The following is a 57,671-nucleotide window of genomic DNA, read 5'->3' as shown; positions in this document are numbered from 1 at the left end:
CTTCCTGGTGCTCAACGCCTCGGCCAGTCTCGGCCTGGCCCGTGCGGTCACCACCGCGACCGCCCAGCACCTGACCACCACCTCGCTCGGCCACCTCGGGCAGAGCCTGGCCCAGCAGCTGCCGGCCCGGACCAGGCTCGCCCGGATGCAGATCGAGAGCGATCGCACCCAAGGGCTCATCGACGGCGCGCTGACGGCCGTGGAGGAGGGTCGACCGGAGGCGCAGCTGCTGGTGTTGGAGACCAAGGCCGCCGCCGACGAGACGGCGGCGTTCGTGGCCGACACCGCGATGGCCGCCTGCGGCGGCGCGGCGTTCCGCAAGGAGCTGGCCGTCGAGCGCCGCTTCCGGGACTCCCGGGCGGCGCGGGTGATGGCGCCGACCACCGACGCGCTGCTCGACTTCATCGGCCGGGCGATGACCGGCCAGCCGCTGCTGGACGCACCCACCGGGCCGGCCGCCGCGACCCGGGGTGCCGCGTGAGCGCCCAGGTCCTGCTCGGCGCCGTCGCCTACGACCCCAAGGTCGTCACCATCTGGGATGGCTTCCGGGCCTGGTTCCGCGAGCGCGGCGTCGATCTCGACTACGTGCTCTACTCCAACTACGAGCGCCAGGCCGATGACCTGCTCGCCGGCCGGATCGACCTGGCCTGGCACTCCCCGTTGGCCTGGGTGCGCACCCTGCGGCTGGCCCGCGCGGCGGGGGTGCGGGTCGCGGGCGTCGCCATGCGGGACACCGACCGCGACCTGACCAGCGCGGTGGTGGTCCGGGCCGACTCCGAGCTCAAGAGTCTCGCCGACCTGCGCGGCGCCCGGGTCGCCGTCGGCGCGATCGACTCGCCGCAGGCGACCCTGCTGCCGCTCTCGCTGCTGCGCGCCGCCGGGCTGGTGCCGGGGGAGTCGGTGGAGATCCAGCGGCACGACGTCGGCGTCGGCCTGCACGGCGACCACATCGGCGGCGAGCGGGATGCGGCCAGGGCGCTGCGTGCCGGCGAGGTCGATGCCGCCTGCATGACCGACTCGAACCTGTTGCTCTTCGGCCAGGAGGGCACCCTGACCTCCGGGTCGGTGCGGGTGGTCGGCCAGACCGCGCCGTTCGACCACTGCATGCTGGCCACCGGGCCCAGCGTGACCGGCCCGGTCGCGGAGGCGACCGACGAGGCGGTGCGCCTGCTGCTGGAGATGTCGTACGCCGACCCGGTGGCCCGCCCGCTGCTCGATCTCGAGGGTCTGACCCAGTGGCTGCCCGGACGGTCCGGCGGGTACGACGCCCTGGAGCGGGCGGTCGACGAGACCGGGTTCTACGACCAGGAGGGCAACCTCGGTGTCGGCGACTATCGACCTTGAGAGCCTCGGCCTGGACACCGGTGGGCATCTGCTGCTCGAGCGTGGTCTCGCCGGTGTCGAGGTCGGCGAGCGGCTGACGGTCTTCGGCACCGAGCCGCAGCTGGCGCTGCAGGTGGCGGCCTGGAGTCGGGCCAAGGGGCATCGGGTCGAGTTCCCCGAGGCCCCGGCGGGCTCCGTGCTCGGCCCCCGGATCACGATTCGCAAGGGCTCGGCCGCCGAGGACCGCTGGGTCGGCGCCGTACGGGCCGGTCTGCCCGGCAGCCCCAGCGGGACCGCCGACCCGAGCTGGGGGCTGGCCGCCCGCGGTGCCCTGGTCGAGGCGGGCGGCCCCCGGCTGGACGTCGCCTGGGTCGACCGGGATCAGGTCTGGGCCGACGTCGCGCCCCGGCTCTTCGCCCGCGCCAACGCGAGCCAGTGGGATCCCGAGACGATCGTCGACTGGGCCGGGCCGCATGACCGGCTGCCGGAGGAGATCGAGAACGCGGTCGTCCAGATCATGACCTATCTGGTGGAGAACGAGCACGCCGCGCTGATGATCCCCGCCCGGATGCTCGCCAACCTGCATCCGCACTACCGCGAGGTGATGCAGCTGCTCGCCTCCCAGGTCGCCGACGAGGCGCGCCATGTGGAGATCTTCACCAAGCGCGCGCTGCTGTACGGCGGCGAGATGGGCCTCTCGACGGTGGAGGGCCGGGCCTCGCTGCAGACCCTGCTCGACGAGCCCGACTTCACCCTCGCCTCGTTCCTGCTCTCGGTGCTCGGCGAGGGCACCTTCGTCGACCTGCTCTCCTTCCTCAACGAGCATGCCCCGGACCCGATCACCGCCACCGTGACCCAGCTCGCCGGCCGGGACGAGGCCCGGCACGTGGCCTTCGGTGTCTCCCACACCACCCACATCGTGACCAGCGACCCCGCGTTCCTCGGGCGGCTGCGGGGCGCCGTGGAGCGCCGGCACGACGCGCTGCGCGACACCGCCGGCCTCAACCAGCGGGTCTACGACGGCCTGGTGCTGCTCGCCGCCGGCGGCTGGGACGCCGCCTCGATCCGGCGGGGCTGGGACGCCGTCCAGCGACTGCAGGAGCGGATGGATGCCGGCCGTCGGCGCCGGCTGGCCACGATCGGCTTCCCGGACGACGAGGCCGCCGAGCTGTCGGCGCTGCACACTCGTAACTTCATGTGACGTCCCGAGTGTCCCCGTGTCCCGAGTGACCAGTTCGCCGCAGCGGTGGCGGCCGACCGCCCCGCCGTCCCATTCCCGAGAAGGAGCCTCATGAGCCAGACAGCGAGCCAGACCGTCGAGACCCCGAGCCGCTGCGGAGTGGTCGGTGGCGGCCGGATGGGCGCGGGGATCGTGCACGCGCTCCTGCTCGCCGGCGCCGAGGTGACGCTCGTCGAGCGGGACGCCGAGGCCTGTGGCGCGGCCCGGGCGCGGGTGGCGAACTCGGTCGAGGCGAGCGTGCGGCGGGGCGTCCTGGCCGAGGCGGCGCCCGTCCTCGCCCGGCTCCGGGTCACCACCGACGCCGCAGACCTGGCGGACGCCGAGCTGGTCGTCGAGGCGGTCCCGGAGGACCTCGCGCTCAAGCGCGACACGCTGCACCGGATCGCGGCGGCGGTCGGGTCGGAGGCGGTGATCGCGAGCAACACCAGCAGCATCTCCCTCGACGAGCTGGCCGAGGCGATCGACCACCCGGAGCGGTTCTGCGGCCTGCACTTCTTCAACCCCGTCCCGGCCAGCAAGCTGGTGGAGGTGGTGCTCGGCGCGCACACCACGCCGACGCTGCGCGGCCGGGCCGAAGGCTGGGTGCGTCACTGGGGCAAGACGCCGGTGGTGGTGCGCAACTCGCCCGGGTTCGCCTCCAGCCGGCTCGGTGTGGCGATCGGGCTGGAGGCCATCCGGATGCTCGAGGAGGGCGTCGCCTCGGCCGCGGACATCGATGCCGCGATGACGCTCGGCTATGGCTTCCCGATGGGGCCGCTCCGACTGACCGACCTGGTCGGCCTCGACGTTCGGCTGGGCATCGCCCGCTACCTGGAGTCCGAGCTCGGGCCGCGGTTCGCACCGCCGACGCTGATGGAGGAGATGGTGGCGCGCGGCGAGCTCGGGCAGAAGTCGGGCCGCGGCTTCTACGACTGGGGCTGAGCCTGGGCCCGTCGCCGAACGAGATTTAGCCGCACAAAATTGGTGAACAACTTGTTGACACGGTTCCTCGCGGACGGCTAGCGTGACGAGCGCCACGTAAGATTGTGCAGCAATATAGATGAACGATGATACGCGTGGCGCACCTTCGGAGAGAGGCGAGCCCCGTGACCTTCGACCACACTCACAGCTACTCCCGCCGGGCCGCACTGCGGCTCGGGCTGGGCGGCCTGGCGGCGGTCGGCGCCGCCCCGCTGCTCGCCGGCTGCGGTGGCGGCTCCAGCACCACCGTCGACACGGCTGCCTTCGGCGCCGACGAGAAGACGCTGTACCAGGCGGCGAAGAAGGAGGGCGGCAAGCTCACCCTCTACACCTCCAGCGACGAGGCGCTGATCAAGAACCTCTCCGACGGCATGAAGAAGCGCTACGGCTTCGGCTTCTCCTACCAGCGGCTGAACTCCAGCGACCTCAGCCAGCGCTACGTCGCCGAGGCGCAGGCCAAGAACGTCCAGGCGGACGCGGTGCTCACCGGTGACCCGACCCTGGCCGACGACTGGGCGAAGAAGGGCTGGGTGGCGACGTTCCCGACCAGCGAGCTGCCGGCGTACGGTGACTGGCCCTCGGACTACGCCACCGACTACTACGCGATCGTCACCATCAACCCGTACTCGATGGCGATCAACACCTCGATCGTCACCGACACCCCCAATGAGTGGTCGTTCCTCACCGACTCCTCCATCTCCGGCAAGTTCGTCACCGTGGACCTCAGCAACGTCGGCCTGGTCGCCTTCCCGGCCTGGGTCGTGCTGCGAGAGAAGTACGGCGACGACTTCCTGGAGAAGGTCTCGACGCAGAAGCTGATCCTCTCCGACAGCGGGCCCTCCGCCGTACAGCAGCTCGCCTCGGGCGCGGCAGGCGTCTACTTCCCGTGCTCGCTGACCAACGCCAAGGAGCTCTCCGACGACGGTGCGCCGGTCAAGGCGATCATCCCGGACTCCGGCCCGGTCACCGGTGCCGAGTCGCCCGCCTTCATGTCCGCCGACGCGCCGCACCCGGCCGCCGCCAAGCTGTTCTTGAACTACCTGCTCACCGACGAGGGCCAGAAGATCCTCAACGTCGTCGCCTCCTCGCCGAAGGGCGTCTCCGGGACCCCGGCGCTTCCGACGAACTACGTGCGACCCGACTTCGCCAAGGCCCAGAAGCAGCACGATGAGCTGATCAAGCTGCTCGGCATGTGACCGCGGAGGTGAGACGGGACTGACCAGGGGAGAGGCAAGGGGAGACACGGTGACCACCATGAGCGTCCGCGCGAGCCGGATCCGCTCCGGTCTGCTGCGGCCGGGCCGCTGGTCGGGGATGGGCGTGCTGGCGGCGGTGCTGCTGCTCGGCATCGTCTTCCTGGTCGCCTATCCGCTGCTGCGCACCGTCATCGGGGTCGTCGGCGACGAGAGCGGCACCGGCGACCTCAGCGGCCTGAACTCCTCGATCTGGCGCGTGCTGTGGAACACCGTCCGGGTGGTCGGGCTCGGGAGCCTGCTCGGCCTGATCGGCGGCGCGACGCTGGCCTGGATCAACGAGCGCACGGACGGCGGCCTCAAGGGACTGGGTGACTTCATGCCGGTCGCGCCGCTGATGCTGCCCTCCATCACCGGGGTGCTCGGCTGGGTGGTGCTGTGCGACCCGCGGGTCGGGATGGCCAACGTGGTGCTCCGCTCGATCCTCGGCCGGTTCGGTGTCCACCCGACCACCGGGCCGATCGACATCTACACGATGTACGGCCTGATCGCGGTCACCGCACTGCACCTGGTGCCGATCGTCTACCTGATCGTCTCGGCCGCGCTGCGCAACCTGGACCCCGCCATCGAGGAGGCCTCCCGGATCAGCGGTGCCGGGCCGTTCGCCACCGCCGTCAAGGTCACGCTGCCCGCGGTGGCGCCCTCGCTCGCCTCGGCCTGGATCCTCGGCGTGATCAACGGGATCAGCCTCTTCTCGGTCCCGGTCATCATCGGCACCGGGGCCCGGATCGACGTGCTGTCGGTGGAGATCTGGCGATACCTCACCGACTATCCGCCGAAGCAGGGCGCCGCGCTGATCCTCGCGGCCGGCATGCTGGTGGTGGTGATCGGGCTCCGCCTGCTGGAGCGCACGGTGATCAAGCAGGGCCGGCAGGCCACCATCGGTGGACGCGGCGTCCGGGCATCCACGATGTCCCTGGGCAAGGCGCGCTACCTGACCAAGGGGCTGGTGTGGTGCTACGTCCTGGTCGCGGTGGTGCTGCCGGTCCTCGGGTTGCTGATGGTCTCGCTCGAGCCGTTCTGGTCGCCCACGATCGAGTGGTCCAAGCTGAGCCTGCACAACTACACCGAGGTCCTCACCGACAACCCGCTCACCTTCCGTGCGCTGAAGAACAGCCTGCTCCTCGGCGCGGTGGGCGCCACGGTGACGATGCTCATCGCCGCGTTCCTGATGCTCTACGCCCACCAGCGGCGTGAGCCGACGCGCCGGCTGGGGCCGAGGAAGAGGAGCACCCGCTCGCCTCGTCCTGGCCGGATGCGGCGCACCGTCGACCTGGTCACCTCGCTGCCGGCCACCATCCCGCACAGCCTGATCGGGGTGAGCTTCATCCTCGCCTTCAGCCAGCCGCCGCTGCGGCTCTACGGCACCCTGGCGATCCTGGTGCTGGCGCACGTGATGATGCAGATCCCGTACGCCGCCAGCGCGGCCGGATCCGCGGTGAGCACCATAGGCCGCGAGCTCGGCGAGGCGTCTCGGATCTTCGGTGCCACCGAGCGCCGCACCATGCGCACCATCCTGTTGCCGCTGGTGCTGCCGGGTCTGACGGCCGGGTGGATCCTGGTCTTCATCCACGTCCTGGGCGAGGTGACCGCCTCCGCGCTGTTGTCGGGGACCTCCAACCCGGTCGTCGGGGCCGTCCTGCTCGACCTGTGGAACCAGGGGAACTTCCCGGCGATGACCGCGCTGGCCATCATGGTCTGGCTGATCTCCTCGATCCTGGTGCTGGTCATGATCAAGGTGGGCAACCGCAGGGTTTCGGCGGCTCGAGGCTGAGACGGCAGTCTCGAGCCGCCGGAAGTTCGAGCCGGGCGCCCTCGCCGCCGGCGCAGGGGCGTGACCTCACCGCCGGGGCAGCGAGCCGGTCGAGCTCGGGCCGTCGACCAGCGACCAGCGCACCTGAACGGTGCCGGTGGCCGCGGGCATCGTCAGCTCCATGGCGTAGTCGATGCTGGCGCCCGGGTCGAGGGTGCGGTGGTCCGCGCAGTTGAGCGTGTAGGTCTCCTCGGTTCGGCCCTGGCCGGCGACGGACGCGACCTGTCGGTACGTCGGGCAGACGCGGAAGCCCCAGGGCTTGGTGCCGGTGTTGGTCAGGGTGACGCTGTAGTCGAGGGTGGTGCCGGTGGTGGAATCCGGCAGATCGACGTGCACGCTCAAGCCCGGGAAGTCGTTCTCGTCGGTGTGGTCCGGCGGTGGCGTGAGCGCAACGCTGTCACAGGTCGCGAGTGCGGGGGCGATCGAGGCGCCGTCCGCACGGAGTCGGGTGCCGGAGACGTCGAGGACGAGCGGGTCGGTGTCCTGCTGGTCGCGCGCGGCGTCGGTGCACGAGTCGTCGAAGGTGACGTAGTAGTCGCCGGTGCCCGAGGCCGGGATCCTCGGCGAGCTGTTCGTGGTGGCCGGGGTCACCGTGGCCAGCGTGAGCTGCTGACCGCTGTCGTCGGTCAGCAGACCGACCTCGTCGTCGGGGATGCGGCACGCGGCGCCGGTGTTGTGAACGGTCAGTCTGGTGCGGAAGGAGCCCATCACCACCTCGGGCGCGACGGCGGTGACGGTGAGGACCGCCGGGTCACAGGTGCCGGTGTCCGTGTCCAGTCCCCCGCTTGTGGCGGTTGCCGCCGCCAGCGGCTTCCACGGCACGGTGCTGCGGTCCGCGGTGGGACGGTGGCCGTGGCCGAGAGCGGTCGCGAGCGTGACCCCGACGGCGATCACGACCACGGCGGCGGACGCTGCCGCGACGGGCCGCCACCGGCGGGCCACTGGTGGGGACGCCGGTGCGGCGACCGGGTGACGAGCGTCCTGGTCCGCCGTACGGTCGTTGTCGGGCACGGCAGCGCGCCGGACCTCCGCGTCCGAGAGGTCGAGGTGGTCCCGCATGGCATCACCGCTCGTTGAAGGCGGGCCGGCGACGGCCGCAACGATCCGAGTCCCTCACTCTCCGCCGGCCTCCGCTCCGAGGCAATAGTCCGATCGGGCTAGTGCGACCGGTCCGGGGGTGGCTCGGCGCGCACCCGGCGCAGGTTGGCGTCGAGTCGATCGGTCAGGCCGATGGCGTCCAGATGCTCCAGCAGCGGCATCGAGATCCGCCTGGTGGTGCCGAGCGCCTGCCGGGCCGCCGACATGGTGAACGGCTGCTCCAGCGTGGCCAGCAGGTCCCGGGCGCGCTCGGGCGCGCTCGGGTGGACGAGGATGTCGCCCTTGAGCCGGAGCACCAGCCCCTTGCGGGCCGCGGCGCCGAGCACCTTGCCGTCCAGTCCGCGCCCGGCCAGCTCCTGCGCCTCGGGGGCGTCGAACGGATCCGCCTCCAGCCGGGCGAGGACGGCGTCCAGCTGCTGCTGCACCGCGGCGGAGAAGACCGGCCCGGCGCCCGGCCGGGAGATCCGGCCGTGCGCCGAGGTCAGCCGGCCACCCTGGTCGCGCACCAGTGCCTCCAGCAGCCGCGCGTCGGGCAGATGCAGGGCCTGCCGGGCGGCCTCGGCGCTGATCCCGTTCGCCAACGGAGCGCTGCGCTGATGGGCGTCGACGGCGACACGGAGCTGTTCGCCCCAGCGCTGCCAGGAGTCCGGGTCGACGGCGTACTCGGCCAGCTCCAGCACCGAGGGCGGCAGGGCGGCCTCCAGCGGCAGTACGCCGAGCGCTGCCAGCCGGGCCCGGGTGACCGCACCACGGCGGGCGACCTCGGCGGCGACGTCGGGGCGTCCGGTCGCCTCGCTGAGGTCGTCGGCCCGCTGCCGGGCCGCGCCCCGGCGGTCGAAGGCGGGCGGATCGACGTCGAGCACCAGCAGGCCGGTGACCAACCGACGCGACGGGTCGCGCAGCACCGCACGGTCTCCGGGTTGCAGCGGGAGCGGGTAGGCCGCACGCACCCGGCCGGTGTCCTCGCCGAGCGGCCGGATCCGTACCGGGATCGCCGCCGCTCCCAGATGGAGCACCAGGTCGCCGGGGAGATCGGCCGGGTCGAGCGCGTCGAGCCGTACGTCGAACAGGCCGGTCTGCGCCCAGGCATCCGGCGTGAGCAGCACGCTGCCGCGGCCGACCTCGTCGACGGCGACCCCGCGCAGGTTCAGCGCCACTCGGGCCACCGCCTCGACCTCCTCGACCGGCCGGTCGAGGGTCTGCACCCCACGCACCCGGGTGCGCGCCCCGCCCGGGTGGATCTCGAGCTGGTCGCCGGCCGCGAACCGGCCGCTCCCGAGCGTGCCGGTGACCACCGTCCCGGAGCCCTTGACGGTGAAGGCCCGGTCGACGAAGAACCGCACCCGGCCTCGGCGGCTCGGCTCCGGCAGGCGGTGCGCCATCCGGTCGAGGGCACCGCGCAGCCGGTCGAGGCCGACGCCGGTGACGGCGCTGACCGCCACCGCCTCGACCGGGCCGTGCCGGCCCATGCTGGTCCGGGCGAGTCGCTGCCCGGCGTACTCCAGGGCGGGTCCGGGGTCGGCCAGGTCGGCCCGGGTGACGGCGAGCACCGCATGCTCGACGCCGAACGCGTCGAGGATCTCCACGTGCTCGGAGGTCTGCGCCTGCCACCCACCGTCGGCGGCGACCACCACCAGCGCGGCCGGCACCGAGCCGACGCCGGCCAGCATGGTGGAGACGAACCGCTCGTGTCCGGGCACGTCGACGAAGGCGAGCTCGGCGCCGTCCGCGAGGCTGGTCCACACGAAGCCGAGGTCGAGCGTCATGCCGCGCCGCCGCTCCTCGGCCCAGCGGTCCGGCTCCATCCCGGTGAGCGCGCGCAGCAGCGTCGACTTCCCGTGATCGACGTGGCCGGCGGTGGCGACGACGTACACGGCTCACCTCTCCGGTATGTGGGCCCGGCCGGCGGCCGCGCACGAGGTATGGCGGAGGCGGACAGGAATCGAACCTGCCTGACCCGGATACCGGGTCACAACGGTTTTGAAGACCGCGGTGTCCACCAGGAGCACTGACGCCTCCATCGCCTCATCCTAGATGAGACAGGTCCGGTCGATCGCGAGCCGCACGTCCGGCAGCTCGGGCAGTCGCGCCCAGGCCGAGGCGGCCGCCGCCACCGACTCGGCGGGCAGGCTGCGGGCGGCGTTCGCGCGGAACTTCGCCAACAGCTCGGTCTCCTCGCCGAGCCCGGAGACCCGCGGCGTCGCCCTGGTCAGCCGCCGCCCGTCTCGCAGCCGGACGACGACCGGCAGCGCGTCGCCGGGCTTGAACCGGGCATGGTCGTTGCCGCCGGTGCCCACCGAGGTGTCCCACTTCGAGGTCACCCGGAGCCGCACCTTGGCGCTCGTCTCGGCGTACTCCGGCCGGTGCAACCGCTCGTCGGTGAAGCTGTCGACCTCGATCCGGCCGTCGATCAGCGCGGTGGCGATCGTGTACCGGAGGCTGAACTTGCCCTGGAAGCCGCACTCGGGGTCGTCGTACATCAGCACCATCGAGTCATACGGCACGCCGACCTCGACCTCGGTCACGTCGCGGTGGCTGAAGCCGTGCTCCGCGATCAGCCCGAGCAGCGACTCCAGCGGCCCGTGGCTGGCGCCGCAGCAGGGCACCGCCTTGATCATCGGTGGCCGGGCGACCGTCCGCCAGGTGGCGCCGGGCCGCCGAAGGGCGTCGAGGCCGTCGGCGATCGCGGGCAGGTCGAGATGGCCGACGTACGAGCTCCAGCCGTTCGGTCCGCCGAGGATCTCGGGGCTGCCGGTCCATCCGTCGGCGGCCAGCAGGGCGGCGGTGATGGCGTTGCGGGCGCCGAGACCGGCGTGCAGCGGCTTGGTCGCGGTGCCGAAGTTGCGGCACAGCCCCGCCCCGGTCGAGGCGGCGATGGCCAGCGCCATCCGGGTCCGTACGGCGTCCAGGCCGAGGATCCGGGCCGCGGCGGCGGTCGCGCCCAGGGTGCCGAACAACGAGGTCCGGTGGAAGCCGGCGGTCTTCTCCTCGTAGTGGCAGGCGTCGGAGAGATGGGTGGTCGCCTCCAGTCCGAGGGCGTAGCCGGCCAACAGCTCGGGGCCGCCGGCGCCGCCGATCTCGGCGGCGGCGAGCGCGGCGGGCAGCAGCACGCTGGCCGCGTGTCCGCAGGCGGTGCGCCCGTCGTCGTAGTCCAGCCAGTGCGCCAGCGTGCCGTTGGCGAGCGCGGCCGAGGCCGGGTCGGTGCGCAGGCCGACGCCGAGCACGGTGCCGGCCGGCCGGTCCGGGTCGGCGCTCAGCGGCGGGGCGAGCCGGAGCACCGGGGCGATGTCGGGATCGGGCAGCGCCGCCAGGATGCAGCCGACCACGTCCAGCACCGAGCGGCGGGCCCCGTCGAGGGCCGCGGCCGGGATCCGGTCCACCGGCGTCTCGGCGACGAACTCGGCCAGGCGCTCCTCGGTCGTTCCCATCGTGCTCCCTTCGATCGGAAAGATTGTAGGGCAAGATTGATGATCAATCGAAGATCATTGACACTAGTCAATGATCTGGGCATGTGGAAGAATCGTTCACCGATATCGGTGAGCATTCGGAAGGTGGCGGTGATGGCGCGACGGGCGTCCTACGCCTATGTCGGCAACTGGCGGATCGACGCGACCGGGTACGGCGTGACCATCTGCGACTTCGACGAGGCCTCCGGCGCGCTCACCCCGCGGCGCACGGTGCATCCCGAGATCAGCGTGGGCTGCCTCCATCTCGACGCCGCGCGGAACCGGCTCTACGTCGCCGACGAGCGCTCCGACAATCCCGACATCGGGCCCGGCGGGGGCGGCCGGATCTACGCCTTCGCCATCGACCCCGGCACCGGCGACCTGCGCGAGCTGAACCACGTCTCCAGCCACGGCGCGCTCGCCTCCTACGTCACCACCGACCCGACCGGCCGCTACCTGATCGCCACCAACCACGCCCGGCCGGCCACCGTCACGGTGGTACGGCGCGACGGCGACCGGTTCACCGTCGACGGGCTGCGCGACCGGGCGACGACGGTGCTGTTCGAGCTGACCGCCGACGGCTCGGTCGGGCGGGCCCGCGACGTCTTCACCCATCCGGTCGGCGAGACCGGCTTCGCCCACGCCCACTGCGCGGTGCGCTCGCCGGACGGCGAGCTCTACGCCGTCTGCGACAAGGGCACCGACCGCATCTATCTGTTCCGGATCGACGCCGACCGCGGTGCGCTGGTGCCGGTCGACCCCGCCGGCACGCCGCACCCCACCGGTGCCGCGCCGCGTTACTGCGCGTTCCATCCGAGGCTTCGGACCCTCTACGTCAACAGCGAGTCCGCTCCGGTGCTGGTCGCCTACTCCTACGACGAGTCCGGTCGGCTCGCCACCCGGGCGGAGGTGGACGTGCTGCCCGGTCTGGACGGGCGTGCCATGCCGGAGCAGGCCTCTGACCTGCTGATCGACGCCGCCGGCCGATATCTCTACAACCTGGTCCGGGGAGTCGACCGCGTGGTCGTCCTCGAGCTCGACGAGCAGGGGACGCCGCACCTGGTCCAGTCCCTGGAGCTGGGCCTCGACAACCCCCGCGGCGGCACCCTCAGCCCGGACGGTGACTTCCTGCTGGTCGGCTGCGTCGGCGACACCGAGGTGGTCACCCTCGCCGTCGGCGACGACGGCAGACTGACTCCGACCGGCGTACGCATGCCCGCCAAGCGGCCCGGCTGCCTGGTGATCCACCGGCCGACGGCCGCCACGACTGAACGAGACTGAGCAAGGCTGAACATGACTGAAACGGAGCACCCGATGAACCCCGACCGCACGATCCCGGTCCCGTCCCTGCCGCTCCGCGACGGCGGCCGCATCCCGCAGCTCGGCTTCGGGGTCTTCCAGATCCCGCCGGAGGACACCGAGCGGGTGGTGCGCGAGGCGCTCTCGGCGGGGTACCGGCACATCGACACCGCTCAGGGCTACCGCAACGAGCGTGAGGTGATCGCGGCGATCGAGGCCTCCGGGATCGATCCGGACGAGGTCTTCGTGACCAGCAAGCTCTCCAACGCGCACCTGACCTACGAGGAGGCACGGGCGGCGATCGACGGCACCATCCGCGACTTCGGCGACAAGGTGCCCGACCTGTTCCTGATCCACTGGCCGCTGCCGACGGTGCGCGACTTCACCATCGTGTGGCGTGCCATCGAGGAGGCCTATCAGGCCGGCACGCTGCGTGCGATCGGCGTCTCCAACTTCCACATCCCGCATCTGGAGCGGCTGATGGAGGTCGCCGAGGTGCAGCCGGAGGTCAACCAGATCGAGCTGCACCCCTACCTGACCCAGGAGCCGCTGCGGGCCTTCCACGCCGAGCACGGCATCCTCACCGAGGCGTGGTCGCCGATCGGCCAGGGCCTGGTGCTCGCCGATCCGGTCATCGGCGCGATCGCCCGGCGGGTCGGCCGGACCCCGGCCCAGGTGATCCTGCGCTGGCACCTGCAGCGCGACACCATCGTGTTCCCACGCTCGACCAACCCGGGCCGGATCCGGGAGAACTTCGACCTCTTCGACTTCGCGCTGGAGGCCGCGGACATGGCCGCGATCACCGCGCTCAACCGGGACCAGCGCACCGGCGGCGACCCGGACACGTTCCGCTACAAGTACTGAGGAGTGACGATGGCGAGTTCGGTGGCCGGCCGCGGCCCGGCCGACCCGGTGCCGGAGGTGATGCGCGCCTGCGTGCTGTACGGCGTCCGCGACGTGCGCCTGGAGGAGCGGCCGGTGCCGCGACCCGATGCCGGCGAGGTGCTGGTCCGGGTGACGGCGGTCGGCGTGTGCGGCTCGGACACGCACTACTTCCGCGAGGGCCGGATCGGCCCGTACGTGGTGGACGAGCCGTTGGTGCTCGGGCACGAGGCGGCCGGGACGGTGGCCGCGGTCGGGGAGGGCGTGGACCCGGGCCTGGTCGGCGAGCGGGTCTCGATCGAGCCGCAACGTCCGTGCCGTCGGTGTGCCCCGTGCAAGCAGGGTCGATACAACCTGTGCGAGCGGATCGAGTTCTTCGCCACCCCGCCGGTCGACGGTGCGTTCTGCGACTACGTGGTGGTGCCGGCCGACTTCGCCCACCCGGTGCCCGAGGCCGTCTCCGAGCATGCCGCGGCGCTGTTGGAGCCGCTCTCGGTCGGGATCGCCGCGGTCCGCAAGGCGGACATGACGCCCGGCAGCCGGGTGCTGGTGACCGGGGCCGGCCCGGTCGGACTGATCTGTGCCGGGGTGGCGCGGGTCTTCGGCGCCGTCGAGGTCGTCGTCAGTGACCCGGTCGCCGAACGCCGTACCGCGGCGCTGGAGTACGGCGCGACGACGGTGCTCGGCCCCGGGGAGGACGCCGGCGGCGGGTTCGACGCCTTCATCGACTGCTCGGGTGCCCCGGCGGCGGTGCGCGCCGGGATCGGCGCGACGGCGCCGGCCGGCCGGGTGGTGCTGGTCGGGATGGGGGCCGACGAGATGGCGCTGCCGGTGCCGATCGTGCAGAACCGGGAGCTGGTGGTGACCGGGGTCTTCCGTTACGCCAACACCTGGCCGCTGGCGATCGAGCTCGCCGCCACCGGACGGATCGATCTGGACTCGCTGGTCACCCATGTCTTCGGCCTGGACCGGGTCGCCGAGGCGCTGGAGGCCGATCGCCTGCCGGGCGCGCTCAAGGCGGTGGTCGCCCTTTGACGGGTGACGTGGCGGCCGGAGAGCGCCGCGGTCGGGAGTCGGCGGGTGAGCCGCTGCCCCGGCGCTGGACCGTCCTCGGGGTGGTGGCGATCGCGCTGCTGATGGCCTCGGTCGACCAGACCATCGTCTCCACGGCGCTCTCCAGCCTGCAGCACGATCTGGACGCTCCGGTGAACTGGAGCACCTGGACGATCACGGTCTACTCGCTCGGACAGATCCTGGCGATGCCGTTGGCGGGCAGGCTGAGCGACCAGTACGGCCGCAAGCGCATCTTCCTCTCCGCGGTGGTCATCTTCACGGCCGCGTCGCTGTGCTGCGGGCTGGCGAACAACATCTACGAGCTTGTCGTGCTGCGGGCGGTCCAGTCTCTCGGGGGCGGCGCCTTCCTGCCCTCGGCCACCGGGATCGTCTCCGATCACTTCGGCCGGGACCGCGATCGCGCGATCGGCCTGTTCACCAGCATCTTCCCCATCGGCGGGATGATCGGGCCGGTCCTCGGTGGCGTCTTCGTGACCTACTGGTCGTGGCGGGGCATCTTCTTGATCAACATCCCGCTCGGGATCGCGCTGGTCGTGCTCGGCGCGGCACTGCTGCCCCAGGGCGAGACCCGGGCCCGCGGCCGGGTCGACTTCACCGGCGTGGTGTTCGTCATCGTCGGCCTGCTCGGCCTCATGCTCGGCATCAGCAGCCTGGGCAGCAGGGGGGTGCAGCCGCTGACGGTGGTCGTCCCGATCCTGGTCGGACTCGGTGCGCTGGTGCTGTTCTGGTGGCACTCCTCGGGCATCGACAACCCGTTCCTGCCACCGCGGTTGATCGCGCGGCGGGACTTCGCGGTGGTCAACCTGATCAACGTGCTCTCCGGCGCGGTCACCGTCGGCTTCGGCGCGCTCATCCCGTTGTACGCCGTCAACCGGTACGGGCTGTCGGTGCTCACCTCGGGCACGCTGCTGACCGCGCGAGCGGTCGGCACGATCGTGGTGGCCGGCGTGGCCGCCTTCGCGCTGCGCCGTACCGGCTATCGGTGGCCGATGCGGGTCGGCTTCGCGATCACCGCCACCGGCATCCTGATGCTGTCCGTCCAGGCCCGTGGGATGAGCCCGGAGCTGTGGCTCACCGGCTGGGCGGCCCTGACCGGGATCGGCATGGGCATCTCCATCCCGGCCAACAACAACGCCGGCCTGGAGCTCGAGCCGCAGAGTGCCGCCGCCATCTCCGGGATCCGGGGGATGGCGCGTCAGGTGGGCGGGATCACCGGGGTCTCGGTCATCTCCGCGGTCTCGGCGGCCTCGGCGGATCCGGGCATGGCGCAGGCTCGCGCCTTCGGCGTCCTCGGCGTGATCCTGATCTGTGTCATCCCGCTGGTCGGCCTGATCCCGGAGAAGCGCGGGATCTGGTAGCGCGGCGGTCACTCCGCCAGGAGCGTCACCACCAGCTTCTCCAGTGCGGGCAGCGCGTCGGCGACCTGCTGCTCCTCCGCCTCGCTGAGCACGCGCGTCGCCTCGGCGAGCACGGCGGACCTGTTGTTCCGGATCCGGGCGGCGGTCTCCTTGCCCTTGGCGGTCGCCTCGACGATGTGACTACGCATGTCGTCGGGGTCCTGGGTCCGGGTGATCAGCTCGTTGCGCTCGAGGTAGCGGACGATCCGCGAGAGCAGCGAGGCGTGCAGGCCCTCGGTCCGGGCGAGCCGGGACAGGCTGATCGGGCCGCGGTGCGCGATGGCCCCGAGCGTCACCGCCTGGGTCGGTGTCATGCCTTCGTCGGGGGAGTCGCGGCCCAGCTGGCGGGCGAGCCCGCTGATCGCGTAGCGCAGCCGGGTCAGGGTCTCCTCGTCCATGCCTCACCTCGATTGCGCGCGCACAACGGTCGACCGGTCGGTCGCGATGCGCACGGCGTTGCTGGGACGGGACGCTATCAAGCCATCCCGCCGTCCGGCGTACAGGTGGACGGACGGGGCGCAGGCGGGCGACATCGGGTGCATCGTAGAGCAAGATTGCTGACCAATCCAGAGGGTGTTTGCCATGTGGCAACAGGTTGACCGTCTCGTCGCCTCGGGCCTACCTTCGGTCAGGTATTTGCTATATAGCAAATACATCGCAGGCGGTCATCGACCGCCGTACGCAGGAGGTCACGATGGACAACGAGCTGGACTTCTCCGACAGGACGGTCCTGGTCACCGGATCGGGCCGCAACATCGGCCGCGCGATCATCCTCGAGTTCGCCGCGCGCGGCGCGAACGTGGTGATCAACGCGCGCAGCAACGCCGCCGAGGCCGAGGAGGTGGCGACCCGCGCCCGCGAGCTCGGCGCCGAGGCGTTGGTGGTGCTGGGCGACGCGAGCGAGCTGGCGGTGGTCGAGGAGATGCATCGGCGCAGTGTGGAGCGCTTCGGCCGGGTCGACATCTACGTGAGCAACGCCGCGCGCCGGCTGCACAAGGACTTCTTCGCGACCACGCACGAGGACTGGCACTATCACCTCAACCAGCAGCTGACCTCGGCGTGGTACCTGGCCAAGACCTTCGTCCCGGACATGCGCGCGGCCGGGTGGGGGCGGATCCTGCACATCAACGGCAACGACGGCATCCGAGGCGACTTCGAGCGGATCCCGCACTCGGTGGCCAAGGGCGGCCTGCGCACCCTGACCCGGTCGCTGGCCGCCGGACTCGGCCAGTACGGGATCACGGTCAACGAGATCTACCCCGGCTTCCAGGCCACCCGGCGCGATCCGAAGACGCACCCCGAGGTCACCGACGACTACACCGCCCGGCGGCTGAGCCGCTTCCCGCTGCGTCGCCAGCCCACCCCGGCCGAGCTCGCCTGGGCGGCCGCGTTCCTGTGTGCGCCGCGGTCCGGCGCGATCACCGCCGGCTCGGTGTCCCTGGACGGCGGCGAGCTGTGGATCCAGGCCCGGTGACGAGGTGACCCGAGCTGAGCACGACGCCACCCGGAGACTGCTGCGCGGCTTCCTGGCGGGCCTCGACCTCCCGGCCGGGTACGCCGACGAGGTGACCCTGGTCGGCGACGGATCGCTGCACGGCTACGTCGGCTACACCGACGTGCTGGCCGCCTCGCTCGCGGCGGCCGCGCTGGCCGTCGCCGAGCTGATGGCGGCGTCCGGCGGTGAGCGTCCGGCGGTGAGCGTCGACCGGAGGCTGGTGACCGGATGGGCCGGCGGCCTGCTGCAGCCGGTCGGTGCCCGGCCGCGGAGTGCCTCGCCCTTCCGGATCGGCGGGGAGTATCCGACCGCGGACGGTCGCCATCTGCGCATCACCGATGCGAACCAGCGCCTCCAGGACCGGATGCTCGCGGTGCTGGGGACCGGCCGGGACCTCGCGGCCATCCGTGCCGAGATCGCCCGGTCCGACGCCGACGGGCTGGAGGACGCCCTGCTGGCCGGCGGCGGCGCCGCCGCGGCGAGCCGGTCGGTGTCGCAGTGGGCTGCTCATCCGGCCGGTCGCGCCGTCGCGGCCGAGCCCCTGGTGGCGGTCGAGACCCGTGCGCGGGGTGGCGCCGAGGCCGGCTGGCAGCCCTCGGCGGGGCGACCGCTGGCGGGGATCCGGGTGCTCGACTGCACCCGGGCGGTCGCCGGCCCGATGGCGACCCGGTTGCTGGCCGGTTTCGGTGCGGAGGTGCTGCGCATCGACCCACCCGGCTACGAGGAGTGGGCGGACCGCGATCCGACCCAGCTGACACTCGGCAAGCGGTGCGCCCGGCTGGACCTGACCAGTGCCGAGGGCCGGGAGCGGTTCCTGGAGCTGCTCAGCGAGGCCGACGTCTTCGTCCACGGGTTCCGGCCGGGGGTGTTCGAGGAGCTGGGCCTGGGCGAGCGTGAGCGTGCCGCCGTACGTCCCGACCTGGTGGAGGTGACGCACAACGCCTACGGCTGGACCGGCCCGTGGGCGGGCCGCCGCGGCTTCGACTCGACCGTCTTCACCAGCTCCGGGCTGCTCGTCGAGAGCATGCGGCGAGCCGGCACCCGGGACGTGACGGCCCCCGGCATCGTGCAGCACGTCATCGTCGATCACTGCGTGGGGCACGTCGACGCCGCGGCCGCCGTGCGCGGCCTGACCCGGCGGATGCTGACCGGCCAGGGGTCGCGCTCGCGGCTCTCGCTGGCCGGGAACGCCCGCTTCCTCGCCGACTCCGCGGCACCGCAGGGGCCCTGGATCGAGCTGCCGCTGTCGGGACCCTACGAGGATCGGGTGGTCTCCGGCGTGTGGGGTCCCGTACGCCGACTCGACTCCCCCGTGCTGGTCGAGGGCGCGCCGTTCTTCTGGGAGCGCCCGGGGGAGCGCTATGGCAGCGCCACGGCGAGCTGGTCGGGCCGGCGGTGAGTCGTGCGGCCCGGTTCGAGCCGGGCCGCGGCGCCGTCGGCGATCATGTCAGGATGCCCGTCATGGACCTCGACTCCGCCGAGCGGATGCGCCGGGTGGTGGTGAAGCTGACCCGGCGCTTCAACGCCGCGTCGACCGCCGCCGGACTCAGCCCGACCGAGGCGTCGGTGCTGGGGGTCGCGGCCCGCCGAGGGCCGATCGGCATCCCGGCCATCGTGGCGGCCGAGGGGCTCAACCCGACGATGCTGTCGCGCATCCTCAACCGGCTGGAGAAGCTCGGACTCGCCGAGCGGGGAGCGGTTCCCGGTGACCTACGCGTCGTGCAGGTCACCGCGACCGCGGCCGGGCAGGAGGTGCATCGCCGCATCCGCGAGGAGCGGGCCGCGTCGGTGGCCGGCCTGCTGGCCGACCTGGACGAGGCCGATCGGCGCCGGCTCGACGACAGTTTCGAGCTCCTCGAGCACCTGATCGACTCGGAGTAGCCGGGCGCCCCGGGGCAGAGCGTCCCGGGTCAGAGCTTCGCGAGGGTCTCCTGGATCTTGCCGACGTGCCAGCGGCCCACCCGCTCGGCCGCGTCGGCGTCGCCGCTGACCACCGCCTCGAGCAGCTTGCGATGCTCCCCGGACACCTCGGTCTTGCGCCCCGGCACCATGGTGGTCTGGAACTGGAACTTCACCATCGGGAAGTGCAACGAGTCGAGCATCGAGCTCGCCTGCGGACTGTCGGCGATCTCGACGAGCTTGACGTGGAACTGCCGGTTCGTGGTGGTGAAGGTGCGCAGGTCGTCCTGCTCGAGGGCGCGGTCGGCGCCGTCGACGATCTTGGTCAGCTCGCGCGCCTGCTTCGCCGTGATCCGCTCGGCGGCCAGCCGCGCGACGAGTCCCTCCAACACCTCGCGGGTGCGCAGTGCGTCCTGCGCCTCCTCCAGCGAGAAGGCCCGCACCCGGGCTCCCCGGTTGGGCTCCAGGACGATGAAGCCCTCCTGCTCCAGCCGGGTCAGGACGGCGCGCAGCGTGTTCCGGCTGACCCCGAGCGTGCGGGAGAGCGGCAGCTCGACGAGGTGCTCGTTCGAGGCGTACTCCCCGGCCTCGATGGCGCGACGCAGCTGCAGGTAGGCCTGCTCCATCTTCGCCTGGCGGGGCTCGGCGTTCTGCTGCGGCATCTCGTCCCTTTCGACGCCCGAGTACGTGTTATTGGTCAACAATAGTGGAGACCGCTCATCGCGTCGCGATTTCATGGTGTGCCCGGTCCGCGGGTCGGCCGGGCGCGACGGGAAGGAACTGGAGGCAGACCGGCACCGGCGTCGTACGGCTTCCGATCATGGTGGCGGCGCCGGTCTCGGCGTCGATCTCGAAGGTGAGGATCGTCGAGCTGCCCTGGTGCCCGACGTAGAGCCGCCCGTCCGGGCCGAAGGTCATGGTGCGCGGGATCGCGCCACCGGACGGTACCCGTCCCGCCGGCCGCAACAGCCCCGAGTCGGCGTCCACGGCGAACCAGGCCAGCGAGTCCTCGCCCGGCTCGGGTGGTGGGCCGCTGGAGCCATGGCTGCGGTTGGTGACGTAGGCGAATCGTCCGGTGGGATCGAGCAGCAGTTCCGCCGCCGAGCGCAGTCCGGTGAAGCCGTCGGCCACCGTCGACACGCGGTCCAGCCGGGTCAGTGCGCCATCGGCGTCCCAGGCGAAGACGTCGATGGTCGCCGACATCTCGCCGACCAGGTAGGCCCGGGTGCCGTCGGCACCGAAGACGAGGCGCCGTGGCCCGGAGCCCGGCTCCACCTCGACGCTCAGCTCCGGGCGGTGGAGCAGCCGGCCGGCCGACCACTGGTGGACCACCACCCGGTCGGCGCCCAGGTCGGGGACCAGGACGAACCGGCCGGTCGGGTCGAAGACCACCGCATGCGGATGCGGTGTCCGCTGGCGCCGTGGATGGATGCTGGACCCGTGATGCCGGACGACCTGCACGGCGTCGCCGAGCGCACCGTCCGGACCGATCTCGAAGACCTCGACGGTGCCGCCGTGGAAGGTGCTGACCACGAGATGGGAGCCGCCCGGGCTGAGCGCCGCGTGACACGGGTTGCCACCGGTCCGGCGCCGGCCGAGGGGGCGCAGGGCGCCGGTCTCGCGGTCGACCGCGTACGCGCCGATCCCACCGCCCGGGGCGCCGTCGAGCTCGGTGACCTCGTGGGCGACGTACAGCGTCTTGCCGTCGGGGTGCGGCGTCAGCCATCCCGAGCGGACCGCGGGCGTGACCGGCCCGGGCACCAGCGTGCCGCCGTGCAGGCCGAAGGCGTAGACGCCGACGGCCGCCTCGACGAGATCGCGGTGGTAGGCGCGCTCGAAGGTGCCCACGTACAGCCACCGGGTCATCGCTCTCCCCTCCGATCGCGCACCGGTTGACGGCCGGTGTGGGCGTCGTTACAGTTGATGTTGTTCAACAATATTGCCATACATGTCAGGTCGTCTTCGATCGGCGTGACGAGCTAAGGAGACCTAGATGGACTACGACGCCATCGTGGTCGGCGGGGGTCTCGCCGGCCTGACCGCCGGCCTGTACGCCGCTCGCTCGGGCCTGCGCACCCTCGTCATCGAGCAGATGATGGCCGGCGGCCAGGTGTCCAACATCGAACATATCGAGACCTTCCCCGGCCAGATGGAGCCGGTCGGCGGCATGATGCTCGGCCCCGCGACCCAGATGCAGGCCGAGCAGGCCGGCGCCGGCGTGGTGATGGAGACGGTCACCGGCCTGGAACGCGAGGGCGACGTGCTCACCGTGCACACCGCCGAGGGACGACACTCCGCCGCGGCGGTGATCGTCGCGTCCGGCTCGACGCTGCGCACGCTCGGCGTACCGGGGGAGGAGGAGTACCGCGGCCGAGGGGTCTCCCAGTGCGCCGACTGTGACGGCTACTTCTTCAGCGGCAAGCGCGTGGTGGTCGTCGGCGGCGGGGACTCCGCCCTCGACGAGGCGATGGTGCTCGCCGGCATGGGCGTGGAGAAGGTGCTCCTCGTCCACCGCGGCGACGACTTCGCCGGGGCGCAGCAGCTGCTGGCCGACCGGGTCAAGGAGGTGGACCTGATCGAGCCCGTCTTCGGCACCGAACTGGTCGAGATCAAGGGCGAGGACGGCGCGGTCGGCGCGGTGACCCTCCGTCAGGGCGAGCGGACCTGGGAGGAACAGGTGGCCGGCGTCTTCGTCTTCGCCGGGCTGGTGCCCAACACCGCGTGGCTGGGCGGCCTGGTCGATCTCGACCGGGACGGCCGGGTGGTGGTCGACGCGATGATGGCGACCTCCGTGCCTGGCGTCTTCGCCGCCGGCGACGTACGACAGCATTCGGTGGCGCAGCTGGCTGCCTCGGCCGGCGACGGCGCGACCGCTGGCATCGCCGCCGCGCGCTACCTGCGCACCCGCTGAGCGAGCTGCCGCGCCGAGGGCTGATGGTGGCGGAGGTGGCGCTCCGGGCCTCGACGGTCGCCGAGGTGGCCCCGGGCGTGCTGCGCGACCTGCGCCCGTTCCTCGCGGTGGCGCGGTCGGGCAGCATCGCCGAGGCGGCCCGCGAGCTGGAGCGGTCCTCGGCGACGGTCTCGCGCGCGATCTCCGAGATGGAGCGGATCCTGGGGGTGCCGCTCTTCGAGCGGACCTCTCGCGGGCTGGTGCCGACCGCGGCCGGCACGGCCACGCTGGCACGGGGCAAGCGGATCGAGACCGAGCTGCGGCACGCCGCCCAGCAGGTGGCGGTGGCGCGATCCCAGGCCGACGGCGTGCACGTCGAACCGGCCCCCGACTGGTGGTACGACGCCCGGCGCCTGCGCCTCGCCATCGCACTCACCGAGCTGCGCCGGGTCTCGCTCGCCGCGGATGCGCTCGGCCTGACCCAGGCCGGGGCCAGCATGGCGCTGCGGAGGCTCGAGGAGGGAGTCGGTCTGGAGCTCTTCGAGCGCACCGCCGGCGGGCTGCTGCCCACCTATGCGGCGGTTCAGGTGGCGGCGCACGGCAGCCGGGTGGAGGCCGAACTGCGCCACCTCGTCTCGGACCTCGCCTCGCTCGGGGACTGCAGCGGTGGCTCGGTGGTCGTCGGCGCGCTTCCGCTGGGGCGGACGACCGTCCTGCCGTCCGCCATCGCCGAGGTCGTCGCCGCCCACGCCGGGATTCGGGTGACCACCGTGGAGAGTCACTTCGAGCACCTCCTCGACGGGCTGCGGAGCGGCTCGATCGACGTGCTGCTCAGCGCTGCCCGGGACGCCGACGGGCTCGACGGATGCGTTGCCGAACCCCTCTTCGAGGACCGATTGGCGCTCATCGCCGGCGCCGGGCACCGCCTGGCCGGCAGGGAGAGCGTCCGGACCGACGAACTGCTGGCCGAGCGATGGGTGCTGCCGCGGGCGACGTCGTCCTCTCGCCGGCTGTTCGAGGAGGCGTTGCGCGCGGTGGGACTGGTGCCGCCGGTGCCGCTGGTCGAGTCCGCGGACCTGGCCGTGGTCAGACACCTCGTGGTGGCCGACGGCGCCGTCGCGGTGGTGTCCGCTCGCCAGTTCGAGGTCGAGCTGGGTCGCGGCGACCTGGTCGAGCTGCGCACCGAGCTACCGCCGATGACCCGGTCGGTCCGGCTGCTGCGTCGGGCCGGGACAGTGACCTCGCCGGCGCTCGACGCGCTCCTCGTCGCGCTCCGGAGGTCTGCCGCGGCCACGACCACGCGTTCGAGGGCGTGATGCGGCGTTGCGGCCGCGTGATGCGCGGCGGGCGTGACCGAGCCGGCGGGTCTAGCCTCGATGAGGACAGCGGTTCATCGGCGTACCGACCTCGCACGGTTCGCCGCTACGGAGCAGGAGCACCATCGATGGCGGAGAACTACCAGGTCGTCTGGCCCAGCGGTCGGCGGATGGACGACGGCAAGGGCCTGGCCCGGCGCCTGGACACCCTGGCGGGCAAGAAGGTCGCCGAGCTCTGGGACTGGGTCTTCAAGGGCGACAAGATGTTCGAGATCTGGGAGCGCGAGCTCTCCGCCCGCTACGACGGCATCGAGTTCGTCGACTGGCGCGAGTTCGGCGAGATCCACGGTGCCAACGAGCACAAGGTGCTCGCCGAGCTGCCGGCCAAGCTCAAGGAGATGGGGGTCGACGCCGTCATCTGCGGCGTGGGCTGTTGAGGCTCCTGTACGGCCGCCGTGACGCGTGCCTCCGCCCTGGTTGAGAAACTGGGAATCCCGACGGTGACTGCTCTGTGTGGCGGATTCGTCATGCAGGGCAAGCTGACCGCGAAGGGCCTGGGGCTGCCCAACCTGCCCCACACGATCCACCCCGGACACGTCAACTTCGTGACCGACGAGCAGCTCGAGGCCAACGTGGCCGGCACGATGCTCGACCAGGTCATCGAGGGCCTGACCGTCCAACCCGAGGAAGAGGGCTTCGTCCGCGAGCCCGGCAAGCGGGACATCATCTTCGAGGGGACCTACGAGGAGGTCAACGAGTACTTCTTGGAGCACGAGTGGAGCGAGGGCCTGCCCATCGTGCCGCCCACGATCGACAAGGTCGAGCAGTTCCTGCGGTTCACCGACCGTGACCCCGACGAGGTGCTGGGCAAGCTGTTGCCCGACTCGCGTGAGGCCACGATCTGGAACGTGGCGGTCAACGGCGTGATGTCCGGGTGCCGCCCGGAGTACATGCCGGTCCTGGTCGCGATCGTCGAGGCGATGGTGGACCCGGCCTTCGGGCACGAGCACCTCGGCCACACGCCGGGGACCGAGACCCTGATCATCGTCAACGGCACCATGCTCGAGGAGCTGGGGTTCAACTACGGCCAGGCCGCGTTGCGGCCGGGATTCCAGGCGAACACCAGCATCGGCCGGTTCTGGCGGATGTACCTGCGCAACGCCTGTGGCTTCCTGCCGCACAAGACGGACAAGGGTTGCTTCGGCGGCAACTTCCGGATCGTGCTGGCCGAGGACGAGGAGTCGGTGACCGGGATGGGCTGGCCCACTCACGGCCAGGACGAGGGCTATCGGGCCGGTGACAACCTGGTCACCATCACCGCCTGCACGGAGATGACCCAGGCGATCGAGGTGGGCGATCCCTCCGCGGAGCAGATCCTGACGAACATCGAGGCCCGGATGGCCGACAACCACATGTTCATCCAGTTCTTCTTCCGCGGCATGGTGACTCGGCCGACGGTGGTGATCACCCCGGCGATCCTGAAGGTCCTCACCGAGCAGGGGTGGACCAAGCAGGCGGTGCGCGAGCACTTCTACGCCAACGCCAAGCTCCGGGTCTCCCGGCTGTCGGGCATGATCGTGGAGCGCTTCTACAAGGGCATCCGGGAGGGAAACTGGCCCGAACAGCTGGGCAGCTCGATGGAGCTGGAGCGCGACATCCAGATGGTCTCCTCGCCGGACGACTTCATCATCGTGGTGGCGGGCGACCGCGATCGCGACCACGTCGAGATCGGCTCCGGGAACGGCTACATCGGCTTCCCGGTGACCAAGCCGGTCCAGCTGCCGGCGGCGTGGGCCGCACTGCTCGCCGAGGTGCGCACGAAGTAGCGGTCGGGGCAGGCAGAGTGAGCAGGACAGAGCGATACGCCGGCCGCGCGGCTCGACGCGGTCTGCGGAGCCGGGCCCGGGCTGGGGCGCCGTACCCTGTCGGCGTGCGGACGGACGGGATCGCGGCGAGCATCAACACGCTCGTCGGATTCTGCGCCCGGCGTGACGTCGACCGGCTCACGCCCGACCACCTCGGCGGCCGGGCGGACGTGGCGATCCTGTTCGGCGGCAGCATCCTGGCCGGTGCCGCGGTCTTCGCCGAGGCCATCCGAGCCGGCATCGCGGACTTCTCCCTCGTCGTCGGCGGCGAGGGACACAGCACCGACGCGTTGCGCCGGCAACTGCGCCGCCGAACGGGATGGACCGACGTCGACCGGCTCAGCGAGGCCGCGCTCTTCGATCGCTATCTGCGCGATCACGACGGGCTCGTCGTCGACGCACTGGAGGAGAGATCCACCAACTGCGGGAGCAACGTGACCAACGCGCTCGCGCTGCTCGACGCGCGCGGCGTCCGGCACGACCGGATCGTGCTGGTGCAGGACGCGACCATGCAGCAACGCATGGACGCCGGGTTCCGCCGCCACGCGCCGCCGGCGACCACGCTGGTCAACTTCGCCTCGCACCGGACCTGGGTGCGAGCGGTGGGCGATGAGGTGGCGTACGAGTCGGCGCCGGACGGAATGTGGGACCTCGATCGCTACGTCTCGCTGCTGATGGGTGAGATCCCGCGGCTGAGCGATGACGTCGACGGCTACGGGCCGAGGGGCCGCGGCTACATCGCGCACGTGGACGTGCCCGCCGAGGTGCGGAAGGCATTCGCGTTCCTGCGCGACACCGCCGGCTACGCCGTCCGGCCTGCGGACGCCCGGTGGGCGGGCGGACCGGCGGAGCGGGACGACCGCACCCGGTAGCCGCGCGGCTCGGGAGCCCGGCGGACGGCGGCGAGGTCGGCGCGGACCCCGCCGACGATCGCCGGTGCAGGTTGACGACGCGCGCGGGCTCGGCTAATCTCAAGTTGTTCAACAATTATGTCTAGCAAGTTCGCTGCACGTTGCGTGCGCCCCCGACGGGAGGACCCACCGATGAACCAGGCCGCCGACGAGCAGGACTGGGACCAGCTCTCCGACTCGGAGTGGAACGAGCGCCTGGACGCCAGGATCGCGCAGTTCAACGACGAGCGCGGTGCCATCAAGACCCCGCCGCCACCGCACGCGATCATGGACAACGAGTACGAGCGGGGCATCAACAACAAGCTCGTCACCGAGGACCTGATCCGGCACTACGCCGATGCCATCGGAGATCCCAACCCGCTGTGGCGCGACCCGTCCTACGCCCAGGGCACCCGCTGGGGCGGCATCATCGCGCCGCCGACCTTCGAGTCCGCGATCTCCTTCGGCTCCTCGTTCGGTGGCCGGCTGCGCGTCCCCGGCGTCGCCCGGCTGGCCGCAGGCAACAGGCACGACTACGTCAAGCCGTTCCGGCCGATGGACTCCTTCAGCGTCTACGACAAGTACCTGGGCTTCGAGGAGAAGGACGTCCCGGGCAAGCCCTACCGGATGTTCATCGAGTCCGTCCCGCGCTACTTCGTCAACCAACGCGACGAGACGATCGCGGTCGCCACCGGACGCAACATCTACATGGCCACCCCGCCGGGCAAGCGGGTGGAGAGGAAGAAGGACTCCAGCCTCTACACCGACAAGCAACGGCACTTCTTCTCCGACGACGAGCTCGACGTCATCCACCAGGACTTCGACGCCCAGCTCGCCGGCGTCAATCGCCGTGGTGCGAAGACCCGTTACTGGGAGGACGTCGTCGAGGGCGAGGACATCACCCCGGTGCACAAGGGCATCTACGACGTCTGCGACGCCTGTGCCCGCACCGTGGTCAGCTGCTACACCTACGCCTTCGCGATCAAGTGGGCCGCGATGCGCCACCACCTCGACCACCATCCGCGCGACCCCGAGACCAACGAGCACCGCTTCCGTCGCGACTGGCACTACGACGACCATGCGGCGCGGCTCTTCGGCGTGCCCTACGCCAACGCCGGCGGCATCCACAACGAGATGATGCTGGTCCACCTGGTCACCGACTGGATGGGCGACGACGGCTTCGTCCGCTCGATGGACTCCCAGGACCGCCGGATGAACTTCCTCGGCGACGCGACCGTGGTCAAGGGGCAGGTGGCCCGCAAGTACGCCGACGACGGCGACCATCTCGTCGACCTCGACGTACGCGCGGAGAACCAGGACGGCGTCGTGCACACCAAGGCGACGGTCACCGTCAAGCTGATCTCGAAGGCCGAGGCCTGAGCAGATGAGCACCTCGCCCGAGTCGGATGTCGCCGCGCTCGCCCTGGAGACCGTGCTGGTCGAGCGCCAGGGTCCGGTCGCGGTGCTCACCCTCAACCGGCCGCGGGTCCGGAACGCCATCGACGACCAGATGCGCGCCGACCTGCGTCGTGCGGTGGACCACCTCGCCGACCAGGTCGCCAGCACCGCGGTGCGGGGCGTCGTGCTGGCCGGTGCCGGCCCGGCGTTCTGTGCGGGCGGGGACATCCGCGGGATGCAGGACCGGCTCGATCAGGGCGCGCTGGCGGCCGAGCTCGGCTGGCGGCGCCAGCGCGAGCTGCACGCAACCCTGGAGAAGCTGCACGATCTCGGTGCCCCGACGCTCGCCGCCGTGCACGGCACGGCCGCCGGCCTCGGCCTGGACGTCGCGATGACCTGTGACTTCGTCTGGCTCGCCGACTCGGCGGTCGTCGCCGCCAGCTTCGTCAAGCGCGGACTGGTGCCCGACGGCGGCGGGATGTATCACCTGCCGCGCAGGGTCGGGCTGGCGAGGGCCAAGGAGCTGATCTTCTCCGGCCGCTCGGTGGACGCCAGCGAGGCGCACCGGATCGGGTTGGCCGACCGGGTGCTGGCCGAGCGGGACCTGCGTGCGGCGGCGATCGCCTTCCTCGGCGGCCTCGCCGAGCAGCCACCGCTGGCGCACGCGCTGGCCAAGGGCGTGCTCAACCGCAGCCTGGGCCTCGACCTCGCCGAGGTCAACGAGCTCGGCGGCCAGGCCCAGGCGATCTGCTACGGATCGCCGGCGCACACCGAATCGGTCCGACGCTTCCTCGCCGAGCGCGACGCGAGGCGAGCATCACGAGCCACCCAGACGCAAGGGACGCCCTCATGACCCAGGCACCGCTGAGCCACCTCAAGGTGGTCGAGACCGCGAGCTTCGTCTCCGGTCCGTACTGCGGGAAGCTGCTGGCCGACTTCGGCGCCGACGTGATCAAGGTCGAGCGGCCCGGCACCGGCGACGTCGCCCGCCACCGCGGGCCCTACCTGGACGACGGCCCGGACCCGGAGGCCTCCGGCCTCTACCTCTACCTGAACACCAACAAGCGAGGCGTCACCCTCGACCTCGCCACGCCGCAGGGGCAGGACCTGTTCCGCGAGCTGATCGCCGACGCCGACGTACTCATCGACGACCACCGGCCCGGCGAGCTCGCTGCCCTGGGCCTCGACCTCGACACGCTGCGCGGGCTCAACCCCGGCCTGGTCGTCACCTCGATCACTCCGTTCGGCCAGACCGGACCGTGGGCCGACTACCAGGCCGACTACCTCACCACCTTCCACGCCAGCGGTCAGGGCTACCTGCTGCCGATGAACTCACCGGACAGGTCCCGTCCGCCGGTGCGCGGCGCCGGCTACCTGGGGGAGTACGACGCCGCGGTGACCGCCGCGATCGCCACCCTGTCGGCGCTGTTCTGGCGCGGACGCGGCGGCACCGGTCAGCACGTCGACGTCTCCACCCAGCACGCGGTGATGCACCTGGAGAAGTCCCAGCTGCGGCGCTACATCGATGACGGCATCCCCGCCGACCGGACCGGGATGGGCCGGCTGCTGGAGACGCTGGTGCGCGGCAAGGACGGCCAGTACGTGCTGATCATCCTCTCCTCCCAGATCCAGTGGAACGGTCTGTTCGAGGCGATGGGCCGCCCCGGCTGGGCGGCGAACCCGCCGTTCGACACCCAGGCCGGGCGCTCCGCGCACTACGAGGAGCTGCGCGCCCATCTGCAGGCCTGGGCCGACCAGTACGACGCCGAGGAGATCTTCCACCGCATCCAGGCGGCGCGCAGCGCGAGCGCCCCGGTGTACGACGCCGCCCACTTCGTGACCTCGCCGCAGGTCGGCTACCGCAACTACCTGGTCGACTTCGAGCACCCGGTCGCGGGCGTGATCCGGCACCCGGGCCGGCCCTATGACTTCTCCAACGTGGCCTGGCAGGGCACCCGTCCCGCGCCGCTGCTCGGCCAGCACAACGACGAGGTCCTCGGCGACGGGCTGGGCCGTGACGCCGCAGACCTGACCAAGCTGCGTGAGGCGGGAGTGATCTGATGAAGGACGAGCCTGTGCTGGCCGACGGACCGCTGGCCGGCGTACGGATCATCGACTTCGGCTGGGTGCTGGCCGGACCCTACGCGACGATGCTGCTCTCCTACCTCGGCGCCGAGGTGATCAAGGTGGAGAGCCGACGCCGGGTCGACGAGCAGCGCATCGCCCACCGCGCCGGTCTGAGCGACGACGTCGAGGCCTCCTCGAACTTCTTCGAGGTCAATCTCGGCAAGCAGAGCGTCTCGCTCAACATCGCCACCCCGGAGGGTGCGGAGCTGGCTCGCCGGCTGGTGCGGACCGCCGACGTGGCGATCGAGAACATGCGGCCGGGCGTGATGGACCGGCTGGGCCTGGGCTACTCCGACCTGGTCAAGGTCAAGCCGGACCTGATCATGGTCTCCATCTCCGGCTGGGGCCACACTGGTCCGATGCGCGACTACACGGCGTACGCGCCCTGTTTCGCCTCCTACAGCGGGATGGCGCACCTGACCGGGTACGCCGACGGTGAGCCCAACACCGGCACCAGCTCCAACGACGCCCGGGCCGGCACCGCGGCCGCGTTCGCGGTCGCGACGGCACTGTTGATCCGCGAGCGCACCGGGGAGGGGCAGTACATCGATCTGGCGGCCAGCTTCGCCCTCAACGCGCTGGTCGGCGACTCCGTGATGGCCCATGAGATGACCGGACGCTCGCCGATGCGGGACGGCAACCGGGACCCGGTCCGGGCGCCGCACGGGGTCTATCGCTGCGCCGGCGAGGACCGTTGGCTCAGCATCGGGGTGGACACCGACGAGCAGTGGCGGGCCCTGGTGGCGGCGATGGGCTCGCCGGCCTGGGCCCAGGACCCGGGGCTCGCCACCGCCGCCGGGCGGCACGCCGCTCAGGACCGGCTCGACGCCGGCCTGACCGAGTGGACCAGTACCCGGGACGCGGAGCAGCTCACCACCGAGCTGCAGGCCGCCGGCGTGCCGGCGATGGTCTCGATGAACGCCCACGACCTGTTCACCAGCGAGCACCTGGCCGCCCGCGGCGCGATCAGCCAGGTGGAACACCCCGTCCTGGGTCGTCGGCCGGCGATCAGCCCGCCGTGGCTGCTCTCGGCGACGCCGGCGCTGATCCAGAAGAGCGCGCCGTTGCTCGGGGAGAGCAACGAGCGCGTCTTCACCGACATCCTCGGCCTCGATCCCGACGAGATCGCGCGCCTGGCCGAGGCCAAGGTCATCTACTAGCAGTCATGCCGAGCCAGTCCAGCGGCCGATCCGACGGCCAGTCCAGGGAGCAACGATGAGCGTCACGGCCGAGCGGAACGACGGCAGCACATCGACCACGGAGCAGCCGCGCGTCAGCGTCCGCCACCTGTCCAAGAGCTACCAGACCAAGCGTGGCCGGCTGGCCGCCCTGCAGGACGTCTCGGTGGAGGTGGCCGAGGGCGAGATCCTGGTGCTGCTCGGGCCGAGCGGCTGTGGCAAGACCACCCTGCTGCGCAGCGTGGCCGGTCTGGAGCAGCCGGACTCGGGCGAGATCCGGGTGCACGGCGAGACCGTCTACTCCTCCGAGCAGGGCATCTCGCTGGCGCCGGAGCGACGCAGGCTGAGCATGGTGTTCCAGTCCTACGCGCTGTGGCCGCATCTGACGGTGGCCCGCAACATCGCCTACCCGCTGCGGACCGCCAAGCTGCCCAAGGACGAGGTCGAGGCGCGGGTCGAGCACGTCCTGGAGACGGTCGGGCTGACCAGGTTCGCCGGCAACTATCCGGGCCAGCTCAGCGGCGGTCAGCAGCAGCGGGTGGCGCTGGCCCGCGCCCTGGTCGCCAACCAGGGCGTCATCCTGTTCGACGAGCCGCTCTCCAACCTCGACGCCAAGGTGCGCGAACGGTTGCGAGAGGAGCTGCTGGCGCTGCACGAGCGGCTCGGGTTCACCGCGCTCTACGTCACCCACGACCAGACCGAGGCGACCGGCCTGGCGGACCGGATCGCGGTGATGGAGGTCGGCGAGGTGGCTCAGCTGGGCGAGCCGATGGAGGTCTACATGGCGCCGCGGACCAGGTACGTCGCCGACTTCGTCGGCAGCGGCAACCGGGTGCCGGGCACCGTGATCGGCGCCGCCGGCGAGCTCGATGGAGCGGTCGCCGTCGAGACCTCCCTCGGCGAGTTGGTCTGCACCCCGGTCGAGGCCGACCTGACGCCGGGAGTGGAGGTCGAGGTGATGTTCCGTCCCGAGCACCTGCGCGTGGTGGCCCACACCGACGGCGTCAACAGCCTCAAGGCCGAGGTCGCCCAATCGGTCTTCCTGGGCTCGCACCTGGAGCACATCGTGATGGCGGGCTCACAGAGGCTGGTCGTGCACACGATGGAGGGCGGACTGCTCGAGCGCGGCGCGGCGGTCTGCGTCCGGCTGGACCCGCTCCGGGCGCGGGCGTTCCCGGTGTCCCGGGCCTGAATGTGTTGAGTGGGCGTGCAGAGCGGGAGGCCGCGCCGTACGCCGGAGCCGGGCCGACGTGCACGTTCCGTCGGCCGGGCACTGGCGTAGCCTTCACGGCGTGAAGATCGGCCTGCTGACCAGTGGCGGCGACTGCCCCGGCCTGAACGCCGTCATCCGCGGCGCGGTGCTGCAGGGGATCAAGACCTACGGCGACGAGCTCGTCGGCTTCCTGCACGGCTGGCGCGGGGTGCTGGACGGTCGGGCCATCGAGCTGCCCCGCGCGCGAGTCCGGGGCCTGGCGCGCGAGGGCGGCACCATCCTCGGCACCTCGCGGACCAACCCGATCGAGTCTCCGGGCGGCGGGATCGAGAGCATCGAGCGGGTGCTGGACGAGCTCGGCGTGGAGGCGATCGTCGCGATCGGCGGCGAGGGCAGCCTGGCCGGGGCGAAGAGGCTCTCCGACGCGGGGCTGCCGGTGGTCGGCGTACCGAAGACCATCGACAACGACCTGAGCGGCACCGACTACACCTTCGGCTTCGACACCGCCGTCTCCATCGCGACCGACGCGCTGGACCGGCTGCGCACCACCGGCGAGTCGCACCACCGCTGCATGGTCGCGGAGGTGATGGGCCGCCACGCCGGCTGGATCGCGCTCCACTCCGGGATGTCCGCCGGTGCGCACGCGGTGCTCATCCCCGAGCAGCGCGTCTCGATGGACCAGCTGTGCACCTGGGTGCGCGAGGTGTACGAGCGCGGGCGGGCGCCGCTGGTGGTGGTCGCCGAGGGCTTCATCCCCGAGGGCCACGACGAGGTCCTCTCCGGCAAGGGCGTGGAGCAGGACGGTCGGCCACGGCTCGGCGGGGTGGGGGAGTACCTCACCGCGGAGATCGAGCGGCTCACCGGCATCGAGACCCGGGCCGCGATCCTCGGACACGTCCAGCGGGGCGGCGCGCCGACCGGCTTCGACCGGGTGCTGGCCACCCGCTTCGGGATGGCGGCGGTCGACCTGGTGCACGACGGCGGCTGGGGCCAGATGGTCGCCACCCGTGGCACCGAGATCGTCCGGGTCGACTTCGCCGAGGCGGTCTCCGGACTCAAGACGGTGCCGCAGCACCGCTGGGACGAGGCCCGGTCGCTCTTCGGCCGCTGATCGCCGCGATCCCGCACCCGGGCTGGATCGTTGAACAATATTGGCCTATCATCGAATAACTTGACTGAAGGCAAGGATTCTGCGGCTCTCCAGGCGGCCGCGGCGGCGGATCGAGGAGACCGTGATGAGCGATGCAGTCCGAGCAGAGGCGTCCTCCGGCGCGGTGCGGGAGACCTACCACCGGGTCCAGGGGGCCAACATCCTGCTCTACGAGCCGGTGGCGCCGGGCGACAACGGGCGGATCCTGGTGGCCTCGATGCACGGCGGGCTCGGCCGGACCCTGCAGCACGGCTTCCTGCGGCAACTGGCCGCCAACGGCTTCCGTACGGCGTACTGCGTGCCCGACTCCGCCTCGTTCATCGACCAGTTCCTGGCGATGGAGCGCTGCCTGGAGCTCCTGCGCAACCTGGACGGTGTCGAGGCGACGGTGTTGATGGGGCAGAGTCGCGGGGCCGGGCTGATGAGCGCCTTCCAGAAGATCGCCGAGAACGGCGCCGGCGTCTTCCAGGGGCCGGAGCGACGGCTGCCGATCCCGGACATGAGCCTGACCCCGGTCGACGGGTTGATGCTGCTCGACGCCAACTTCGGCTTCATGGTGATGCACGTGCTCTCGATGAACCCGGCCCTGGTCCGGGAGGGCAACGGACTGATCGTCGACCCCGATCTCGATCCGCTGAATCCGGCCAACGGCTGGGCGCCGAACGCCCGGGCCCACTACGCCCCCGAGTTCCGGCGCCGGTTCGTGGCGGCCCAGCGGGACCGCTATCGGCGACTGCTGGCTCATGCCGAGGAGCGCTGGCGGCTGATCGAGGCCGGCCGGGGTGAGCTGCGTGACAACGAGCCGATCCTGGTGCCGGACGCGATCGGCATCAACAACTCGCCGAAGCTCTTCGTCGGCGATCTGAGCTACTTCGCGCACACCAGGCAGGCGTGGCCGCTGGTGCACCGGGACGGGTCGGTGAGCACCGAGGTGGTCTCGCGGATCGCGCTGGACGAGACCAACCCCGGACTGCCGGGGACGCTGCCCGCGGCCTGGCAGACCACCGTCAAGGACCTGCTCTGGCTCGAGGTCACCCTCGCCGACGACCTCGACTACGGCGAGGACCACCTCAGCGGGGTGGACTTCGCCTCGTCGATGACCTGCTCCAGCGGCAACGTCGAGCAGATCTCGTGCCCACTGCTGGTGATGGGTCACACGGCCGGCTATGAGTACATCACCGCCGAGTGGTCCTACCGCAACGCCCGCAGCGCCGACAGGTCGATCGCCTTCATGGAGGGCGCGACCCACGGTTGGGCCTCGGCCGACGCGGCGACGTACGGCGACACGGTGGCGATCGAGGCCCGCTATGTGTCCGGCTGGCTCACCGAGCCCGGGCGATTCCTGCGCTGAGCCGCGGTCGGCGGCTCCCGTCGATGTGACGCTTGACACCCGGCAACCATCGGTCGATACTAACCTGCAGTGAACCATATTGCATGACAAAATTGTTCACTAATCCAGTCGCCTCTGAGGAACACAGGAGTAGCCATGAAGATCGGTCCGAGCCGAGGAAGGGGCATCTCCCGGGCGGCCCTGCTCGCCGCTGCCGCTCTCGCCGTCCCCACCCTCGTCGCCTGCGGCGGCTCCGATGACGCCTCGTCCTCGGTCTCGGTCGCCGCGGTCGAGCCGGCCGGAGGCTGCCCCGCGGACGCGACGATCAGCGTCTGGTCGATCCTCACCTCCGAGAGCCATCAGAAGCTCGACACCGCCGAGGCGGAGGCCTATGAGAAGGCCTGTCCCGGCACCAAGATCGACCTCCAGTTCATCAACAGCGACAACCTCAAGCAGAAGCTGACCACGGTGATGGCCGGAGGCACTCCGCCGACGATCTTCCAGACCTTCGGCGAGGGCGACCTCGAGCCGTACGTGAAGTCCGGCAAGGTGGTCGACCTCGGCACCGAGATGACCAAGGCGGCGCCCGGCTGGGAGAAGAGGTTCGTCGCCTCCTCGCTCGAACCCGGCACCTTCGACGGCAAGGTCTACGGCTTTCCGGCCTGGGGCGCGCAGCCCTGGCTGGTGTTCTACAACAAGACGGTCTTCAAGAAGGCCGGCATCAGCACCACGCCGACGACGCTCGAGGAGATGGACCACGACATCGCCAAGCTCGAGGACGCCGGCGAGATCCCGCTCGCGCTGGGCAACAAGGACCAGTTCCCCAGCACCTGGATCCTGCAGTACCTGGTCGATCGCGCGGGTGGCCACCAGCCGTTCGACCGCGTGCTCGCCGGCAAGCACGACGCCTGGTCGGACCCGGCCTTCAAGACGGCGCTGGAGGAGTTGCAGAAGTGGGGCACCGGTGGCGCCTTCGGCAAGGGCTTCGACAGCGTCGGTGACGTCTCCGGCGCCGCCACCGCGCTGCTCTACAGCAACCGCGCCGGCATGAAGGTGGACGGCACCTGGCTGCAGGGAGCGGTCCAGTCGGCCGATCCCGACTTCCTGACCAGCGGCAGCCTCGGCTACTTCAACTTCCCGGCCGGGGACGACGCGTCGAACGACGGCCTGTACGGCGCCACCGCGTCGCTGTACGCGGTCTCGAGTCAGTCCACCGAGGCGCAGAAGCAGCTCGCCTACTCCTTCCTGAGCACCTCGCTGACCACGCTCGACCACGCCAAGGCGCAGATCGCGGCCGACGTCCCGCCCGCCGTCGCCGGCGCCGACGACCTCTTCGGTGACACCGATGCCGGCAAGCTGGCGAAGTTCGTCTACACCTCCTCGGAGAAGGCCAGCTACTACGGCGGCACCTGGACCACGCTGCTCGGCTCGCTCGGCACCACCTTCCAGTCCGCGACCGCCGCCGTCACCAACGGCTCGACGACCCCGGACGCCTTCATCGCCAAGATGAACGCGACCCTGAAGTAGGACCCGTTGTCATGACGAACACCTCCACCGCGGCCCCGGGCCGCCATCAGGCACGCCAGCAGGACGTTCGGTCTCGTCGCGACGGTCCCGCTGGCCGCCCTCTACGGCGTGCTGATCGTGGTGCCGACGCTGCTCGCCGTCCTGCTGAGCCTCTCCAGCTGGTCGGGGATCGGCTGGCCGCACTGGGTGGGGCTGAGCAACTGGTCGAGCTTCCTGCACGACTCGGCGGCACATCAGTCGCTGGTGGTCACCCTCGGGTTCACCGTGCTGTCCTGGGTGGTCCAGACCCCGATCAGCCTGGCGTTGGGGCTGTTCATCGCCGGCCCGCAGCGCTATCGGGTGGTCTACTCGGTGTGCTACGTGATCCCGATGCTGCTCTCCTCGGTCGGTCTGGCGCTGATGTGGGGCGGTGTTCTGGATCCCAACCTGGGTGGTCTGGCGTGGCTCGGCGACAGGCTCGGCCTCGACCTGCTGAGCCAGAACTGGTTCGGCGACGAGACCCTGACCCCGATCGTGCTGCTGCTGATCATCGCGTGGCAGTTCATCCCGATGCACGCGCTGATCTACCAGAACGGCCGGCGCTCTATCCCCGGCGTCCTCTACGAGGCCTCGCGCATCGACGGGGCCTCGCCCTGGCGGCAGTTCGTGCACATCACCATGCCGCAGCTGCGGCACACCATGGCCACCTCCAGCGTGCTGATGCTGGTGACCTCGCTGACCTACTTCGACATGATCTACGTGCTCACCCTCGGTGGGCCGGGCGGGAGGACCAACGTGCTGGCCATGCAGATGTACGACGTCGCGTTCAACCAGCACCGGTTCGGCTATGCCAGCGTCTTCGCCGTCATCCTCGGCGTCCTCGGCGTGCTGGTCGGCTTCGTGATCATGCGGATCAGCGGCTACAGCCGGTTCGAGAGCACCCAGGAGGGAGTGGCATGACCCGACGCGTCCTCGCCTTCCTCGGCGGCACCCTGTGGTTGATCATCGCGCTCGCCCCGTTCGACTACATGGTCGTGGCCGCGCTGCGCACCCAGAACGGCTACTTCACCGAGAACCCCTGGCTGCCCACCGGCGAGCTCACGCTGGCCAACGTCGGTGACGTCGTCGACTCCGGCCTGGGCCGATACGTGCTCAACAGCGTCGTGGTCACCGTCGCCGGGATCGTGTTGACCCTGGCGCTGGCACTGGCCTTCGCCTACCACGTGGTCAAGCACCGGACCCGGGCCGGGAGCCTGCTGTTCCGGATGATCGTCGTCGGGCTCGCCATCCCGGTCCAGGCGATCGTCGTACCGCTGTTCGTGGTCGTCACCAAGATCCATCTCTACGACTCGCTGATCGGCCTGATCCTGGTGATGGCGGCCTCGGCGATGCCGCTGACCGTCGTGGTGGTCGCCAACTTCGTGCGCGACATCCCGGACGAGCTGATCGCGGCGATGCGGATCGACGGCGCCGGGAACTGGACGATCCTGTTCCGGCTGGTCGCGCCGATGACCACCGGGGCGCTCGGCATCGTCGCGGTCTTCAACGGGCTGGCGATGTGGAACAACTTCCTCATCCCGCTGCTGTTCACCCAGAGCGAGAGCAAGGCGCTGCTCCCGCTCGGGCTCTACAACTTCCAGTCCGAGCACGGTGTCGACGTGCCGGCCGTCATGACGATGGTGGTGCTCTCCTCCTTGCCGTTGATCCTGTTGTTCCTGGGCACCCGGAAGTACGCCATGCAGGCGCTCGGCGGAATGGCGACGATGCGATGAGCGCCACCGGCATCGGCGTGGTCCGCACCACCCATGGCTCGGTGCGTGGCATCGAGCAGCGCGACCGGTACGCCGGCATCACGGTCTTCAACGGGATCCCGTACGCCGCGCCCCCGATCGGCCCACGGCGGTGGGCGCCTCCCGCCGAGGCCGAGCCGTGGGACGGCGTACGGCCGGCGACGAGCTTCCCGCCGGCCGCGGTGCAGCAGTTCCACAACGACTGGTTCGCCAAGGAGGGCTACGTCCCGGGCTACTACGACTCGGTCCCGCCGATGAGCGAGGACTGCCTCTACCTCAACCTCGCCACCGGTGCCGCCGGGCCGGGCGAGCAGCGGCCGGTGTTCGTCTGGTTCCACGGCGGCGGGCTCACCAACGGCTTCGCCAGCGAGGCGCCGCTCGATCCTCGGCCGCTCGCCCGCAAGGGCCTGGTGGTGGTCAGCGTCGCGCAGCGGCTCAACATCTTCGGCTACCTGGCGCTGCCGCAGCTGACCGCGGAGGCCGGGCGCAGCGGCAACTACGGTGTGGCGGACCAGCTCAAGGCGATCGAGTGGATCCGGGCGAACGTCGCGGCCTTCGGCGGCGACCCGGACAACATCACCGTCGGTGGCCAGTCCGGCGGGTCGCAGAAGGCGGCCGTGCTGGTCGCCACGCCGTACGGCCGCGGCTCGGTGCGGCGGGTCGTCTCGCAGAGCGGGCTGAAGTGGAAGCATCCCTTCCTCGCGCTCGCCGACGCCGAGGAGCACGGCCGGGAGTATCTGCGCGCCGTCGGACTCTCCCCGGACCTCGGCGTGGAGGAGTTGAGAGCCATCGACGTCGCCCGGCTCAACCGGCCGGTGCCCCGGATCGTGCTGCCCGACTACATGGTCGAGGACGGCGACCTGTTGCCGTACGCCGACTTCGCCGAGGGGATGGACGTCAACGCCGCCGGGGTGGACTTCCTCAACGGCACCACGCTCGGCGAGGCGGACCTGTATGCGCCGGTCTCCTCGGCCGGCGGCTACCGGCTGGCCGGGGAGCCACCGGCCCAGCTGGACTCCGTCGCCAAGCTCCGCGCCCACTTCCGCGCCGTGCTGGGCGAGCTCTACGACGATGACGACTTCGACGCGCTGGTCCCGGTCGACGAGGCCACCGCCTGGTCGACCGGGCGCCGCCTGGCGAGCCTCGGTCTGGCCGGGCGGGCCGGCACCAACGTCAGTCGTAGCGTGATGCTCGACCGGATCTTCGGTGCCCACATGGCGCGGCAGCATCCGGGCAGCCGCAGCTACACCTACCTGTGGTCGCACCTGGTGCCGCCGAGCCCCTCGGACTACGGCACGCCCCGCGACCCGGCGTACGCGCTGGCCTGGCACGGCAGCGAGACCTGGTACACGTTCGGCTCGCTCGGCGGCGAGGTCTCGCCCGGGCGGGTGTGGACGGAGGCGGACCTGGAGCTGGCCGACCTGCTCAGCGACTACTGGGTCAACTTCGTGAGCAACGGCGATCCCAACGGCTCGGGCAGCCGGGGCACCGGCCTGCCGCGCTGGCCGGGCTCGCACGACGAGTTCGGATTCCTGGAGCTCGACAACCGACCGGTCGCCACGACGGGATGCGCCAGCGGCCTGGACCGGTTGATCCGCGCGTTCGTGCTGCGCGAGTACCGGCTCGACGGGTGAACTCGATGCTTGACTATAGTCAAGCATCGAGTTATCGTCTGATTGTTCAGCAATGCTGCCGACCATCGGCCGAGCCCGGTGGCGCAGCGGGTCTGAGGCGCTTTCGCCGGCCGGCCGTCGGCCCTGGGCCGGCGCTCGGTCGGTCGTGCCGACCGAGCCGTGAACCACAAGTCGAGTCGACGGACTCGGTGACCGCGAGTGAGGCAACCCGATGAATGAACCGCTGTACGAAGTGACCTGGCCGCTGGGCCGTTCGACGGTGACCGAGATCGAGGCCAGGCCGAGGATCTCGGACCTGTCCAAGGCGAGGATCGCGCACCTGTCGCACTACGGGTTCCGGCACGACGAGATGCGCCCGGTGATCGAGGAGGAGCTGACCGCGCGCTACCCCGGGATCCAGTTCGTGGGGCCTGACGAGTTCGGGAACATCCACGGTCCGCGGCACGGCAAGGACGCACTGCCGGTGCTGCCGGATAGGCTCGAGGAGTACGGCGTCGACGCGGTGATCACCGGCGTCGGAAGCTGTGGCACCTGCACCCCGGCGGTGGTCCGGGCGAGCATGGTCGCCGAGCGGGCGGGCGTGCCGAGCGCCACCATCGTGGCCTCGGCCTTCCTGATGCAGGCCGCCGCCATCGGGCGCGGCGAGGGCATGGCGGACTTCCCGATCTCGGAGTTCCCCGGCGTGATCATGAACCAGAGTGCGGAGGAGCTTCGCCGCAACACCGCCGAGGTGCTCGTCCCCAACATCATCGACCAGCTCACCCGCAACGTCTCGGTCGCCGAGGAGGTGGTCGAGCCCGAGCCCGGCGCGATCGTCTTCACCGGGACCCTCGACCAGGTCAACGAGTACTTCCTCGAGCAGCGCTGGACGGACGGGCTGCCGATCGTGCCGCCCACTCTCGACCGGGTCGAGGCGTTCCTGGCCTACACCGACCGCGACCCCGCGGAGATCCTCGGCGTCATCCAGCCGGAGAATCGCGAGGCGACCATCTGGAGCGTCGCGGTCAACGGGGTGATGTCGGGCTGCCGGCCGGAGTACCTGCCGATCCTGATCGCCATCGTCGAGGCGATGGCCGAGCCGAACTTCTACGCGCGAGACTTCGGCGCGACCCCGGGTCTGGAGCCGTTGGTGCTGGTCAGCGGGCCGATCGTCAAGCAGCTCGACTTCAACTACGAGACCGCGGTGATGCGGGTCGGTCGCCAGGCCAACACCAGCATCGGCCGGTTCGCGCGGATGTTCCTGCGCAACCTGGTCGGGCTCCGCTTCGCCCCGGACGAGACCGACAAGGCCTCGATCGGGCTGGGCATGAACGTCGCGCTCGCCGAGAACGCGGACGCGGTCGCCGACCTCGGCTGGTCCTCGGCCAGCGAGCGGTTCGGCTTCGCGCGCGACGAGAACGTCGTCACCGTGCAGAGCGTGATGGCCTCCACCATCCCGATCTACACCGCCGGTGACACCGCCGCCGAGCACCTCGACCGGCTGGTGGAGATCTTCGGCGGGATGTGCGCCGGCTGGGCACACACCGGGATCAAGAAGGGCAAGAACTTCCCGCTGCTGATCATGAGCCCCGGGGTGGCCACGGTGCTGGCGCGCGAAGGCCTGTCCAAGCGCGACGTCCAGCAGTACCTCTTCGACCACACCAAGATCTCGGTGCGCAGCCTCTACCGGCACGCCTGGGAGCTCGGCTACACCGAGTACGACCTCGGGCAGCTGCACGCGGAGGGCATGATCTCGGCGGCGTACGTCGAGTCCGACGACCCCGACCGGCTGGTCCCGGTCTTCGTCGATCCCGAGGGCATCGGGATCGTGCTCAGCGGCGACCCGGGACGCAACCAGAGCAAGGGCTTCGTGCAGAACCAGAGCCACGGCTACCCGACCGCCAAGCGGATCGAGCTGCCGGCGGACTGGGATGCGCGGCTGGCGCGCTGACCCGGCTCGCTCGGCGATCGAGGCCGTCAGGCGTCGGCCAGGGTCAGCTTCAATGGTTCACCGGGTGCTCGGCCCTCGGCGGCGGAGCGATCTGCAGGGTCTGCGCGGTGCGGGTCATGGTCTCGATCGCGAGCTCCGGGTTCTCCGCCAGCGGGGCACCGGCGCTCGGGATCATCTCGACCAGCTGCGGCCGCCACTGTTCCCAGCGGTCGGCGAAGCACTTGCGGATCACGTCGACCATGATCGCCGGCGCGGTGGAGGCCCCGGGCGAGGCGCCGAGCAGGCCGGCGATGGTGCCGTCCTCGGCGGTGATGACCTCCGTGCCGAACTGCAGGACTCCGTCCGGCCGGATGACCTGCACCCGCTGTCCGGCGGTGATCTTCTCCCAGTCCTTCGCCTCGGCGTCGGGGAAGAACTCCAGCAGCTCGGCGAACTTCGTCTCCCGCCGGGCGATCACCTGCTTGATCAGGTAGAGGGTCAGGCCGAGATTGTGCAGGCCGGCCTTGACGGTCGGCAGCAGGTTGTGGAACCGGATCGAGCGGAACAGGTCGAGCAGCGACCCCTTCTTGCCGAACCGCGGCGTCCAGCCGGCGTACGGGCCGAACATCAGGTACTCGCGATCTCCGACCACTCGGGTGTCGAGGTGTGGCACCGACATCGGCGGCGCGCCGATCGGCGGCTTGCCGTAGACCTTGGCCTGGTGCCGGGCGACCAGTTCGCCGTTCGCGGTGCGCAGGAACTCGCCGCTGGCCGGGAAGCCCGCGAAGCCGCGGATCTCCGGGATGCCCGACTTCTGCAACAGCGGCAGCGCGTACCCGCCGGCGCCGACGAAGACGAAGCGCGCGGTGTAGTGGAACCGGCCGCCGTCCCGGTGATGCCTGCCCATCACGTGCCAGAGGCCGTCCATCGTCTGGTGGACGTCCTTGACCTCGGTCCCGGTCTCCAGCACCGCACCGTGCTCGACCAGGGTCTCGGTGAGGATCGAGGTGAGCGCGCCGAAGTTCACATCGGTGCCGGCCGGCGAGTGGGTCGCGGCCATCGGCTCGTCGCCGGTCCGGCCCTCGAGCAGCAGCGGTGCCCAACCGCGGATCACCTGCGGGTCGTCGCTGAACTCCATGCCGACGAACAGCGGGTGATCCTTGAGCGCCTGATAGCGGCGGCGCAGGTAGTCGACGTTCTCCGCGCCGGTCACGAAGCTCATGTGCGGCGTGGTGTGGATGAAGGCCTCGGGATCCGGGATCCGGCCCTGCCGGACCAGGAACGACCACAGCTGACGCGCGATCTGGAACTGCTCGTTGACCGAGATCGCCTTGCTGATGTCGATCGAGCCGTCCGCGCGCTCGGGGGTGTAGTTGAGCTCGCAGAGGGCCGAGTGTCCGGTGCCGGCGTTGTTCCACGGGCCGGAGGACTCCTCGGCGAGGGTGTCGAGCCGTTCGAGCATCCGGATCGTCCAGGTGGGCTCGAGCTCCTGGAGCAGGACTCCCAGAGTCGCGCTCATGATGCCGCCACCGACCAGCACTACGTCGATGGGCGTGTCGAGAGGTTCGTCGAGAGGTTCACCGTCCACAGTCTCTTTTGTCTCGCGTTTAGCGCGACAAGGGAAATCGGTGGCCACCCTGCGGGGGGCTTTGTGCGCTAGATCACAGCCGATCTGGTAGACATCGATCATGGAGTCGTTCGCCGCCGGTGAGACCACCACGCCCCTGCTGGAGGAGACGATCGGCGCCACGTTCGAGGCGACCGTGGCCGAGCACGCCGAGCGGGAGGCGCTGGTGGAGGTGGCCACCGGCCGCCGCTGGAGCTGGCGCGAGCTGGACGACGACGTCAACGCGGTCGCTCGCGGCCTGATCGCCATCGGCGTCGCCAAGGGGATGCGGATCGGCATCTGGGCGCCGAACTGCGCGGAGTGGACGATCGCGCAGGTCGCCACCGCCAAGATCGGGGCGATCCTGGTCAACGTCAACCCGGCCTATCGCACCCACGAGTACTCCTACGCCGTCAACCAGTCCGGGATGCGGTTCCTGATCGCGGCCTCCAGCTTCAAGACCAGCGACTACGCCGCCATGATCGCCGAGACGGCGGCCAGCACGCCCACGCTGGAGCGGGTGATCCTCCTCGACACCGACGACTGGGCCGAGCTGGTCGCCGCCGGCGCCGACCTGCCGGCGGACGCGGTCGCCACCCGGCTGGCCGAGCTCGACCCGTTCGAGCCGATCAACATCCAGTACACCTCCGGCACCACCGGCTTCCCCAAGGGCGCCACCCTCAGCCACCGCAACATCCTCAACAACGGCTACTTCGTCACCGAGACGATCAATCTGACGCCCGCCGACCGGCTGTGCATCCCGGTGCCCTTCTACCACTGCTTCGGCATGGTGATGGCCAACCTCGGCTGCATGACCCACGGCGCCACCATGGTCATCCCGGGCCCGGCCTTCGATCCCGGTGCCGTGCTGGCGGCGGTGCAGGAGGAGCGCTGCACCGTGCTGTACGGCGTCCCGACCATGTTCATCGCCGTCCAGAACCACCCCGACTTCGCCTCCTACGACCTCTCCTCGCTCCGCACCGGGATCATGGCCGGCTCGGTCTGCCCGGTGGAGGTGATGCGGCACTGCATCGACGACATGGGGATGAGCGAGGTCTCCATCGCCTACGGCATGACCGAGACCAGCCCGGTCTCGTGCCAGACCCGCGCCGACGACGACCTGGAGCGCCGTACCGCCACCATCGGCCGGGCGGCGCCGCACGTCGAGATCAAGATCGTCGACCCCGAGGGCAGGACCGTGCCGCGCGGTCAGCCGGGCGAGTTCTGCACCAGGGGCTACTCGGTGATGCTCGGCTACTGGGACGAGGAGGAGAAGACCGCCGAGGCGATCGACGCCGAGGGCTGGATGCACACCGGCGATCTGGCCACGATGCGCGAGGACGGCTACTGCCTGATCGTCGGCCGGATCAAGGACGTCGTCATCCGGGGTGGGGAGAACATCTATCCGCGCGAGGTCGAGGAGTTCCTCTACACCCACCCCGACATCGAGGACGTCCAGGTGGTCGGCGTGCCCGACGAGAGGTACGGCGAGGAGCTGTGTGCCTGGGTGCGGCTGCGCGCCGGGGTGGAGACGCTGACGGCGGAGGCGGTGCGCGAGTTCGCCACCGGGAGGCTGGCGCACTACAAGATCCCGCGCTACGTGCTGGTGGTCACCGAGTTCCCGATGACGGTGACCGGCAAGATCCGCAAGAACGAGATGCGGGAGCGGTCCGCCACCCTGCTCGGCCTCTCCTGACCGCCCGCACCGGATCCCGGTCCCGGTCCGGCCGGGCGGCGCGAGCGGGCGGCGTTCGCCGAGCCGCCACTAGGCTGAGCCGGTGCCCCGCCTGACGAGCTCCCACCGTGCCTGGATCGACGAGGCGGTACGTCGGGTCGAGGCCGATGCCCAGCGGTCGGCCGACACCCACCTGCACGTCGTACCGCTGCCGGGGGAGCCGGGGGTCGACCTCTACCTCAAGGACGAGTCGGTGCATCCGACCGGGTCGCTGAAGCACCGACTGGCCCGCTCGCTGTTCCTCTATGCGCTGTGCAACGGCTGGTTGCACGCCGGCTCCACCGTGGTCGAGGCGTCCTCGGGCTCGACGGCGGTCTCCGAGGCCTACTTCGCCGGTCTGATCGGGTTGCCGTTCGTCGCGGTGGTGCCGGCGGGGACCAGCCCGGAGAAGATCCAGCTGATCGAGTGGTACGGCGGCCGGTGCCATCTGGTGGACTCGGCGGGCGAGGTCTACGAGACCGCGCGCCGTCTGGCCGCCGAGCTGGGCGGGCACTACCTGGACCAGTTCACCTACGCCGAGCGGGCCACCGACTGGCGGGGCAACAACAACATCGCCGAGTCGATCTTCGACCAGCTCTCCCGGGAGCCTCATCCGGTGCCGTCCTGGATCGTCGTCTCCGCCGGCACCGGCGGCACGTCGGCGACCATCGGCCGTTATCTGCGCTACCGCCGGTATCCGACCAGGCTGTTGGTGGCCGATCCGGAGGGGTCGGCGTTCCTCGACGGCTGGGAGCAGGACGTCTCCACCGCGACCGCGAGCGGATCGCGGATCGAGGGGATCGGTCGCCCGCGGGTGGAGCCCTCCTTCGTCGGTGGCGTGGTCGACGAGATGGTGCGGGTGCCGGACGCCGCGTCGATCGCCACCATGCGATGGCTCTCCGGCCGGTTGGGCCGCGGCGTCGGGCCGTCCACCGGCACCAACATCTGGGCCGCCCTCGGCGCGATCGAACGGATGCGCGCGGTCGGTGAGACCGGCAGCGTGGTGACGTTGCTGTGCGACGGCGGCGAGCGCTACCGGTCCAGCTACTACGACGACGCCTGGGTGGCCGGCCAGGGCATCGACCTGGCGCCGTACGCCGCGGTGCTCGCTGAGTACGAGAGCACCGGCCGGCTGCGCCCGCCGGCGTGAACCGGCGGTCTCGGGCGAGTCCGGCCCGGGCCGGTTGCGACGAAGCGGCAATTCGGCCCAATTTCGCCTCACCGCGTCATGACTCCGGCACGGGACCGTTACCTCTACAGAAGGTCGTCCGCCGGTGGGGGGTGGACGACCTTCACCCCTTCCCGGGCCACGCCCTGTCGGAGCCGGCCGCTGACCGCCGTGCCGCCGATCTCCTCGTCGGTGTGGATCGCGGCGGCCAGCCCGGCCGCGGTCATCAACGCGGCCGTGATCGGAGCCTGGACCCGGGACGACTCGACCAGGAGCACGCCGTCCGGGCTCAGCCAGCCCGGTGCCGCGGCGATCAGCCGCCGCTGGACGTCGAGGCCGTCCGCGCCGCCGTCGAGCGCGAGACGATGCTCGTGGTCGCGGGCCTCGGGCGGCATCAGCGCGATCTCGTCGGTCGGGACGTAGGGCATGTTCGCCACCACCACGTCGACCCGGCCGCGCAGTCGGCCGGGCAACGGCTCGAACAGGTCGCCGAGGAGCACCCGGTCGGCCGGGAGGTTGTGCCTGGCACAGGCGACCGCGTCCGGGTCGAGATCGACCGCCCACACCTCGGCGGCCGGGAGGCGGGCGCCGAGCGCGGTGCCCAGGGCCGCGCTGCCGCAGCCGACGTCGACCACCGCACGAGGATCCGGGGCGCGGCTGGCGAGCTCGACCAGGAGCAGCGAGCGGCGACGAGGGACGAACACCCCGGGGCGTACGACGATCCGCAGGCCGTCGAACGCCGCCCAGCCGAGCACCACCTCCAGCGGTTCACCGGCCACCCGGCGCCGCACCATCGTCTCCAGCTCGTCCGCGTCGGCCCCGGCCTGGCGCAGCAGCGCCGACTCCTCCTCGGCGAACACGCAGCCGGCGGCCCGCAGCCGGTCGGCGAGCGGGTCCGGCTGTGGTCGGCTGGGTGGGTCGGCGGGCGGTGTCGATCCGGCGGGAGTCATCGGCAAGGATGCTGCCATGCACGCGCTGAGCCTGGTCGGATGGATCGTGGCCGGGTACGCCGTGCTGGTCGCGGTCGCGGCCGCCGTCGGGGTCGCGCTGCGGGCCCCGCGGCCACGCTGGCTGGACCAGATCGCCTGGATGCTCGAGCTGCTCTGCGTCGTCCTCGCGCTGGGCGCCCTCGCCGACCTGTCCGGCGGCGATCGGCCGGACTCGATGTCCACCCATCTCGGCTACATCGCGGCCTGCGTGGTGGTGATGCCGGTCGCGCTCGGCACCGTGCGCGAGGATCGCGGGCCGTGGTCGTCCGGGGTGGTGGCGGTCGCCGCGCTGGCGACCGGGGTGATCGCCGTACGGGTGCTGATGACGCGTTGACCGGGACATCGACCGGGACGCCGATCGGGACGCCGACCGCGGAGCGGTCGGCACCTGCCGGTGCGCGGCCGCGAGCGGCGCGAGAGGATGAGCCGGTGAACCGCGCTGCCTCCGGACCCCACCTCGTCCTGCTGGCGTTGTACGCACTGTTCATCCTCGCCTCGGGCAGCCGCGCCGTCGTGCAGATCGCGACCAGGTTCGGCGACGCCCCGGTGGCCTTCTCCCTCTCCGCCGTGGCCGCCTGCACCTACGTCGCCGGGTGGTTCGCGATCCGGCGGGCGGCGCACGGCCGGCCGGAGTTCGCCCGGGTGATGCTCTGGGTCGAGCTCGGCGGCGTGCTGGTGATCGGCACGCTGTCCCTGCTGGTGCCCGACTGGTTCCCGGAGGCCTCGGTCTGGTCCGGCTACGGCGAGGGCTACGGCTGGGTGCCGGCGGTGCTGCCGATCCTCGGACTCGTCTGGGTCCACCGGTCGCCGCAGGCGGCCGCGACACCGGCGGAGCGGGACTCCGCCGAGGAGGGAGCTCCTCGATGAGCGGATCCGACCGGCCGTCGGCCTCGACGGCGCACGCGATCTCGCCGGACTCCGGCGAGCACTGGTCCGCGCCCGGTGCCTGGCCGGTCGCCGACGGCGTCCACCGGATCCCGCTGCCGCTGCCGATGGACGGTCTGCGGGCGGTCAACGTCTACGTCATCGAGGGGGCCGACGGGCTGACCCTGATCGACGGCGGCTGGGCGATCACCGAGGGCCGGGAGGCGCTGGACGCCGGGTTGCGGCTGCTCGGCGTCGGCTTCGGCGACATCGCCCGCTTCCTGGTCACCCACGTCCATCGCGACCACTACACGCTGGCCAGCGTGCTCGGCAAGGAGTACGGCGCCGAGGTCAGTCTCGGTGCCGACGAGCGCGCCACCCTGGAGAGCGCCCTGAACTCGGACGGAGCGCGCTCGCGCGACGGCTGGCTGCTGCGCGACGCCGGGGCCGCCGACCTGGTCGAGCGATGGCAGGCGATGACCCGGGAGGCCATCGATCCCGATCACTGGCGGCTGCCCGACCACTGGCTCGACGGTGACCAGCGGCTCGAGGTGTCCGGTCGCACGCTCGACGCGGTGCACACCCCGGGCCACACCCGCGGGCACTTCGTCTTCGCCGACCGCGCGGCCGGGATGCTGTTCGCCGGCGACCACGTGTTGCCCACCATCACCCCCTCGATCGGCTTCGAGCCGGCACCGGTGGTCTCCCCACTGGGCGACTTCATGGCCTCGCTGACCAAGGTGCGGGGCCTGCCGGACCTGCGTCTGCTGCCGGCACACGGCCCGGTCGCGGACTCGACGCACGCCCGGATCGACCAGCTGATGGCACATCACGAGGAGCGGCTCGCGCGCTGCCTCGAGGCGCTCCGGGCGGGTCGCCGTACCGCTCGGGAGGTGGCCGAGGCGTTGCCCTGGACCCGTCGCGAGCACGCCTTCTCCAGCCTGGACCTGTTCAACTCCACGCTGGCCGTGCTCGAGACGAAGGCCCACCTGGAGGTGCTGGCCGCGCGGGGTGACGCCGGCCGGGCCGAGACCGGGGACGGCGTCCTCTTCACGCCGCGCTAGGGTGGCGGGAACACACGACAGGGGAGCCCCGCGGGGCTGAGAGTGCGGCAGTGGGCCGCAGACCCTCCGAACCTGCTCCGGCTAGCACCGGCGAAGGGAGTCCAGATGAGGCTGCGCGCGCAGCTCGCCACCGCGACGGTCCTGGCGGCCGCACTCGCTCTCACCGGCTGCGGCGGCGGTGAGGACGCGAGCTCCTCGGGCAACTCCTCGGGGAGTGCGGGCGGGTCGGGAGGCTCGTCGAGCTCGGCCGGCGGGGACGTCGTCCTGCTGACCCACGACAGCTTCAGCCTGCCGAAGAGGCTGATCACGAGGTTCGAGTCGACCACCGGCTACCACCTGGTGGTGCGGGCGTCGGGCGACGGTGGCGAGCTGACCAACAAGCTCGTCCTCGCCGACGGCAGCCCGGACGGCGACGCGGTCTTCGGGATCGACAACACCTTCGCCAGCCGTGCGATCGCCGGCGACGTGCTGCAGGACTACACGCCCTCCGAGCTTCCTGCCGGCGTGAGCGACTTCGACCTGCCCGGCGACGACGGCGCGAGCCTGACGCCGATCGACGACGGCGACGTCTGCGTCAACGTCGACACCTCCTGGTTCAAGGCGCACGGCCTGGCGGCACCGACCGGCTTCGCCGACCTGACCAAGCCGGCGTACCAGGACCTGACGGTCATCCCGGGCGCGACCACCAGCTCGCCGGGGCTGGCCTTCCTGCTCGCCACCGTCGCCAAGTACGGCGACGACTGGCAGTCCTACTGGAAGGACCTGATGGACAACGGCGCCGAGATCACCGACGGCTGGAGCGAGGCCTACGAGGTCGACTTCACCGCCGGCGGCGGAGACGGCGACCGACCGATCGTGGTCTCCTACGACTCCTCGCCGGCCTACACCGTGACCGATGGGTCGTCGAGCACCAAGGCGCTGCTCGACACCTGCTTCCAGCAGGTCGAGTACGCCGGCGTGCTGCGTGGCGCGACCAACCCCGACGGCGCGAAGGCACTCGTCGACTTCCTGCTCACCGATGAGGTGCAGGAGGCGCTGCCGGACAGCATGTACGTCTTCCCGGTGGTCGACGGGGTGACGCTGCCCCGGCAGTGGGCGAAGTTCGCCGTCCAGCCCACCAAGACCTGGCAGGTCGACCCGTCCGAGATCGAGTCGAACCGTGAGGAATGGCTGCAGGAGTGGCGCGACATCATCACCGCCTGAGCCCCCGTCCGACCCGGGTACGCCTGCTCCGAGTACGGCGCGCCGCGACCCTGGCCGCGCTGGCGGCGGTCCCGGTGGTGGTGCTGGCCGTCTTCTTCGTGCTGCCGGTGATCGGGATGGTGCGCCGGGGCTTCGTCAGCGACGGGGCCTTCGACCCGGCCGCGGTCGCGCGGGTGCTGGGCCGCGCCGAGATCCATCAGGCGATCTGGTTCACCCTGTGGAGCTCGACCCTCGCCGCGGCGCTCAGCGTGCTGCTCGGCCTGCCGGTCGCCTACGCGCTGCATCGGCTGCGGTTCGGGTTCGCCCGGGTGGCCCGGGCCGCGCTGCTGGTGCCGTTCGTGCTGCCGACGGTGGTGGTCGGGGTGGCGTTCCGGCAGCTGCTGCGCGCGGGCGGCCCGCTCGGCGGGTGGGGACTGGACCAGACGCCGGCGGCGATCATCGCCGGGCTGGTCTTCTTCAACATCGCGGTGGTGGTCCGCAGCGTCGGCGCCGCCTGGGAGAGCCTCGACCCGCGCCCCGCCGAGGCCGCCGCCGCGCTCGGTGCACGTCGCTGGACGGTCTTCCGCACCGTCACCCTGCCGGCGCTGCGGCCGAGCATCGTCAGCTCGGCGAGCGTGGTGTTCCTGTTCTGCGCGACGGCCTTCGGCGTGGTGCTCGTCCTCGGCGGGCTGCGCTACAACAGCGTCGAGACCGAGATCTACTACCTGACCGTGCAGCTGCTCGACCTGCCCGGCGCCGCCGCCCTGTCGATCCTGCAGCTGTTGGTGGTCGTCGCGCTGCTGGTGGTCGCCGGGAGGCTGCGCACCGTCGCCGACCCGACCCAGCAGCGGACCGTCGTACGCCCGCGCCGGCCCGGCGCCGCCGACCTTCCCCAGCTGCTCCTGACCGGGTTGGTGCTGGCGTTCGTGGCGGCGCCGATCCTGACCCTCCTGGTCGGGTCGCTGCGGGTGGACGGCGGCTGGAGCCTGGCGAACTATCGCGCGTTGCAGTCGACCGGGGACGACGGCACCCTGCCGGTCACGGTGACCACCGCGCTGGCCAACTCGCTGCGGATCGCGCTCGCCGCCGCGGCGATGGCGCTGCTGCTCGGCGGCCTGGTCGCGGTGGTGGTCACCAGACGCTCCGTCTCACCCGGGGAGCGGCGGGTGCGGACGGTGCTGGACGGACTGTTCATGCTGCCGCTCGGGGTGAGCGCGGTGACGCTCGGGTTCGGGCTCTACCTGACGCTGGACCGGCCACCGGTCGACTTCCGCTCCCAGCCCTGGCTGGTCCCGCTGGCCCAGGCACTGGTCGCGCTCCCGCTGGTGGTGCGCACGCTGGTCCCGGTGCTCGCCGGCATCGACGACCGGCAACGACAGGCGGCCTCCTCGCTGGGCGCGGGTCCGCTGCGGGTCTTCGGCACCGTCGACCTGCCGGCCGCCTGGCGGCCGTTGCTGGCCGCGACCGGGTTCGCCTTCGCGGCCTCGCTCGGCGAGTTCGGCGCCACCTCGTTCCTCTACCGGGGCGACCATCCGACCCTGCCGGTGGTCATCTACCGGTTGATCGGGCATCCGGGGGAGCACAACTACGGCATGGCCCTGGCGGCCTCCTGCGTGCTGGCGCTGGCCACCTGCGTGGTCATGCTGGCGGTGGAACGGCTGCGGGTGCCCTCGATCGGGGCGCTATGAGGGGTGCGACGAGTGTGGCGGATCGGCGACCGGCGGATCGGCGACCGGCGGATCGGCGACCGGGGAGAGGAGCGCGGTAGTGCTTCGTCTGGAACGGGTCGGGGTGGCCTTCGACGGCGTCGCGGCCGCGGCGGACGTCACCCTGGGACTTGCCGACGGCGAGGTGCTCGCCCTGCTCGGCCCGTCCGGGTCGGGCAAGTCCACCCTGCTGCGGGCGGTCGCGGGCCTGGAGAGCTCGACCGGGACGATCTCCTGGGACGGCCGCTCGCTGGCCGGGGTGCCGACCCATCGGCGCGGCTTCGCCCTGATGTTCCAGGACGGCCAGCTCTTCCCCCAGCTCACCGTCGCCGGCAACGTCGGCTATGCGCTCCGGCTGCGGCACACGCCGGCGGCGAAGCGGCGGGCCCGGGTGGCCGAACTGCTGGCCCTGGTCGGCCTGTCCGGCTACGAGGACCGGCTGCCCCGAACCCTGTCCGGGGGAGAGCGGCAGCGGGTCGCGCTGGCCCGGGCGCTCGCCGTCGAGCCCCGGCTGCTGCTGCTGGACGAGCCGCTCTCGGCACTCGACGCGAGCCTGCGCGAGCGCCTCGCCGGCGACCTGCGCCGGATCCTGGTGGAGTCCGGGACGACGGCGCTGCTGGTCACTCACGACCACGAGGAGGCCTTCGCCGTCGCGGACCGGCTGGCGGTGATGCGGGACGGCCGCATCGTCCAGTCCGGCGACCTGGCCGAGGTCTGGCGGCACCCGGTCGATCCGTGGACCGCGCTGTTCCTCGGCTACGCCCGGGTCTACGAAGGCGACGCCGCCGCCCTCCTCCGGGCCACCGAGTCGGTCGTGGGAACAGCCGAGTCGGTCGTTAGGACTACCGAGTCGGTCGTGGGGGCAGCCGAGTCGGTCGTGGGAACCGGTCGAGTTGTCGGTTCGGGTGGAGCAGACCCGGATGGCCCGGACGGTACGGCGACCGGCGCGGTCGCCTGCCGCCGGTCGGCCCTGGTGCTCGACCCGGAGGGCCCGCTCGCGGCGGAGGTGCTCTCCGCGCGGACCACCCCGGACCAGGTGCGGCTGGTGGTGCGGGTCGACGGACTCGGCGCGGCCGACGCGGTCGCCGTACGGGCACCGGCCCCGGGGGAGCGGATCCGGCTCCGGGTGGAGCCGAGCCGGATCGCCGTACTCGGATAGGAACGCCGTCCTGGTGGGCGGTCTTCGTTGGTTGGGTCGGTTGGGTGAGCCTGTCGAGGCTGCCGCCCCGACGGCCGACTCGACCGTTCTCACGACCGACTCGGCTGCCCCCACGACCGACTCGGTGGTCCCACGACCGATTCGGCCGAGGCCGGGTTCGGGGAACCTCGGCGCGTTCGGCACAATGGCCCGGTGCGCCGCTTGACCTCCGCTCTTGCCCTGACCGCGAGCCTGGCGACGGCGATGAGTCTGGGTGTCGGGTCGGCGAGCGCGACGAGGCTGACCGTTCCGATGTGGCAGAAGGACCCCTCGGCGACGGCGAGCCAGGGTCAGAACCGGATCCCGGTCAGCGAGAACCCGACGAACCCGCTCAAGGGCGGCACCTGGGGCGTCTACCACGGTGACCAGGACGGGGTCTGGCCGGCGTACGAGGCGGCGTCGGGAGAGACCAAGGCGCTGTTGGCCAAGGTCGCGCTGCAGCCGCGGGTGCGCTGGTACCACTCCGGGATGTCGATCTCGAAGGTCACCGACAAGCTGCACGAGGAGATCGCGCAGGAGACCGCCGACGACCCCGACGCCCTGGTCCAGATCGCCTGGTTCCGGCTCTGGCCGCACGGGGAGGGGGCCCGGAACCGGGCGTTGAGCGGGGCGCAGCAGGCCGACTACAAGGCCGCCGTCGATGCGGCGGTCGCGGCGATCGGCGACACCAGGACGGCGATCGTGCTCGAACCGGACCTGGCGCTGACCGCGCCGCCGATGCGCAGCGGCGTGATGTCGACCGCCGATCCCGGGGTACGCCAGTCGCTGACGGCGTACGCCGCGGAGAAGTTCTCCGCGCTGCCCCGCACCAGCGTCTACCTGGACGCCGGCGACGCCGACTGGCTCAGCCAGTCCAAGGCGCTGAGCGTGCTGGAGAACTCCGGCATCCGCTACGCCCGCGGCTTCGCGCTCGGGGCGACGCACTACTCCTCGGTGGCGATGAACGTCGACTACGGCACCGACCTGGTGACGTCGCTGGCCGCGGCCGGCTACGGCGAGAAGCACTTCGTCATCGACACCGCCGACAACGGCCGTGCGTTCACGTTCCCGGAGTACTACGCCAAGCACCCGCGGGGGAACTTCGACAACGCCGAGCCCTGTACGACGACCAGCGAGCTGCGCTGCGACACCCTCGGCCACGCGCCGACCTGGGACACCGCCGTGGACGACCTGGGCCTGACCGAGACCGAGCAGGAGCGGGCCGGGACCTACGTCGACGGCTACCTCTGGTTCGGCCGTCCGTGGCTGGTCGACCAGGCCGCGCCGTTCTCGCTCACCCGCACGCTGCAGGTCGCGCGCAGCACGCCGTACGACCAGGCCAACATCACCGGCGGTTGAGCCGGAGATGTGCCGCGCGCGGGCACCCCTAGGATGAACGGCATGTATCGACGAGCCCAACTCACGATTGCGGGCATCGCGATCGGCATGGCGGTGTGGGCGATCATCTCGGCGATCGCCATCAATCGCAGCCTGATCGACCCGGACGGCAGCTTCCTGGGGCCGTCCTGGCTGCGGCTGCCGCTGCTGTTGGGTGCGGCGATCCTGGCCGACCTGCTGCCGCGGGCGCTGTGGTTCTCCCGAGGCCGGCTGGCCAGGGTGCCGGGGCTCATCCGGGAGCGGATCGACGAGCACTGGCATCGGGACCGGCTGACCCTGGTCGCCTTCGGGGTGATCGGCTTCTACGTCGTCTACGTGAGCTACCGGAACCTGAAGTCGTTCCTGCCGTTCATGATCGACGTCAAATACGACCGTGAGCTCCACCTGATCGACCACGCCATCCTGTTCGGGCACGACCCGGGCGTGCTGATGCAGGACATCTTCGGGACCGGGTTCATGGCGTACTTCTTCTCCTACGTCTACCTGTGGTTCCTCTCGCTGGTGCCGGTGGCGGTCACCATCTGGATCGTCTGGGCGCGCAACCTCGCCTACGGCTACTGGTTCGTCTGCTCGCAGGCGATCGCCTGGACGCTCGGCACCATCTCCTACTACTGCCTGCCCACCCTCGGGCCGGGCCTGGCGTTCCTGTCCATCTACTCCGATGAGCCGAACACGCCCGCGGGGGAGCTGATGAACGGACTGGTCAACGGCAGACAGAACGTGCTCTGGGGGCCGATCGGAGACTCGATCCAGTCGGTGGCCGGCTTCGCCTCACTGCACTGTGGCATCACGCTGCTGACCGCACTGTTGGTGCAGGCGACCGTGCAGCGGAAGTGGATCAGGATCTTCTTCTGGGTCAACTTCGCCATCACGGCCCTGGCGACGGTCTACTTCGGCTGGCACTACCTGGCCGACGACATCGCCGGCGTGATGCTCGCCCTGGTCTCGTTCTACCTCGGCGGGCTCGCCGCCGGGCAGAGGTTCGGCCCCAAGCCGCGGCCGGGTCAGGTGTCCGAGGCCGTCCAGGAGAAGGTCGCGGCCTGAGGCCCTCCTCGGCGCCGGCTCAGTGGCCCTCGGCCTGGAAGCGCGCCACCGAGGCCTCGATCTCGGCGATCGCCGCCTCCTTGGAGACCCAGTCCGAGCCGTGCACCGCCTTGCCCGGCTCGAGGTCCTTGTACCGCTCGAAGAAGTGCTTGATCTCGTCCAGGTCCCAGGTCGAGACGTCCTCGAGGTCGACGAACGAGTCGAAGCGCGGGTCGACCGGGACGCAGAGCACCTTGTCGTCGCCGCCCTTCTCGTCGACCATCCGATACATCCCGATCGGGCGGCACTTGATCAGGCACCCCGGAAAGGTCGGGTAGGGCAGGATCACCAGCGCGTCCAGCGGGTCGCCGTCCTGGCCCAGGGTGTCCTCGATGTAGCCGTAGTCGGCCGGGTAGGCCATCGAGGTGAACAGCGTCCGGTCGAGGCGGAGCTTCCCGGTCTCGTGGTCGACCTCATACTTGTTGCGCGATCCCTTGGGGATCTCTACCAGTACGTCGAACTCGACACTCACGTTCCGCCTCCACAACCTCGTCCACCACAATGACCCGAGTTCGAGAACCCCGACCCGGCATGCAGGAGGATATCGGTGAGCACTCACGTCGGCCGCCGCAGGTGGCCCGCGGCTCTCGCCATCGTGCTGGTGGTGCTGCTCGTCGGAGCCGGTGGGGCGGCGTACGGGCTGGGCTGGGTGGACCACTGGCGCGGCACCGATGTGCCGGCGACGCCGCCGACCGCCGCGCTCGACCTCGAGCCGCTGCGGGTCGCCGACACCACCGTCGCGGCGGTCAGCGGCAGCGGGCACCCCAAGCAGGCCGTGGAGCGGGCCGCGCTGGCGCTCAAGGTGGCCGCCAAGCCGCTGGGCAAGCACGTGGTGGCGGCGATCGCCCCGGCGGCCGGCGGGGCGATGTCGACCTTCGGCACCGGCCGGGCGACGCCGGCCTCGATCACCAAGATCATGACGAGTACGGCGGCCCTGGAGCGCCTCGGCCCCGAGCACCGGTTCACCACCTCGGTGACCCGTCGGGGGCACACGGTGACGCTGGTCGGCGGCGGTGACCCGCTGCTGGCCTCCGCCGACCTGCGCGACCTGGCCCGCTCGAGCGCGACGAAGCTCGCCGCGGCCGGCGTACACCGGGTGCGGGTGGCCTACGACGACTCGCTGTTCACCGGACCCTCGGTCGCGACCACCTGGCGCGCCGGCTACGTGCCCGAGGAGGCGGTGCCGGTGACCGCGCTGATCGTCGACGAGGGCCACACCGCCGGCACCGACGGCGAGGTCGGCACCGACGACGACGGCCGGGTGACCCAGCCCTCGCTCGCCGCCGCGGAGGTCTTCGCCCGAGCGCTCGCCAAGGCCGGCGTCACGGTCACCGGCGATCCGCGGCACGCCGCCTCGGCCGGCGGCGCCACCGTGCTGGCCAGCCACCGGGGAGAGACGGTCGGGATGATCGTCGAGCACACCCTGCGCTACAGCGACAACCAGGCCGCCGAGATGCTCGGCCGCCAGGTCGGACTCAAGGCCGGGGACGCGAGCTTCACCGGCGGCGCGCGCGCCGTCACCACGACGCTGGTCGGACTCGGCATCCCGGCGGCCGGCATCCATCTCTTCGACAGCAGCGGACTCTCCCGGCAGGGCAAGCTGAGTGCGACGGCGGTCGCCGACGCGCTGCGGCTGGCGACCGAGGGCGACCACCCCGAGCTCAGCTCGATCCTCGCCGGGCTGCCGGTGGCGGGCTTCGAGGGGTCGCTGGAGGACCGCTTCGTGGCCGGCACGTCGTCGTCCGCCGGTCAGGGCGTCGTCCGGGCCAAGACCGGCACCCTGACCGGGGTCAGCGGTCTCGCCGGAGTCGTCACCGATGCCAACGGCACCCCGTTCGTGGTGGTGGTGATCGCCGACCGGATCACACCGGCCAAGACCTGGCAGGCCCGGCTGGACGAGGAGGACGTGCTCGCCGCGGTGGCTTCCTGCGACTGCAGCTGAGGCCGTTGCTCGCCGGTCGGCTAACGTCGTACGACATGACTACCCCAACGGGCGCCTCGGTGACGGGTGCCTCGGTCGGTACGGCGGCGTCGATGGTGGACTGGCCGCTCGCGGTCAAGCTGGGCGCGCGGATCGCCGGGGACGGGCCGAGCATCGGACGCGAGGAGGCCGCCGCGGTCGTCGCCGAGCTGCGCGCCGACGCGGCCAGGGCGACCGGCTACGTCAAGGAGTTCACCGGGCTGGACGCTCCCGTCGGCACCGCGCCGGTGCTCGTGGTGGACCGACGCGGCTGGATCCAGGCGAACGCGGACGCGTTCTCCGCGGTGATCGCTCCGGTGATCGAGCAGGTCACCGCGAAGAAGGCGCCGGGTGCCGTCGCCGGCGCGATCGGCGCCAAGGTCAC

The 57,671-nt window shown here is 71.3% G+C and carries 51 protein-coding genes, 1 tRNA gene and 1 riboswitch (2 of these 53 cut by a window edge); of the genes, 42 read left to right on the top strand and 10 right to left on the bottom strand.

Annotation, left to right across the window (positions count from 1 at the left end):
• From QM638_RS21470 to QM638_RS21445, 6 genes are all read left to right on the top strand, one after another.
• Positions 1–481, top strand: the final stretch of a protein-coding gene (locus QM638_RS21470; protein ID WP_415145434.1) for an acyl-CoA dehydrogenase family protein. It extends 677 nt beyond the left edge of the window; 481 of the gene's 1,158 nt are visible here — the last part of the coding sequence; its start codon lies beyond the left edge, outside the window; its stop codon occupies positions 479–481.
• Positions 478–1,344, top strand: a complete 867-nt coding sequence (locus QM638_RS21465; protein ID WP_415145432.1) for a phosphate/phosphite/phosphonate ABC transporter substrate-binding protein — start codon at positions 478–480, stop codon at positions 1,342–1,344. Before QM638_RS21470 ends, QM638_RS21465 begins: the two co-directional genes overlap by 4 nt.
• Positions 1,322–2,524, top strand: coding sequence for a hypothetical protein (locus QM638_RS21460; protein WP_415145431.1), 1,203 nt, complete (start codon positions 1,322–1,324; stop codon positions 2,522–2,524). The genes QM638_RS21465 and QM638_RS21460 overlap by 23 nt, the downstream gene beginning before the upstream one ends.
• Before the next feature lie 90 nt (positions 2,525–2,614).
• Entirely contained in the window at positions 2,615–3,484 is an 870-nt protein-coding gene (locus tag QM638_RS21455; protein WP_415145429.1) for a 3-hydroxyacyl-CoA dehydrogenase family protein, read from the top strand.
• Between the two features lie 164 nt (positions 3,485–3,648).
• The gene (locus QM638_RS21450) at positions 3,649–4,719 is read left to right on the top strand and encodes an extracellular solute-binding protein (RefSeq protein ID WP_415145427.1); all 1,071 of its coding nucleotides are present in this window, start codon (positions 3,649–3,651) and stop codon (positions 4,717–4,719) included.
• A gap of 58 nt (positions 4,720–4,777) precedes the next feature.
• Complete coding sequence (locus QM638_RS21445) at positions 4,778–6,550, top strand: ABC transporter permease (protein WP_415145442.1); 1,773 nt, start codon at positions 4,778–4,780, stop codon at positions 6,548–6,550.
• A 66-nt stretch (positions 6,551–6,616) separates the two neighbouring features.
• Here QM638_RS21445 and QM638_RS21440 read toward each other — a convergent pair whose 3' ends face one another.
• From QM638_RS21440 to QM638_RS21425, 4 genes are all read right to left on the bottom strand, one after another.
• Entirely contained in the window at positions 6,617–7,648 is a 1,032-nt protein-coding gene (locus QM638_RS21440; protein ID WP_415145425.1) for a hypothetical protein, read from the bottom strand.
• Positions 7,649–7,746: 98 nt separating this feature from the next.
• Positions 7,747–9,561 (bottom strand): selenocysteine-specific translation elongation factor, encoded by a 1,815-nt coding sequence (gene selB, locus QM638_RS21435; protein WP_415145423.1) that lies wholly within the window; start codon positions 9,559–9,561, stop codon positions 7,747–7,749.
• A gap of 49 nt (positions 9,562–9,610) precedes the next feature.
• Positions 9,611–9,706 (bottom strand) — tRNA-Sec (locus tag QM638_RS21430).
• Positions 9,707–9,717: 11 nt separating this feature from the next.
• A complete protein-coding gene (locus tag QM638_RS21425; RefSeq protein WP_415145421.1) occupies positions 9,718–11,115 on the bottom strand; it encodes an MmgE/PrpD family protein in 1,398 nt (465 codons plus the stop codon).
• A gap of 108 nt (positions 11,116–11,223) precedes the next feature.
• Here QM638_RS21425 and QM638_RS21420 point away from each other — a divergent pair, with 108 nt between their 5' ends.
• The 4 genes from QM638_RS21420 to QM638_RS21405 are packed head-to-tail and all read left to right on the top strand — an operon-like array spanning position 11,224 to position 15,746.
• Positions 11,224–12,414: a lactonase family protein gene (locus QM638_RS21420; protein ID WP_415145419.1), complete on the top strand. Its 1,191-nt coding sequence runs from the start codon at positions 11,224–11,226 to the stop codon at positions 12,412–12,414.
• 12 nt (positions 12,415–12,426) lie between these two features.
• On the top strand, positions 12,427–13,296 hold the full coding sequence (locus QM638_RS21415) for an aldo/keto reductase (RefSeq protein ID WP_415145417.1): 870 nt from the start codon (positions 12,427–12,429) through the stop codon (positions 13,294–13,296).
• A gap of 9 nt (positions 13,297–13,305) precedes the next feature.
• A complete protein-coding gene (locus QM638_RS21410; protein WP_415145415.1) occupies positions 13,306–14,349 on the top strand; it encodes an NAD(P)-dependent alcohol dehydrogenase in 1,044 nt (347 codons plus the stop codon).
• Entirely contained in the window at positions 14,346–15,746 is a 1,401-nt protein-coding gene (locus QM638_RS21405; protein WP_415145413.1) for an MFS transporter, read from the top strand. Before QM638_RS21410 ends, QM638_RS21405 begins: the two co-directional genes overlap by 4 nt.
• A gap of 8 nt (positions 15,747–15,754) precedes the next feature.
• On the opposite strand, the gene QM638_RS21400 is transcribed toward QM638_RS21405, so the two are convergent.
• The gene (locus QM638_RS21400; protein ID WP_415145411.1) at positions 15,755–16,183 is read right to left on the bottom strand and encodes a MarR family winged helix-turn-helix transcriptional regulator; all 429 of its coding nucleotides are present in this window, start codon (positions 16,181–16,183) and stop codon (positions 15,755–15,757) included.
• A gap of 296 nt (positions 16,184–16,479) precedes the next feature.
• Between QM638_RS21400 and QM638_RS21395 the strand changes: the two genes are divergently transcribed.
• From QM638_RS21395 to QM638_RS21385, 3 genes are all read left to right on the top strand, one after another.
• Positions 16,480–17,259: an SDR family NAD(P)-dependent oxidoreductase gene (locus tag QM638_RS21395; RefSeq protein ID WP_415145409.1), complete on the top strand. Its 780-nt coding sequence runs from the start codon at positions 16,480–16,482 to the stop codon at positions 17,257–17,259.
• Positions 17,260–17,263: 4 nt separating this feature from the next.
• Positions 17,264–18,679, top strand: coding sequence for a CoA transferase (locus tag QM638_RS21390; RefSeq protein ID WP_415145407.1), 1,416 nt, complete (start codon positions 17,264–17,266; stop codon positions 18,677–18,679).
• 62 nt (positions 18,680–18,741) lie between these two features.
• On the top strand, positions 18,742–19,161 hold the full coding sequence (locus QM638_RS21385; RefSeq protein ID WP_415145406.1) for a MarR family winged helix-turn-helix transcriptional regulator: 420 nt from the start codon (positions 18,742–18,744) through the stop codon (positions 19,159–19,161).
• A gap of 29 nt (positions 19,162–19,190) precedes the next feature.
• On the opposite strand, the gene QM638_RS21380 is transcribed toward QM638_RS21385, so the two are convergent.
• Together QM638_RS21380 and QM638_RS21375 are read right to left on the bottom strand one after the other, a co-directional pair.
• On the bottom strand, positions 19,191–19,841 hold the full coding sequence (locus tag QM638_RS21380) for a GntR family transcriptional regulator (RefSeq protein ID WP_415145404.1): 651 nt from the start codon (positions 19,839–19,841) through the stop codon (positions 19,191–19,193).
• A 55-nt stretch (positions 19,842–19,896) separates the two neighbouring features.
• Positions 19,897–21,045 carry a lactonase family protein gene (locus tag QM638_RS21375; RefSeq protein ID WP_415145402.1) on the bottom strand — a complete coding sequence of 383 codons (1,149 nt, stop codon included), beginning with the start codon at positions 21,043–21,045 and terminating at the stop codon, positions 19,897–19,899.
• A 127-nt stretch (positions 21,046–21,172) separates the two neighbouring features.
• Between QM638_RS21375 and QM638_RS21370 the strand changes: the two genes are divergently transcribed.
• The 17 genes from QM638_RS21370 to QM638_RS21290 all read left to right on the top strand — a co-directional run bounded on the left by QM638_RS21370 (position 21,173) and on the right by QM638_RS21290 (position 41,396).
• Positions 21,173–22,090, top strand: coding sequence for an NAD(P)/FAD-dependent oxidoreductase (locus QM638_RS21370; RefSeq protein ID WP_415145400.1), 918 nt, complete (start codon positions 21,173–21,175; stop codon positions 22,088–22,090).
• Positions 22,091–22,113: 23 nt separating this feature from the next.
• Complete coding sequence (locus QM638_RS21365; RefSeq protein ID WP_415145399.1) at positions 22,114–23,385, top strand: LysR family transcriptional regulator; 1,272 nt, start codon at positions 22,114–22,116, stop codon at positions 23,383–23,385.
• A 128-nt stretch (positions 23,386–23,513) separates the two neighbouring features.
• A complete protein-coding gene (locus QM638_RS21360; protein WP_415145397.1) occupies positions 23,514–23,822 on the top strand; it encodes a hypothetical protein in 309 nt (102 codons plus the stop codon).
• Between the two features lie 90 nt (positions 23,823–23,912).
• Entirely contained in the window at positions 23,913–25,211 is a 1,299-nt protein-coding gene (locus tag QM638_RS21355; RefSeq protein ID WP_415145395.1) for a hypothetical protein, read from the top strand.
• A gap of 104 nt (positions 25,212–25,315) precedes the next feature.
• Positions 25,316–26,122, top strand: a complete 807-nt coding sequence (locus QM638_RS21350; protein ID WP_415145393.1) for an ElyC/SanA/YdcF family protein — start codon at positions 25,316–25,318, stop codon at positions 26,120–26,122.
• A gap of 171 nt (positions 26,123–26,293) precedes the next feature.
• Positions 26,294–27,520, top strand: a complete 1,227-nt coding sequence (locus QM638_RS21345; RefSeq protein WP_415145391.1) for a MaoC family dehydratase N-terminal domain-containing protein — start codon at positions 26,294–26,296, stop codon at positions 27,518–27,520.
• Between the two features lie 4 nt (positions 27,521–27,524).
• Positions 27,525–28,391 carry an enoyl-CoA hydratase/isomerase family protein gene (locus QM638_RS21340; protein ID WP_415145389.1) on the top strand — a complete coding sequence of 289 codons (867 nt, stop codon included), beginning with the start codon at positions 27,525–27,527 and terminating at the stop codon, positions 28,389–28,391.
• Entirely contained in the window at positions 28,388–29,599 is a 1,212-nt protein-coding gene (locus QM638_RS21335; protein WP_415145387.1) for a CaiB/BaiF CoA transferase family protein, read from the top strand. The genes QM638_RS21340 and QM638_RS21335 overlap by 4 nt, the downstream gene beginning before the upstream one ends.
• Positions 29,599–30,825, top strand: a complete 1,227-nt coding sequence (locus QM638_RS21330) for a CaiB/BaiF CoA transferase family protein (RefSeq protein WP_415145386.1) — start codon at positions 29,599–29,601, stop codon at positions 30,823–30,825. Before QM638_RS21335 ends, QM638_RS21330 begins: the two co-directional genes overlap by 1 nt.
• A gap of 55 nt (positions 30,826–30,880) precedes the next feature.
• On the top strand, positions 30,881–32,035 hold the full coding sequence (locus QM638_RS21325) for an ABC transporter ATP-binding protein (protein ID WP_415145384.1): 1,155 nt from the start codon (positions 30,881–30,883) through the stop codon (positions 32,033–32,035).
• 100 nt (positions 32,036–32,135) lie between these two features.
• Positions 32,136–33,167, top strand: coding sequence for a 6-phosphofructokinase (locus tag QM638_RS21320; protein ID WP_415145382.1), 1,032 nt, complete (start codon positions 32,136–32,138; stop codon positions 33,165–33,167).
• A 124-nt stretch (positions 33,168–33,291) separates the two neighbouring features.
• Positions 33,292–34,557 (top strand): hypothetical protein, encoded by a 1,266-nt coding sequence (locus QM638_RS21315; RefSeq protein WP_415145380.1) that lies wholly within the window; start codon positions 33,292–33,294, stop codon positions 34,555–34,557.
• Positions 34,558–34,692: 135 nt separating this feature from the next.
• The gene (locus QM638_RS21310) at positions 34,693–36,063 is read left to right on the top strand and encodes an extracellular solute-binding protein (protein WP_415145378.1); all 1,371 of its coding nucleotides are present in this window, start codon (positions 34,693–34,695) and stop codon (positions 36,061–36,063) included.
• A 108-nt stretch (positions 36,064–36,171) separates the two neighbouring features.
• The gene (locus QM638_RS21305) at positions 36,172–37,002 is read left to right on the top strand and encodes a carbohydrate ABC transporter permease (RefSeq protein ID WP_415145376.1); all 831 of its coding nucleotides are present in this window, start codon (positions 36,172–36,174) and stop codon (positions 37,000–37,002) included.
• Positions 36,999–37,814 carry a carbohydrate ABC transporter permease gene (locus tag QM638_RS21300; RefSeq protein WP_415145375.1) on the top strand — a complete coding sequence of 272 codons (816 nt, stop codon included), beginning with the start codon at positions 36,999–37,001 and terminating at the stop codon, positions 37,812–37,814. Before QM638_RS21305 ends, QM638_RS21300 begins: the two co-directional genes overlap by 4 nt.
• Entirely contained in the window at positions 37,811–39,466 is a 1,656-nt protein-coding gene (locus tag QM638_RS21295) for a carboxylesterase/lipase family protein (RefSeq protein ID WP_415145373.1), read from the top strand. The genes QM638_RS21300 and QM638_RS21295 overlap by 4 nt, the downstream gene beginning before the upstream one ends.
• 211 nt (positions 39,467–39,677) lie before the next feature.
• Positions 39,678–41,396, top strand: a complete 1,719-nt coding sequence (locus QM638_RS21290) for a hypothetical protein (protein WP_415145372.1) — start codon at positions 39,678–39,680, stop codon at positions 41,394–41,396.
• A 49-nt stretch (positions 41,397–41,445) separates the two neighbouring features.
• Here the strand turns inward: QM638_RS21290 and mqo are convergent, their stop codons facing one another.
• The gene (mqo, locus tag QM638_RS21285) at positions 41,446–42,915 is read right to left on the bottom strand and encodes a malate dehydrogenase (quinone) (protein WP_415145440.1); all 1,470 of its coding nucleotides are present in this window, start codon (positions 42,913–42,915) and stop codon (positions 41,446–41,448) included.
• A gap of 148 nt (positions 42,916–43,063) precedes the next feature.
• Here mqo and QM638_RS21280 point away from each other — a divergent pair, with 148 nt between their 5' ends.
• Together QM638_RS21280 and QM638_RS21275 are read left to right on the top strand one after the other, a co-directional pair.
• Positions 43,064–44,677, top strand: a complete 1,614-nt coding sequence (locus tag QM638_RS21280; RefSeq protein ID WP_415145370.1) for an AMP-binding protein — start codon at positions 43,064–43,066, stop codon at positions 44,675–44,677.
• An 82-nt stretch (positions 44,678–44,759) separates the two neighbouring features.
• Positions 44,760–45,845: a PLP-dependent cysteine synthase family protein gene (locus QM638_RS21275; protein ID WP_415145369.1), complete on the top strand. Its 1,086-nt coding sequence runs from the start codon at positions 44,760–44,762 to the stop codon at positions 45,843–45,845.
• A gap of 104 nt (positions 45,846–45,949) precedes the next feature.
• Here QM638_RS21275 and QM638_RS21270 read toward each other — a convergent pair whose 3' ends face one another.
• Positions 45,950–46,813, bottom strand: a complete 864-nt coding sequence (locus tag QM638_RS21270) for a putative protein N(5)-glutamine methyltransferase (RefSeq protein WP_415145367.1) — start codon at positions 46,811–46,813, stop codon at positions 45,950–45,952.
• A gap of 16 nt (positions 46,814–46,829) precedes the next feature.
• Here QM638_RS21270 and QM638_RS21265 point away from each other — a divergent pair, with 16 nt between their 5' ends.
• From QM638_RS21265 to QM638_RS21230, 8 genes are all read left to right on the top strand, one after another.
• The gene (locus tag QM638_RS21265; RefSeq protein WP_415145365.1) at positions 46,830–47,186 is read left to right on the top strand and encodes a hypothetical protein; all 357 of its coding nucleotides are present in this window, start codon (positions 46,830–46,832) and stop codon (positions 47,184–47,186) included.
• Positions 47,187–47,281: 95 nt separating this feature from the next.
• Entirely contained in the window at positions 47,282–47,719 is a 438-nt protein-coding gene (locus QM638_RS21260; protein WP_415145363.1) for a hypothetical protein, read from the top strand.
• The gene (locus tag QM638_RS21255) at positions 47,716–48,780 is read left to right on the top strand and encodes an MBL fold metallo-hydrolase (protein ID WP_415145362.1); all 1,065 of its coding nucleotides are present in this window, start codon (positions 47,716–47,718) and stop codon (positions 48,778–48,780) included. Before QM638_RS21260 ends, QM638_RS21255 begins: the two co-directional genes overlap by 4 nt.
• Positions 48,781–48,789: 9 nt before the next feature.
• Positions 48,790–48,896: riboswitch (TPP riboswitch) on the top strand.
• The gene (locus tag QM638_RS21250; RefSeq protein WP_415145360.1) at positions 48,886–49,983 is read left to right on the top strand and encodes a thiamine ABC transporter substrate-binding protein; all 1,098 of its coding nucleotides are present in this window, start codon (positions 48,886–48,888) and stop codon (positions 49,981–49,983) included. It overlaps the preceding riboswitch by 11 nt.
• Positions 49,959–51,650, top strand: a complete 1,692-nt coding sequence (locus QM638_RS21245; RefSeq protein ID WP_415145359.1) for an ABC transporter permease — start codon at positions 49,959–49,961, stop codon at positions 51,648–51,650. The genes QM638_RS21250 and QM638_RS21245 overlap by 25 nt, the downstream gene beginning before the upstream one ends.
• A 79-nt stretch (positions 51,651–51,729) precedes the next feature.
• The gene (locus tag QM638_RS21240) at positions 51,730–52,827 is read left to right on the top strand and encodes an ABC transporter ATP-binding protein (protein ID WP_415145357.1); all 1,098 of its coding nucleotides are present in this window, start codon (positions 51,730–51,732) and stop codon (positions 52,825–52,827) included.
• A gap of 192 nt (positions 52,828–53,019) precedes the next feature.
• Positions 53,020–54,204 (top strand): glycoside hydrolase family 6 protein, encoded by a 1,185-nt coding sequence (locus QM638_RS21235; RefSeq protein WP_415145355.1) that lies wholly within the window; start codon positions 53,020–53,022, stop codon positions 54,202–54,204.
• A 42-nt stretch (positions 54,205–54,246) separates the two neighbouring features.
• Positions 54,247–55,287, top strand: coding sequence for a phosphatase PAP2 family protein (locus tag QM638_RS21230; RefSeq protein ID WP_415145353.1), 1,041 nt, complete (start codon positions 54,247–54,249; stop codon positions 55,285–55,287).
• 19 nt (positions 55,288–55,306) lie between these two features.
• On the opposite strand, the gene QM638_RS21225 is transcribed toward QM638_RS21230, so the two are convergent.
• Positions 55,307–55,798 (bottom strand): inorganic diphosphatase, encoded by a 492-nt coding sequence (locus QM638_RS21225; RefSeq protein WP_415145351.1) that lies wholly within the window; start codon positions 55,796–55,798, stop codon positions 55,307–55,309.
• 75 nt (positions 55,799–55,873) lie between these two features.
• Between QM638_RS21225 and dacB the strand changes: the two genes are divergently transcribed.
• Positions 55,874–57,268 carry a D-alanyl-D-alanine carboxypeptidase/D-alanyl-D-alanine-endopeptidase gene (gene dacB, locus QM638_RS21220; RefSeq protein WP_415145349.1) on the top strand — a complete coding sequence of 465 codons (1,395 nt, stop codon included), beginning with the start codon at positions 55,874–55,876 and terminating at the stop codon, positions 57,266–57,268.
• Between the two features lie 35 nt (positions 57,269–57,303).
• A protein-coding gene (locus tag QM638_RS21215) for a zinc-dependent metalloprotease (protein WP_415145348.1) crosses the window boundary here: on the top strand, positions 57,304–57,671 show its 5' portion. Its footprint extends 697 nt past the window's final position; 368 of the gene's 1,065 nt are visible here — the first part of the coding sequence; the start codon lies at positions 57,304–57,306; its stop codon lies beyond the right edge, outside the window.

The sequence above is a fragment of the Nocardioides sp. genome (assembly GCF_047606145.1).
In the GTDB taxonomy this organism is placed as follows: Bacteria; Actinomycetota; Actinomycetes; order Propionibacteriales; family Nocardioidaceae; genus Nocardioides.
Note: the sequence above shows the minus strand (reverse complement) of the source record. Positions and strands in the feature narration are given on the sequence as shown.

Bases quoted from the DNA above. Each gene is read 5' to 3' on its own strand.
- QM638_RS21440 (WP_415145425.1), bottom strand. From the start codon at position 7,648: ATGCGGGACCACCTCGACCTCTCGGACGCGGAGGTCCGGCGCGCTGCC.
- QM638_RS21385 (WP_415145406.1), top strand. From the start codon at position 18,742: ATGGACCTCGACTCCGCCGAGCGGATGCGCCGGGTGGTGGTGAAGCTG.
- QM638_RS21380 (WP_415145404.1), bottom strand. From the start codon at position 19,841: ATGCCGCAGCAGAACGCCGAGCCCCGCCAGGCGAAGATGGAGCAGGCC.
- QM638_RS21415 (WP_415145417.1), top strand. From the start codon at position 12,427: ATGACTGAAACGGAGCACCCGATGAACCCCGACCGCACGATCCCGGTC.
- QM638_RS21295 (WP_415145373.1), top strand. From the start codon at position 37,811: ATGAGCGCCACCGGCATCGGCGTGGTCCGCACCACCCATGGCTCGGTG.
- QM638_RS21255 (WP_415145362.1), top strand. From the start codon at position 47,716: ATGAGCGGATCCGACCGGCCGTCGGCCTCGACGGCGCACGCGATCTCG.
- QM638_RS21455 (WP_415145429.1), top strand. From the start codon at position 2,615: ATGAGCCAGACAGCGAGCCAGACCGTCGAGACCCCGAGCCGCTGCGGA.
- QM638_RS21360 (WP_415145397.1), top strand. From the start codon at position 23,514: ATGGCGGAGAACTACCAGGTCGTCTGGCCCAGCGGTCGGCGGATGGAC.
- QM638_RS21325 (WP_415145384.1), top strand. From the start codon at position 30,881: ATGAGCGTCACGGCCGAGCGGAACGACGGCAGCACATCGACCACGGAG.
- QM638_RS21335 (WP_415145387.1), top strand. From the start codon at position 28,388: ATGACCCAGGCACCGCTGAGCCACCTCAAGGTGGTCGAGACCGCGAGC.
- QM638_RS21425 (WP_415145421.1), bottom strand. From the start codon at position 11,115: ATGGGAACGACCGAGGAGCGCCTGGCCGAGTTCGTCGCCGAGACGCCG.
- QM638_RS21265 (WP_415145365.1), top strand. From the start codon at position 46,830: ATGCACGCGCTGAGCCTGGTCGGATGGATCGTGGCCGGGTACGCCGTG.
- QM638_RS21375 (WP_415145402.1), bottom strand. From the start codon at position 21,045: ATGACCCGGTGGCTGTACGTGGGCACCTTCGAGCGCGCCTACCACCGC.
- QM638_RS21280 (WP_415145370.1), top strand. From the start codon at position 43,064: ATGGAGTCGTTCGCCGCCGGTGAGACCACCACGCCCCTGCTGGAGGAG.
- QM638_RS21355 (WP_415145395.1), top strand. From the start codon at position 23,913: ATGCAGGGCAAGCTGACCGCGAAGGGCCTGGGGCTGCCCAACCTGCCC.
- QM638_RS21400 (WP_415145411.1), bottom strand. From the start codon at position 16,183: ATGGACGAGGAGACCCTGACCCGGCTGCGCTACGCGATCAGCGGGCTC.
- QM638_RS21230 (WP_415145353.1), top strand. From the start codon at position 54,247: ATGTATCGACGAGCCCAACTCACGATTGCGGGCATCGCGATCGGCATG.
- QM638_RS21250 (WP_415145360.1), top strand. From the start codon at position 48,886: ATGAGGCTGCGCGCGCAGCTCGCCACCGCGACGGTCCTGGCGGCCGCA.
- QM638_RS21315 (WP_415145380.1), top strand. From the start codon at position 33,292: ATGAGCGATGCAGTCCGAGCAGAGGCGTCCTCCGGCGCGGTGCGGGAG.
- QM638_RS21290 (WP_415145372.1), top strand. From the start codon at position 39,678: ATGAATGAACCGCTGTACGAAGTGACCTGGCCGCTGGGCCGTTCGACG.
- QM638_RS21410 (WP_415145415.1), top strand. From the start codon at position 13,306: ATGGCGAGTTCGGTGGCCGGCCGCGGCCCGGCCGACCCGGTGCCGGAG.
- QM638_RS21365 (WP_415145399.1), top strand. From the start codon at position 22,114: ATGGTGGCGGAGGTGGCGCTCCGGGCCTCGACGGTCGCCGAGGTGGCC.
- QM638_RS21300 (WP_415145375.1), top strand. From the start codon at position 36,999: ATGACCCGACGCGTCCTCGCCTTCCTCGGCGGCACCCTGTGGTTGATC.
- QM638_RS21310 (WP_415145378.1), top strand. From the start codon at position 34,693: ATGAAGATCGGTCCGAGCCGAGGAAGGGGCATCTCCCGGGCGGCCCTG.
- QM638_RS21270 (WP_415145367.1), bottom strand. From the start codon at position 46,813: ATGACTCCCGCCGGATCGACACCGCCCGCCGACCCACCCAGCCGACCA.
- QM638_RS21330 (WP_415145386.1), top strand. From the start codon at position 29,599: ATGAAGGACGAGCCTGTGCTGGCCGACGGACCGCTGGCCGGCGTACGG.
- QM638_RS21395 (WP_415145409.1), top strand. From the start codon at position 16,480: ATGGACAACGAGCTGGACTTCTCCGACAGGACGGTCCTGGTCACCGGA.
- QM638_RS21345 (WP_415145391.1), top strand. From the start codon at position 26,294: ATGAACCAGGCCGCCGACGAGCAGGACTGGGACCAGCTCTCCGACTCG.
- QM638_RS21340 (WP_415145389.1), top strand. From the start codon at position 27,525: ATGAGCACCTCGCCCGAGTCGGATGTCGCCGCGCTCGCCCTGGAGACC.
- QM638_RS21445 (WP_415145442.1), top strand. From the start codon at position 4,778: ATGAGCGTCCGCGCGAGCCGGATCCGCTCCGGTCTGCTGCGGCCGGGC.
- QM638_RS21370 (WP_415145400.1), top strand. From the start codon at position 21,173: ATGGACTACGACGCCATCGTGGTCGGCGGGGGTCTCGCCGGCCTGACC.